The 57671-nt window shown below is 46.3% G+C and carries 55 protein-coding genes (2 of these 55 running past the window's edge); 49 read left to right on the forward strand and 6 right to left on the reverse strand.

Annotated features, from left to right (window positions below; translation table 11 throughout):
• From EL84_RS18350 to EL84_RS18390, 9 genes are all read left to right on the forward strand, one after another.
• Nucleotides 1–516 carry the 3' portion of a GNAT family N-acetyltransferase gene (locus EL84_RS18350; RefSeq protein WP_047842596.1) on the forward strand. The gene continues 24 nt to the left of window position 1, outside the view, so only the last 516 of its 540 coding nucleotides appear in the window; its start codon lies off the left edge, out of view; its stop codon occupies nucleotides 514–516.
• A gap of 165 nt (nucleotides 517–681) precedes the next feature.
• Nucleotides 682–957 (forward strand): hypothetical protein, encoded by a 276-nt coding sequence (locus EL84_RS18355; protein WP_047842597.1) that lies wholly within the window; start codon nucleotides 682–684, stop codon nucleotides 955–957.
• An 11-nt stretch (nucleotides 958–968) separates the two neighbouring features.
• Nucleotides 969–1769 carry a phosphotransferase gene (locus tag EL84_RS18360; protein WP_047842598.1) on the forward strand — a complete coding sequence of 267 codons (801 nt, stop codon included), beginning with the start codon at nucleotides 969–971 and terminating at the stop codon, nucleotides 1767–1769.
• A 237-nt stretch (nucleotides 1770–2006) separates the two neighbouring features.
• Nucleotides 2007–2888, forward strand: a complete 882-nt coding sequence (locus EL84_RS18365; protein ID WP_036609061.1) for an AraC family transcriptional regulator — start codon at nucleotides 2007–2009, stop codon at nucleotides 2886–2888.
• Between the two features lie 22 nt (nucleotides 2889–2910).
• Nucleotides 2911–4182: an ABC transporter substrate-binding protein gene (locus EL84_RS18370; RefSeq protein ID WP_047842599.1), complete on the forward strand. Its 1272-nt coding sequence runs from the start codon at nucleotides 2911–2913 to the stop codon at nucleotides 4180–4182.
• A 91-nt stretch (nucleotides 4183–4273) separates the two neighbouring features.
• Nucleotides 4274–5179, forward strand: coding sequence for a carbohydrate ABC transporter permease (locus EL84_RS18375; protein ID WP_036609058.1), 906 nt, complete (start codon nucleotides 4274–4276; stop codon nucleotides 5177–5179).
• Nucleotides 5179–6003, forward strand: coding sequence for a carbohydrate ABC transporter permease (locus EL84_RS18380; protein WP_036609056.1), 825 nt, complete (start codon nucleotides 5179–5181; stop codon nucleotides 6001–6003). Before EL84_RS18375 ends, EL84_RS18380 begins: the two co-directional genes overlap by 1 nt.
• Nucleotides 6004–6008: 5 nt before the next feature.
• A complete protein-coding gene (locus tag EL84_RS18385; RefSeq protein WP_047842600.1) occupies nucleotides 6009–8564 on the forward strand; it encodes a hypothetical protein in 2556 nt (851 codons plus the stop codon).
• 35 nt (nucleotides 8565–8599) lie between these two features.
• On the forward strand, nucleotides 8600–9670 hold the full coding sequence (locus EL84_RS18390) for a glycoside hydrolase family 105 protein (protein ID WP_047842601.1): 1071 nt from the start codon (nucleotides 8600–8602) through the stop codon (nucleotides 9668–9670).
• A 59-nt stretch (nucleotides 9671–9729) separates the two neighbouring features.
• Here the strand turns inward: EL84_RS18390 and EL84_RS18395 are convergent, their stop codons facing one another.
• Complete coding sequence (locus EL84_RS18395; protein ID WP_047842602.1) at nucleotides 9730–11979, reverse strand: FAD-dependent oxidoreductase; 2250 nt, start codon at nucleotides 11977–11979, stop codon at nucleotides 9730–9732.
• Nucleotides 11980–12125: 146 nt separating this feature from the next.
• On the opposite strand from EL84_RS18395, the gene EL84_RS18400 reads away from it, so the two are divergent.
• From EL84_RS18400 to EL84_RS18465, 14 genes are all read left to right on the forward strand, one after another.
• A complete protein-coding gene (locus EL84_RS18400; protein WP_047842603.1) occupies nucleotides 12126–12890 on the forward strand; it encodes a helix-turn-helix domain-containing protein in 765 nt (254 codons plus the stop codon).
• 362 nt (nucleotides 12891–13252) lie between these two features.
• The gene (locus EL84_RS18405) at nucleotides 13253–15586 is read left to right on the forward strand and encodes an endo-1,4-beta-xylanase (RefSeq protein ID WP_053061526.1); all 2334 of its coding nucleotides are present in this window, start codon (nucleotides 13253–13255) and stop codon (nucleotides 15584–15586) included.
• A gap of 198 nt (nucleotides 15587–15784) precedes the next feature.
• Nucleotides 15785–17605 (forward strand): sensor histidine kinase, encoded by a 1821-nt coding sequence (locus EL84_RS18410; RefSeq protein ID WP_047842604.1) that lies wholly within the window; start codon nucleotides 15785–15787, stop codon nucleotides 17603–17605.
• 182 nt (nucleotides 17606–17787) lie between these two features.
• A complete protein-coding gene (locus EL84_RS18415) occupies nucleotides 17788–18639 on the forward strand; it encodes a response regulator transcription factor (protein ID WP_047842605.1) in 852 nt (283 codons plus the stop codon).
• A gap of 168 nt (nucleotides 18640–18807) precedes the next feature.
• On the forward strand, nucleotides 18808–20124 hold the full coding sequence (locus tag EL84_RS18420; protein ID WP_047842606.1) for an ABC transporter substrate-binding protein: 1317 nt from the start codon (nucleotides 18808–18810) through the stop codon (nucleotides 20122–20124).
• A 208-nt stretch (nucleotides 20125–20332) separates the two neighbouring features.
• Nucleotides 20333–21214 (forward strand): carbohydrate ABC transporter permease, encoded by an 882-nt coding sequence (locus EL84_RS18425; protein ID WP_036670532.1) that lies wholly within the window; start codon nucleotides 20333–20335, stop codon nucleotides 21212–21214.
• Nucleotides 21215–21231: 17 nt separating this feature from the next.
• Nucleotides 21232–22128: a carbohydrate ABC transporter permease gene (locus EL84_RS18430; protein WP_235431547.1), complete on the forward strand. Its 897-nt coding sequence runs from the start codon at nucleotides 21232–21234 to the stop codon at nucleotides 22126–22128.
• Nucleotides 22129–22307: 179 nt separating this feature from the next.
• Nucleotides 22308–22778, forward strand: a complete 471-nt coding sequence (locus EL84_RS18435; protein ID WP_047842607.1) for a hypothetical protein — start codon at nucleotides 22308–22310, stop codon at nucleotides 22776–22778.
• A gap of 140 nt (nucleotides 22779–22918) precedes the next feature.
• Nucleotides 22919–23467 (forward strand): glutathione peroxidase, encoded by a 549-nt coding sequence (locus tag EL84_RS18440; RefSeq protein WP_047842608.1) that lies wholly within the window; start codon nucleotides 22919–22921, stop codon nucleotides 23465–23467.
• A 65-nt stretch (nucleotides 23468–23532) separates the two neighbouring features.
• Nucleotides 23533–24396, forward strand: a complete 864-nt coding sequence (locus EL84_RS18445) for an AraC family transcriptional regulator (protein WP_047842609.1) — start codon at nucleotides 23533–23535, stop codon at nucleotides 24394–24396.
• 136 nt (nucleotides 24397–24532) lie between these two features.
• Nucleotides 24533–24787 carry a hypothetical protein gene (locus EL84_RS18450; RefSeq protein ID WP_036609033.1) on the forward strand — a complete coding sequence of 85 codons (255 nt, stop codon included), beginning with the start codon at nucleotides 24533–24535 and terminating at the stop codon, nucleotides 24785–24787.
• A 148-nt stretch (nucleotides 24788–24935) separates the two neighbouring features.
• Complete coding sequence (locus EL84_RS18455; RefSeq protein WP_036670536.1) at nucleotides 24936–25535, forward strand: nitroreductase family protein; 600 nt, start codon at nucleotides 24936–24938, stop codon at nucleotides 25533–25535.
• A gap of 94 nt (nucleotides 25536–25629) precedes the next feature.
• Nucleotides 25630–27261, forward strand: a complete 1632-nt coding sequence (locus EL84_RS18460) for an S-layer homology domain-containing protein (protein WP_235431548.1) — start codon at nucleotides 25630–25632, stop codon at nucleotides 27259–27261.
• A 181-nt stretch (nucleotides 27262–27442) separates the two neighbouring features.
• Nucleotides 27443–28360 (forward strand): NAD(P)/FAD-dependent oxidoreductase, encoded by a 918-nt coding sequence (locus EL84_RS18465; protein ID WP_047842611.1) that lies wholly within the window; start codon nucleotides 27443–27445, stop codon nucleotides 28358–28360.
• Nucleotides 28361–28482: 122 nt separating this feature from the next.
• Here the strand turns inward: EL84_RS18465 and EL84_RS18470 are convergent, their stop codons facing one another.
• The gene (locus EL84_RS18470; RefSeq protein ID WP_047842612.1) at nucleotides 28483–28692 is read right to left on the reverse strand and encodes a hypothetical protein; all 210 of its coding nucleotides are present in this window, start codon (nucleotides 28690–28692) and stop codon (nucleotides 28483–28485) included.
• Between the two features lie 246 nt (nucleotides 28693–28938).
• Between EL84_RS18470 and EL84_RS18475 the strand changes: the two genes are divergently transcribed.
• The 5 genes from EL84_RS18475 to EL84_RS18495 all read left to right on the forward strand — a co-directional run bounded on the left by EL84_RS18475 (nucleotide 28939) and on the right by EL84_RS18495 (nucleotide 32027).
• Nucleotides 28939–29292, forward strand: a complete 354-nt coding sequence (locus EL84_RS18475) for a DUF3243 domain-containing protein (protein ID WP_047842613.1) — start codon at nucleotides 28939–28941, stop codon at nucleotides 29290–29292.
• A 245-nt stretch (nucleotides 29293–29537) separates the two neighbouring features.
• Nucleotides 29538–30104, forward strand: coding sequence for a hypothetical protein (locus EL84_RS18480; protein ID WP_047842614.1), 567 nt, complete (start codon nucleotides 29538–29540; stop codon nucleotides 30102–30104).
• A gap of 156 nt (nucleotides 30105–30260) precedes the next feature.
• Nucleotides 30261–31118, forward strand: coding sequence for a heme o synthase (gene cyoE / locus EL84_RS18485; RefSeq protein WP_047842615.1), 858 nt, complete (start codon nucleotides 30261–30263; stop codon nucleotides 31116–31118).
• A 196-nt stretch (nucleotides 31119–31314) separates the two neighbouring features.
• Nucleotides 31315–31797 carry a tetratricopeptide repeat protein gene (locus tag EL84_RS18490; protein ID WP_047842616.1) on the forward strand — a complete coding sequence of 161 codons (483 nt, stop codon included), beginning with the start codon at nucleotides 31315–31317 and terminating at the stop codon, nucleotides 31795–31797.
• 32 nt (nucleotides 31798–31829) lie between these two features.
• The gene (locus EL84_RS18495) at nucleotides 31830–32027 is read left to right on the forward strand and encodes a hypothetical protein (RefSeq protein WP_017688956.1); all 198 of its coding nucleotides are present in this window, start codon (nucleotides 31830–31832) and stop codon (nucleotides 32025–32027) included.
• A 42-nt stretch (nucleotides 32028–32069) separates the two neighbouring features.
• Here EL84_RS18495 and EL84_RS18500 read toward each other — a convergent pair whose 3' ends face one another.
• Nucleotides 32070–32945, reverse strand: a complete 876-nt coding sequence (locus tag EL84_RS18500) for a LysR family transcriptional regulator (protein WP_047844267.1) — start codon at nucleotides 32943–32945, stop codon at nucleotides 32070–32072.
• Between the two features lie 165 nt (nucleotides 32946–33110).
• Between EL84_RS18500 and EL84_RS18505 the strand changes: the two genes are divergently transcribed.
• The 10 genes from EL84_RS18505 to EL84_RS18550 all read left to right on the forward strand — a co-directional run bounded on the left by EL84_RS18505 (nucleotide 33111) and on the right by EL84_RS18550 (nucleotide 45169).
• Nucleotides 33111–34058: a DMT family transporter gene (locus EL84_RS18505; RefSeq protein WP_047842617.1), complete on the forward strand. Its 948-nt coding sequence runs from the start codon at nucleotides 33111–33113 to the stop codon at nucleotides 34056–34058.
• Between the two features lie 187 nt (nucleotides 34059–34245).
• On the forward strand, nucleotides 34246–35277 hold the full coding sequence (locus EL84_RS18510; RefSeq protein ID WP_047842618.1) for a LacI family DNA-binding transcriptional regulator: 1032 nt from the start codon (nucleotides 34246–34248) through the stop codon (nucleotides 35275–35277).
• 247 nt (nucleotides 35278–35524) lie between these two features.
• Nucleotides 35525–38074 carry a beta-mannosidase gene (locus EL84_RS18515; protein WP_047842619.1) on the forward strand — a complete coding sequence of 850 codons (2550 nt, stop codon included), beginning with the start codon at nucleotides 35525–35527 and terminating at the stop codon, nucleotides 38072–38074.
• 166 nt (nucleotides 38075–38240) lie between these two features.
• Nucleotides 38241–38738: a hypothetical protein gene (locus EL84_RS18520; protein WP_047842620.1), complete on the forward strand. Its 498-nt coding sequence runs from the start codon at nucleotides 38241–38243 to the stop codon at nucleotides 38736–38738.
• 77 nt (nucleotides 38739–38815) lie between these two features.
• On the forward strand, nucleotides 38816–39520 hold the full coding sequence (locus tag EL84_RS18525) for a response regulator transcription factor (RefSeq protein ID WP_082219059.1): 705 nt from the start codon (nucleotides 38816–38818) through the stop codon (nucleotides 39518–39520).
• Complete coding sequence (locus tag EL84_RS18530; protein ID WP_047842622.1) at nucleotides 39517–40557, forward strand: sensor histidine kinase; 1041 nt, start codon at nucleotides 39517–39519, stop codon at nucleotides 40555–40557. Before EL84_RS18525 ends, EL84_RS18530 begins: the two co-directional genes overlap by 4 nt.
• Nucleotides 40558–40591: 34 nt before the next feature.
• The gene (locus tag EL84_RS18535; protein WP_235431621.1) at nucleotides 40592–41317 is read left to right on the forward strand and encodes a cytochrome c biogenesis CcdA family protein; all 726 of its coding nucleotides are present in this window, start codon (nucleotides 40592–40594) and stop codon (nucleotides 41315–41317) included.
• Nucleotides 41318–41335: 18 nt separating this feature from the next.
• Entirely contained in the window at nucleotides 41336–41917 is a 582-nt protein-coding gene (locus tag EL84_RS18540; RefSeq protein ID WP_047842624.1) for a redoxin family protein, read from the forward strand.
• A gap of 16 nt (nucleotides 41918–41933) precedes the next feature.
• A complete protein-coding gene (gene msrB / locus EL84_RS18545; RefSeq protein WP_082219060.1) occupies nucleotides 41934–43022 on the forward strand; it encodes a peptide-methionine (R)-S-oxide reductase MsrB in 1089 nt (362 codons plus the stop codon).
• Nucleotides 43023–43258: 236 nt separating this feature from the next.
• Nucleotides 43259–45169, forward strand: a complete 1911-nt coding sequence (locus EL84_RS18550) for an AraC family transcriptional regulator (protein ID WP_047842625.1) — start codon at nucleotides 43259–43261, stop codon at nucleotides 45167–45169.
• 137 nt (nucleotides 45170–45306) lie between these two features.
• Here EL84_RS18550 and EL84_RS18555 read toward each other — a convergent pair whose 3' ends face one another.
• Complete coding sequence (locus tag EL84_RS18555) at nucleotides 45307–45978, reverse strand: hypothetical protein (RefSeq protein WP_047842626.1); 672 nt, start codon at nucleotides 45976–45978, stop codon at nucleotides 45307–45309.
• A 44-nt stretch (nucleotides 45979–46022) separates the two neighbouring features.
• On the reverse strand, nucleotides 46023–46544 hold the full coding sequence (locus tag EL84_RS18560) for a hypothetical protein (protein ID WP_076318667.1): 522 nt from the start codon (nucleotides 46542–46544) through the stop codon (nucleotides 46023–46025).
• A gap of 228 nt (nucleotides 46545–46772) precedes the next feature.
• On the opposite strand from EL84_RS18560, the gene EL84_RS18565 reads away from it, so the two are divergent.
• The 5 genes from EL84_RS18565 (at nucleotide 46773) to EL84_RS18585 (ending at nucleotide 50801) form a co-directional block, all read left to right on the forward strand.
• Nucleotides 46773–47450: an SOS response-associated peptidase gene (locus EL84_RS18565; RefSeq protein WP_047842627.1), complete on the forward strand. Its 678-nt coding sequence runs from the start codon at nucleotides 46773–46775 to the stop codon at nucleotides 47448–47450.
• Between the two features lie 187 nt (nucleotides 47451–47637).
• Complete coding sequence (locus EL84_RS18570; RefSeq protein WP_047842628.1) at nucleotides 47638–48768, forward strand: NADH-dependent flavin oxidoreductase; 1131 nt, start codon at nucleotides 47638–47640, stop codon at nucleotides 48766–48768.
• Between the two features lie 137 nt (nucleotides 48769–48905).
• On the forward strand, nucleotides 48906–49673 hold the full coding sequence (locus EL84_RS18575; protein ID WP_047842629.1) for a DeoR/GlpR family DNA-binding transcription regulator: 768 nt from the start codon (nucleotides 48906–48908) through the stop codon (nucleotides 49671–49673).
• A 20-nt stretch (nucleotides 49674–49693) separates the two neighbouring features.
• Nucleotides 49694–50152 (forward strand): OsmC family protein, encoded by a 459-nt coding sequence (locus EL84_RS18580; protein WP_036608858.1) that lies wholly within the window; start codon nucleotides 49694–49696, stop codon nucleotides 50150–50152.
• Between the two features lie 58 nt (nucleotides 50153–50210).
• The gene (locus tag EL84_RS18585) at nucleotides 50211–50801 is read left to right on the forward strand and encodes a DUF2062 domain-containing protein (protein ID WP_036608856.1); all 591 of its coding nucleotides are present in this window, start codon (nucleotides 50211–50213) and stop codon (nucleotides 50799–50801) included.
• Here EL84_RS18585 and EL84_RS18590 read toward each other — a convergent pair.
• Nucleotides 50779–51708 carry an AEC family transporter gene (locus EL84_RS18590; RefSeq protein ID WP_047842630.1) on the reverse strand — a complete coding sequence of 310 codons (930 nt, stop codon included), beginning with the start codon at nucleotides 51706–51708 and terminating at the stop codon, nucleotides 50779–50781. The two genes, EL84_RS18585 and EL84_RS18590, sit on opposite strands and share 23 nt — an antisense overlap.
• Before the next feature lie 214 nt (nucleotides 51709–51922).
• Here EL84_RS18590 and EL84_RS18595 point away from each other — a divergent pair, with 214 nt between their 5' ends.
• The 6 genes from EL84_RS18595 to EL84_RS18620 form a co-directional block, all read left to right on the forward strand.
• Nucleotides 51923–53005: a lactonase family protein gene (locus EL84_RS18595; RefSeq protein ID WP_047842631.1), complete on the forward strand. Its 1083-nt coding sequence runs from the start codon at nucleotides 51923–51925 to the stop codon at nucleotides 53003–53005.
• A gap of 375 nt (nucleotides 53006–53380) precedes the next feature.
• Nucleotides 53381–54013, forward strand: coding sequence for a 3-hexulose-6-phosphate synthase (hxlA, locus tag EL84_RS18600; RefSeq protein ID WP_036670570.1), 633 nt, complete (start codon nucleotides 53381–53383; stop codon nucleotides 54011–54013).
• A 4-nt stretch (nucleotides 54014–54017) separates the two neighbouring features.
• Nucleotides 54018–54581: a 6-phospho-3-hexuloisomerase gene (gene hxlB / locus EL84_RS18605; RefSeq protein ID WP_047842632.1), complete on the forward strand. Its 564-nt coding sequence runs from the start codon at nucleotides 54018–54020 to the stop codon at nucleotides 54579–54581.
• A 267-nt stretch (nucleotides 54582–54848) separates the two neighbouring features.
• A complete protein-coding gene (locus EL84_RS18610) occupies nucleotides 54849–55208 on the forward strand; it encodes a winged helix-turn-helix transcriptional regulator (protein ID WP_036608849.1) in 360 nt (119 codons plus the stop codon).
• A 409-nt stretch (nucleotides 55209–55617) separates the two neighbouring features.
• Entirely contained in the window at nucleotides 55618–57420 is a 1803-nt protein-coding gene (pepF, locus tag EL84_RS18615) for an oligoendopeptidase F (RefSeq protein WP_047842633.1), read from the forward strand.
• A gap of 110 nt (nucleotides 57421–57530) precedes the next feature.
• Nucleotides 57531–57671, forward strand: the 5' end (the start) of a protein-coding gene (locus tag EL84_RS18620; protein ID WP_235431549.1) for a DUF2500 domain-containing protein. Its footprint extends 375 nt past the window's final position; the window shows 141 of its 516 coding nt (coding positions 1–141); the start codon lies at nucleotides 57531–57533; the stop codon falls past the right edge of the window.

The following is a 57671-nucleotide window of genomic DNA, read 5'->3' on the forward strand; positions in this document are numbered from 1 at the left end:
GAATGCCTTTCACTGTACAGCTTAATGATGGACCCCGCAGTTTCTCCTTACGTTCGTTATCAATGCCAATCGTATGAAGAATATCTATTCCTGACCAAACAATTGATGGTCGAAGAAGAGCAAAAGACAGTGATTTCCCGAACGATTTTGAATGAAACAGGGCAGCCTATTGGAACCATTGATCTATATCATATTGAGCATCAAACCGGTTTTTTAGCCACATGGATTGGTTCACCGTTTTTTGGAAATGGGTATAGCCAAAGAGCCAAATCAGCCTTTTTTGTTGAAATGTTTCTGGAACATGGGATTGAAACGGTATTTATGAAGATACGCAAGCAGAATATAAGATCCAGAAAAGCAGTACAAAAACTGCCTTATGTGAAGTTAGCCAATGATGTGTATCCAGATGTATATCAACGGATTAATTTGAATGAACAGATGTATGATCTGTATTATGTTGAACGGTCAGCCTTTTTCGAAAATAGTATGGATCTGCACCAAGTGGTAGCTACGTAACTTATTCAGAGAGCGTCAACAGCGGCGTCAGTGATGACGCCGCTATTTGATATGATGATATAGAACGGACCGTGAATATAACATGCAGGAATATAGACTAGAGAATCGAAAGACATTAAGTAGATAACCTCATAAAAAGTGGATGGTTAATTAAGGAGGCATGAAATGAATAATATTAACAAGATTTTGGGTGTAGTCCTCATGCTTGGCAGTGTGTTTATTTCAACGATGGAGAGAATTTCAATACGAGTCTCTGTCGCTATAGTAGAAGCAGGATATGCGTCAGGAGGGACGAACGTACCCCAGTTTGCTCAGATGAACGAGCATCCAACAGGTTTACTCGTATACTTCATGTTTTTTGTTGGATTCATACTATTGGTGGCGGGATTCCCGGGGAGTTATAAGAAAAATCGTAATCATGGGCATAACAAGGAAGTTTAGCTTGAGGAGGGATGAAAGTGGCCCAACAGGAGGAAGTGTTATCGGGAGGTAATGTGAATCAGGTCGTCAGAATAGGTGAGACGGTTCGCCGGCATGTGAAACCAAATCCATATGTGGTTGAACTGCTTTTACATCTCGAAAAAGTTGGTTATGATCAAGCTCCTCGATTTCTGGGAATAGATGAACAGGGGAGAGAAACGCTCTCTTACCTCGATGGCATCGTTCCAGGCGATGACTACCCTGATCTAGAAGAGTATATGTGGTCAGACGAATCTTTGATTGAAGTCGCAAAACTGTTGAGAAGTTACCATGATGCGACCGTTGGATTTACAACAACATCAGTTTCAACGAACAGATATCCAGGCATAACAGAAGATGAAGTTGTATGTCATAACGATTTTGCGCCGTATAATGTGGTGTACAAGGATGGCTGTCCTCAAGGCATTATTGATTTTGATATGGCGGGTCCGGGTCCGCGAATGTGGGATATCGCCTATGTCTTGTATACATCCGTTCCACTCGCAAATTTCTCACCAGAGATGGACGGAAAGGGTGTAATGCCATACGTCAGCCAGGCACACGGAACTGTTCGAAAAGAACGGATTGCCTTATTCATGACTACGTACGGGCTGAGTGTTCCAGCAGATTTGAAGGATTGGGTCATATCACGTATCCGTTTCATGTGTAAAACACTGACTGATCGTGCGGCTGATGGAGATGTCGCTTTTATGAAGATGGTCGAAGAGGGGCATCTGGCCCACTATGAGAAAGAAGTCATTTTTCTTGAAAACCATTGGGATGAATGGGTTTGAAAGGTAATGCTAATGGACCGCGTGATAGCCTACGGGCTGGACAGCGGTTTTATTTGTTTTCATCTTTCAAATCCCTATAAATTCCTTTCTAATCATTTTCAACAATTGTGATCAACAATACAGCAATATAGTTCAGATTAGATCGAAATAACTGTGATACAATTCATTGTAAAGCGCTATCATTGTAAATTATTAAACTATATTGCTTTTTATATTCTGGGAAGGGAGATCTTACTGATGCTAACCATACACACCCCGACGAATATTGCTTTGCAGGAAAATGAAGTTTATGTGCGATCAGAAGCAGATAATTTTCAGGATGAATGGCCTGTTCATACGCATAATGGGTATGAGATACATTATTTTATTCAAGGAGATGCAACCTTTTTAATCGGTGACCGAATATATAAGCCGCTGCCTGGAGATATGTTTATATTCAGAGGCGGTGTGCCCCACCGAATCAATCCTTCAAGAGAAATGGTGTACAAGCGAAGTTTTGTCAATTTCACGGAATTATTGCTTTTGGACATGCTTGCTGTCAGTCAGTTAGAGAATCTGATGTCCATATTCCGTCATCCCAATGGGTTATTGGTGCATTGGCCTCCGGAGGAGCGTGAGTATATCACAGCTATATTTAAGGGAATCAAGGAGGAGATGGGGGCAGGAAATACAGGGTACAAAACAATGGTCAAATTAAGTCTTACCCAATTGCTACTGCGGATTTACCGGAAAACAACTAGTGAGCAATCCGCCAATCCTATCTTATGTTCTTCCCAGAAGCAGACAAGCGTAAGCCGGGTTCTTCATTATTTAAACCAGAACTATACGGAGAATGTTTCATTGGATGAACTGTCCAAAACACTCCATTTGAATAAATACTACATTTGTCATTCTTTCAAAGAGACAACGGGATATACCATAAGCAACTATGTTATACGGAAAAGAGTTGCAGAGGCCAAAAAATTGTTGCTGTCTACGGATGCACCGATTTTGTCCATATCTGAGACGTTAGGTTTTAACACACCTGTATATTTTAGCAGGGCGTTTAAACAATATGTGGGTGTATCACCACAGTTATTCCGTAAAAGTGAATTGCTCAACGAAGCCAAAATTCATTAGACCCTTCCAAGGAGATGTTGATATGACAAGAAGAACAACGTTTAAGCTCACCACTAGCATGGTATTGGTCATGTTACTCATCGTATTGACTGCTTGCGGAAATTCAGGTACCAATGCTAACCCAAAACAAACAACCCTGGATTTCCTGTGGTTCTCTGACGGAAAAGAAGGAGAAGTCATCAAGGAAATCATTAAAGATTATGAGCAGACCAATACCAAGGTTAAAATCAACCTGATTGAAGTTGGCTTCAAGGATATCCAAACCAAATTAAAAACAATGTTATCCGGTGGAAAGCCACCTGCCCTGAGCCGGGTCACGGATACTGGATCATTTGCTAATCAGGCGGTTGATCTGACACCTTACGTGGACAATGCGGACCAATTCGAGGATCAATTTATTGACTCACTTAAACCTTATTATGTTATTAATGACAAGCTGGTAGCGGCGCCTATGGATGTTACAGCGAATGGGCTTATTTATAACAAAACCTTATTTGATAAAGCGGGCGTCAAAGTACCGACCTCTCCTGACCAGGTATGGACGTGGGATGAATACACAGCTGCGTTAAAAGAGGTTATGGACAAAGGCGGAGCACGTTATGGCATGGTATGGGATGTCACACCGCATAGATGGTCCACTCTTTTGTATCAGAATGGCGGAAGCATCTTAACAGAGGATGGCACTGCAGCAGCGATTAACAGTGAAGCCGGAATCCGTAGCATGGAGCAGTTCAAGCAGCTTCATCAAGAAGGGATCATGCCCGAATCCGTATGGCTCGGAGGGGAAAATCCGAACAACCTGTTCCGTTCCGGGACGGTGGCTACCCACTGGGCTGGCAACTGGATGATCAGCAATTACAAGGATATCACTGATTTTGAATGGGGAGTCACCTATATGCCGAAAGGAACACAACGTTCTTCAGTACCAGGCGGGAAGTTTCTGATGGCTTTCAAAGGCAGCGGATATGAGCAGGAGGCGGCAGAATTTATTGAATACTTAACGTCCAAAGAAGTGAATTCAAAATATAACCAAGAATCATTGTTTATGAGTCCACGGAAGGACAGCTCTGTATTGAATTATGAATTCGGCAAGGAAATGTTTGAAATTTTCGCGGATGAACTGAAGAACAGTTCGCCTCTTGCAGCTAATGACTGGTCCAGACAGACCATTATATCCAAAATTTCAACGGACCTGAAAAATAATATTGTTGAGGTTTTATCCGATAAGGCAACTCCGCAGGAGGCATTGGATCGAACAGCCAAACTGATTAGCGAGGCTATTGGCAGTCAATAAACGTAAAGCGCTTTGGTTAATTCGTATACGGGGGCTTACCGATTCCTGTGAAGCCTCCCTTTCGAATAACGCATAAGGAAGGGGCAAGCAGATGAGTGAAGGACAACGATTAAACAAAAATACGCTGGCAAAACAGAACAGGAAGCTCGTTATTGCTCCTTATCTGTTTATACTACCCAACCTCCTGATCTTTGGAACTTTTATCGTATTTCCTTCTTTATTGGGCCTCTATTATTCCTTCCATGTCTATGATGGATTGAACCCAATGAAGTTCAACGGGCTGGATAATTATATCAAAATTATAGGGGATCGGGAATTTTGGTCGACCATCGGACGAACGGGGATTTATGCAGCAATTGTTGTCCCGCTAATATATGCAGCAGCGTTAGGCATTGCTTTGCTGCTTGCACGCGAGATTAGAATGCGCGGGTTCTTCAGGGCCGTATTTTACTGGCCGACCATGATTTCTTACATTATCGTAGGATTGACCTGGAAGTGGATTTTCGGAGATTCATTTGGCATCTTGAATCATCTGTTAACCGTGGTTGGTGTGGAACCTGTAGGTTTTTTAACCTCTTCCTTTTGGGCAAATACGGCTGTAATCATCGCGACAGTGTGGTCACGTGCAGGCTTTTTTATGGTCATTTTTATCGCGGGTTTGCAGGCTATACCTACGGATTATTATGAGGCTGCCCGCTTGGATGGGGCAACGGGAATGAAGGTGTTCCGCTATATCACGCTCCCGCTTTTGAAGCCCACAAGCTTGCTTGTTGTTATGCTGACTCTGATTGACGCGTTCAAAGCATTTCCACTTATGTTTGCGCTTACAGGTGGTGGTCCGGGCAAAGATACTACCTATATTGTTCAATATATTTATGAGATTGGTTTTAACAGACAGGAACTCGGTCTGGCCAGTGCCATGTCGGTGATACTGTTTATCCTTATTGGTGGATTCTCGGCTCTGCAATTCCGTCTATCGAAAGGAGGGGCTACGTAATGGTAATGAAGCCTATGGTCAAAATCTTCATCTACAGTCTGTTAAGTGTTGCCGCAGTAGTGTGGCTCCTGCCTGTCCTGTGGGTCGTGATTTCTTCTCTAAAAACGAATAGCGATCTGTACAGCTTCCCTCCCAAGTTATGGCCGCAGCCAATCACCTTCGAGCATTTCAAGGAGGCATTCAGTAAAGGCGATTTTGGCTTGTATTTTATGAATAGTACAATCGTAACTGTAAGCTCAACGCTGCTACTGTTATTGATTAACTCCATGGCAGGTTTTGCATTGGCGAAATATCGCTTCCGCGGAAGCGCGATCATATTAATTGCTTTTGTCTCAACACTCATGATTCCGATTGAGGTAATTATGATCCCTATATTCAAAGTGCTGAGTGCACTGGGGTTGTATAATAGCCTACTCGCGATTATTATCCCGCCAGCAGCAACCCCAACAGGTGTGTTCCTTATGCGGCAGTATTTGTTGTCCGTACCGGACGAGCTGTTGGAAGCTGCCCGGATGGATGGAGCGGGCGAATGGAAAATTTACTGGAGCATTATTCTTCCGATAGCGAAGCCGATTCTTGCGGTGCTCGCAATCTTCTCCTTCATGTGGAGATGGGATGATTTTGTATGGCCTTTAATTGCGATTAGTGATCCATCGAAATATACGATTCAGCTTGCGCTCTCTAATTTTATTGGTGAATACAACGTGGATTGGGGAAGTTTGCTTGCGATGTCCGTTATCACGATGCTTCCGGTACTCATTGTTTTTATGGTTTTCCAACGGTATTTTGTCAGCGGTATGATTACTTCAGGAATGAAAGGATGAGTTGAATGTCAGATACCACCCGGAGTGGGATGGATACCTTGAATTATAAACCTATGAAATTAGGTCACAATCAGGTCATTAATCATTGGATGATCAGCGGCATATATACAAAGCCTGTTGCCTTTGTTCCAACAACGATGGAGGGAGATATTAATGATTGGCTTATCGATGGTTTTGCCATTCATGAGAATCCATGCAGAAAGGAATTTGTAGAACATAGGAGAACGCAGCCTGTGAACCGATTTTTTGATCAATGGAGCGAGTTTCCTAGCCCGGGAGACGATTTCGTTGGAGAAGAGAACGGAATGCCTTGGGCACTGTATTCTCCTTGGAATAATCCACGGGTGGAGCAATCAGGATTTTGGTTTGTACCGACACATCTGCGCAGTTACGCGGCGACAAGACTCATTTCTCCGACTGCTCATACCGCCTCTTTGCGGATTAAGACCTATGGCAGTCTGACGTTGTGGGTGAATGGGGAAATGGTAACGGATTTTGCGCCACTCATGCGTAACAAAGAGCAGGAAATCGTTATTAAAGCTGAACTTGTAGCTGGAATCAATGAGATCTATGCCTGCTGGGAGGATCTGGCTGAGCGGGATACCATGTATGCTTTTGCGGTGGAATATTTGGGAGACGAGGAATTGGTGATTTCCCTGCCTATTGCTTCTCATTTGGCGGAGTCTGTAAAATCCGCAGAGCAAGCTCTCGAACAGGCTTATTTTCCTTCGGATCTCTTCAGAGGTGAGCAGATTAAGCTCAAGCTGCCGCTTCCCTTGCCGGACATCGTTAGAGAGATTGATATTCAGTATGGCAATTTTTTTGATGGCACCGAAAATAAGACGATACACATAGCTGAGCAGGAAACGGACCTGGTCCTGGCACATACGAATCAACTCGGTCATCATTACGTATATTTCACGCTGGCCATTTCAGTTTCAAATATTGTACTAACCAAGAAGTTTGGCTGCCAATCCTATGATACGAGCTATGATGAGGCTGCTCAGCAAGCTGCGGATATTGAAGCCCGCAAATCCCTGGCTCTGCAATGCATTGCTGAGAAGGGCAGTCCCAATATTCATAAGGCCATCGCCATGCTCAAAACAGGAGGCAATCTGCAAGAAGCGGAGAACATATTGCTTGAGGGTGTCGAAGGTATCGAGCAACGGAAGGATTGCAGTGACTTCTATCTGGTGGGACTGTTCCGTCTATGGAGAGATGAGCGAAATAGCGGTCTGTTCAGTGAACCGTTCTGGGATCGGGTAAAAGCAAGTATTCTTGGCTATCGATATTGGATTGATGAACCTGGCGATGATGTGATGTGGTTCTTCAGTGAGAACCATGCCTTGTTGTTCCATACCAATGAACTGTTAGCCGGACAGCTGTTTGGGGATGAAATGTTCAGCAACAGTGGTGAATCCGGTGAAGTACACCGTCAAAAAGCAGAGCAGAGGCTTGCATTATGGTTTGAGCGCTTTTTGGATGAAGGATTGGCAGAATGGAATTCAAGTGCATACATTCCGATTGATGCGGTTGGGCTATTGCATATCTATGAATTTGCCCATAATGAACAGCTCAGACAGCAAGCCAAAAAGGCAATGGACCTGTTATTCTATTATATTACCGTTCAGATGCATCAAGGAGTCTTGTCCACAACGTTTGGGCGCAGCTATGAGAAGGAACTGCTGGGTGGTTATGCAGCGGGAACCACTTCAATGTGCTGGATCGCTTATGGCGTTGGCAATGTAAACAATTATTCAATAAGCAATGTTGCCTTGAGTTTATCGGATTACAGTCCTCCAGCAGCATATCAGGAGCATCTGTTGCTTGGGGACAATCAGCAGTTGGTGTTCGCCAATCAGCAGGGCAAGGGAGGTTACGCCAAGCTCTATCACTGTCGGACCAAGGAATACTCCTTATCCTCAATCATTCGCTTTCGTCCAGGCAAGCTAGGTTATCAGGAGCATGTCCAGCATTTATCTCTGTCACCTGAGGCGCTGATCTGGGTGAATCATCCGGCAGAAATATACAAGCATGGGGATGGTCGACCTTGCTTCTGGGCTGGGAATGGAATATTGCCCGATGTTGTTCAACATGAAGGGATCGCTTTGATGATGTTTGATATTCCTGCGGATAACAACTCTGACTGGACACATGCTTATTTTCCTACTCACTCCTTCACGGAATGGGTAAGGCATGAGAACTGGCATTTTGCCCGTTTGGATAAGGGTTATGCAGCTATATATGCGGCTAACGGGACGAGTATGGAGAGTAGCGGGGTGACAAGAGAGCGTGAACTTATTTCCCCTGGCTTGCGTAACGCCTGGATTATAAGAGCAGGAAGCGAGCAACAATTCGGGTCATTTGACGCTTTTATCAACCAAGTTTGTTCTGCAAGCCCGCAATTCGATAATCAAGCTTTAACTCTCACTCTAACAGACCCGGTATATGGTCCAATTCAATGGGGAATGAACAAGCCTTTTCTTATTGAAGAAGAGGAAATTATACACGAAGGTTATGGAGTGAAGGGACAACTGAAGTTACTGGACATGGAGCGCTGAATCGTGTGTAAGAAACCAAGGGAGTGATAACCAACATGCCGAATCAAATGGTGCTGCAGGAGAGAATAAGCAAGGTATCCCAAGCGATGGAGTCTATGAAAAACACAAGTATCAATGAACAGTTTCCCATCGGACTAATCGACATACATCTATGGGAATGGCCGCAAGGTGTCGGTCTGTATGGCTTGCTTCAGCTTCATGAGGCAACGAAAGATCCCAAAGTGCTAGAATTTCTGGAATCATGGTATAATGCAAGGCTGATGGAAGGGTTACCGGAAAAAAATGTGAACACCTGCGCTCCGCTCCTTACTTTGATCTCATTATGCGAGCTGACCGGAAACAAGGAGTACGAACAGGTCTGTGAGGAGTGGAGCAGTTGGATCATGGATGGACTGCTGCGAACCGGAGATGGTGCGTTTCAGCATATGATCACGGGAGACGCCAATGATGGTCAAATTCTGATTGATACCCTGTTTATGACGGTGCTATTTTTGGCCAAGGCAGGGGTATACTTCAAGAAACCCGACATGGTGGAAGAAGCCAAACGACAGTTCCTTGTGCATATCAAATATCTATATAACAAGAAAACCGGATTGTTCTATCATGGCTGGGATTTCAATGAAAATCATAACTATGGTGCTGTTCATTGGGGAAGAGGCAATGCATGGTATACGGCGGGAGTTATGGATTTCCTGAATATCATTCCGATTGAAGACGGGTTAAAGGCCTATCTGTTGGATACAGCAACCGCTCAAGTCAGAGCACTGAGCAAGCTTCAAGGTGAGGATGGCATGTGGCACACTGTGCTGGATGATCCAACCTCTTACAAAGAAACTTCGGCAACGGCAGCGATTGGATACGGCATTCTTAAGGGAATCCGGTATGGATACCTGGATGAATCCTATCGCCAGAATGGCTTGAGTGCGCTTGAAGCGGTGTTGAAACAGATTGATGATCACGGCGTTGTACAGCAGGTGTCCTATGGTACACCTGTGGGGCAGGATGCTCAGTTTTATAAAGATATAGCGATCAGTCCGATGGGATATGGACAAGCACTTACGTTGTTTATCCTGATTGAGGGCTTGCGGGCTCCAACCGTCGAATAGAATCAGGCGGACTTGTACGGAGGATAGGGGATACAGTTTCCTGTATCCTCCTTTTTGTTTCAGTAAGCTCGAATCTCGATTAATTCGGCATATCTGCTGCCATTTGTGGCATCAATTATGATTCTCAGAGCCTGAGCTGACACAGGGACATCCAGGGGATGAATAACTTTTCTTTTGTGATTTTCTTGAACACTTGCGACTTGTGTCCATTCGCCAGCAGGAGTCAGTGCCTCCACGTGATAATCACACACCAGCTCAGGCATCACACGGAATGTTGTGTGATGGTGATGTAAATTAACCAGATCCTCGTTCACATCATCATTAAACGTCAAGTGCAACTCAGCCAAGGTTTGTGGCTCTTCCCATGTCAGTTGTACCCATTCAGGCTTCCCAGACTGCATCGGCTGCGACATCCACTGTTGCGGCCCACCGTAAGGGCGATGATAACCGTTGATCGTGTTGTCCGATGAATAGGCCGTGGTCTCAGAGAGGGTTCGACAGCAGAATGGCTGACGCGCCAACCCCTGCATGGACCATAATACGACAGGCTGATCCGTGGCATGATCCTCCAGATTTTTGGACACGTGGTTTTCTTCTGTTTTGAAGAAGATTAGCACCCCGCTGTGTGCTTCTGTCGAATGATAGAGTGAGACGGCTTTATTGGAGCGGATGATTATAAAAGCATTCTGCGGTTCTTCCGGTCGCCATTCGAGCGGCAGCTTCACCCACTGCGCAGTTCCTGTTGTAACGTTAACAGTCGCCGTAACTTGTAACAAATGCGGGACGTAGTTCTCCTTACGCCCCGTATCCCACAGCTCTACCGTCAGCGCGGTATCGCTGGATGCATCCAGCAGCAGCTCCAGGCCGCTGAGCACTGGATGCACAGGCAGCAGCAGGGCAACATCTGTACCCAGCGGGTACGTCTCGCCAGGCTGCTCAAGGGCGATGCCCGTCAGCGTGCTGGAGGCTGTAACCTGGGCACGCCGGGCCAGATCCAGCTCATCGTGGCTGCGCACCCCGATGATAGAAGCGTCCTGCCGCAGCAACGTCTGCTGCAGGACCGCCAGATGCCTCGCGTGGAGCTCGCGCGGCGATACCCCCATGGCCGCGCAGAGCGCCGCGCCCGTACCCGCGGCTTCGCCGATGACCGCGCATGTTGCCATGACGCGCGTTGTGCCGAAGGCGACATGTGATGCACTGATGTCGCGCCCGGCCATGAGCATATTCCGCACATTTGCGGAATACAGCGAGCGGAACGGCACGTGATATACGCCATCGGCATGCATATGCTTCGAGCCACTCGCTTCGGCGTACATGCCCTGCGGGGGATGCAGGTCAATGGACCAGCCGCCAAAGGCAACGGCATCCGGGAACTCCCGCTGGCTGATAATATCGTTCTGGGTGAGCACATAGTCACCCGTGAAGCGGCGGTACTCCCTTTTGCCAGGCAGCGAACCAATCCACTCCAGCGTCATATGATCTGCATCAAACTTGCCGGAGTTCTTGATATAGTCCCAGATCCCGTAGATCACGGACCACAGTTCATCACGGATCAGCTCATTGTCATGAACGGTGTCATGTTCACCGCCCCATTCAATCCACCAATAATGACAACCGGAATCCCCGCTGCGAATGACCCGGCGAATCGGAATACTGGTCTGTGTAATATCCTTGGCAAAAGAAGGCGGGATATAACGGACAGGCGCACCAGCATCCTTGGTATAAAAGAGGAGTGTACTGCCCAGCGTGATCTGATCAGCCACCTCAGGTGCCCATTCTTCACCATATTCGCTGCGGGCTTCCCGGCCGAGTGCAAACTTGGCTCCAGCCAGAAAGCCGACTAATCCATCACCCGTACAGTCCAGGTAGATCTGACTTTCGAATCGGATTTTGCGCTCAGAACCCATCATCCATCCGGTAACGGAGGTGATCATGCGTTCATCTCCATCCCCAGTGGCCTCGACTTCATGTACATCCGTGTTCAGGTACAGGCTAATGTTGGATTCAGCTCGAACGGCTTCCAGAATGATTAAGTCCCAGAGATAGGGATTGCCCTCTGGATTACGATACTGATTCTCTACAAACAATTCCCCCATAATACCCGTTTCCCGGGCATAACGGTTAATCCCGTGGGCGGTGGCACCGCACACCCAGACCCGAACCTCGCTGCTGGAATTGCCGCCAAGCACGGGGCGGTTCTGCACCAGCGCCACCTGCTGCCCCATGCGGGCAGCGGCTATCGCGGCGCATACACCAGCAAGTCCTCCGCCGATGACGGTGATGTCGTATTGTACATGCTCTTGTTTCATATCTGTGACCTCCTTAACTGAAGTTAGATCCACCTTGACTCCAATTACATATCTATAATTTCATCTTAGATTTATATATTCACTTTTTAAATGCACTATACTATCATCAAACATATATTTTATTTCACAGAAAGGGTGGTCAAGTCATGGAGCTGCTTAACCACATCTACTGGAAGCAAAAAGGGGAATTTGCTCTTACGGAAGATATCTATACGACTTGGGTGGCTTTTGCCGTCGAAGAGGGAATATTCCATTATGAGATTGGGGGTCAGATCGGAGAAGCGAGTTTTGGCGATCTGGTGCTGTGCCCCCCGGCGGTTCCTTTTCGGCGGACAGTCATTACCCCGCTGACATTTCACTATTTACAGTTTAGCAGTAGCCCGGAGGAGGAGGAGTTTCTGCCACCAGCCGGAAAATCGCTGATTAATGACACGAAGCGGTTAGCCTCGACGTACGCTTATTTACGCCAGGACAGTGAGGAGAATAAGGGGGAAGTTGCCCGTTGGAAGACACATTTTATGATGGATTTGTGGCAGTTGTATCAGGTGGAACGCAGACAGAATCGCTTAAAGGAGCGGAGATTCACCGAAGACGCACGAATGGCTGAAGCGGCAGCGCTGCTGGAGGAACGGGCGGAAGAGGAGATCAGCCTTCAGGAATTGGCACAGCGACTGGCCTTGAGTCCGGTGCAGTTGACAAGGCGTTTCCGGGAAGCTTTTCAGGAGACGCCATCAGGCTATCTCAAACGGGTCCGTCTGAAAAAAGCGCAGAACCTCTTGGCTGACAGCAGCCTGACCCTTAACCAAATTGCTGAGCGATGCGGATATGAGAACGGTTTTTATCTGAGTAGAGTGTTCTCCAAAACGTTGGGCATAAGTCCATCTGAGTATCGCAGGAGACACAGGGTGTAAGCTGAAAGAAGAGAGCAGAAAGATTTGAAGACAACTTTAAAGACAACTTTTGAAGCCAGCGGAGCACTAGGTATACACCTTCGTTACGGGTTGCCCAGATTATGGAGGAGCTGGTGTGAATGAATGCAGAAGCAACGGATACTACATTTCTAACCGAAATTAGAGGGGAAGTACATTTCAGTTGTAGATCATAGACAATTTATACTATAATTTACCATATGGAGTCCTTATCCGAACGTATGCCCCCCGTATCCGTTTGAATGAGGACTCTGATTTTATAACTAAAACCAAGGAGGTGGATATGGCCTTAGCCTTTGGAATAAGGAATTCATCCTAATATTCGATAAAGGAGAATGGAAGCGATGAGAAAAATGATATTTTTGAAAGCGCTTAAATTTGTTTTGATGATAACTTTGTTAGTTCCTTTGTATTGGGCAGCTCCATCTGTTCATGCGGCAGAAGAGGAGAATACCTTGATTCTGAGTCATGATTTTGAAGATGGCACGGTCCAGAGCTGGAGCGGACGCGGTGAAGTAGAAACGCTTCATGCAAGCGCCGTTGCAGCGCGTACCGGAGATTATGGACTGGAAGTGAGCGGGCGTGCTATGACATGGCATGGGCCAGCGCTGGATGTGACAGAACTTTTGGAGGTGGGACAGACGTATGTGTTCACTGGCTGGGTGAAGCTTCCGGCGGGAGCGTCCAGCACAAACCTCAATATGTCTTTACAGCGTACCCTGCCAGATACAACACATTATGAAAATTTAACATTCGGTACCGCATCCGCAGGCGGATGGACCAAGCTTACTGCACAGTTTAAAATGCTGGAACCAGCGAATCAGTTATCGGTTTATTTTGAAGTGCCAGACCGTGCCACAGCTTCTTTTTATATGGATGATTTCCGATTGGAGAAGCTGCCAGATCTCGGACCCATTGTGATCGAAGAAGACATTCCTTCCCTACAGGATGCTTTTGCGGGCAAGTTTCGAATTGGGACGGCCTTCACGAACAATGAACTGCTGACCGAACCGGACAAGCAGCTGCTTACGAAGCATTTTGATAGTCTGACACCAGGCAATGTTCTGAAATGGGACAGTACCGAGCCGCAAGAGGGTATGTATAATTTCAGCGGGTCGGATGCCGCAGTTGCTTTTGCAGCAGCGAACGGACAAGAAATACGCGGGCATACCCTCGTTTGGCATACACAAACTCCGGATTGGGTATTTCACGATGCCAACGGCAATCTGGTGAGCAAAACGGTGCTGTATGAACGGATGCAGCAGCATATTGAGACGGTAATGGAGCGTTATCAAGGCCAGATCTACGCTTGGGACGTTGTGAATGAAGTCATTGATGCCTCCGAGCCGGATGGCCTGCGGCGCAGTCTGTGGTACCAGATTGCCGGAGAAGAATATATTGAGAAAGCATTTGAATTCGCCTATGCAGCCGACCCGGATGCCAAGTTGTTTATTAATGACTACAATACCCATGAGCCGGCCAAAAGCCAGGCCCTCTACAATCTGATCACTCGCCTTCAAGCCAAGGGTGTGCCTATTGACGGAGTCGGCCATCAAACACACATCAGCCTCTTTTATCCAACCCTTTCGGAAATTGAGAGTTCCATTGTCAAATTTAAGGCGCTGGGCCTCGAAACACATATTACTGAGCTTGATGTAAGCGTATATTCCAATGATTCGCAATCTTATGATATCTTCCCGGAAGAACTGAAGACACAGCAGGCGGCGCTGTACAAGTCCCTGTTCCAAATCTTCCTGAGGCATACGGACACAGTCAAGAATGTTACCTTGTGGGGCAAGGATGATGCCAATACCTGGCTACGAACCTTCCCGGTCGCCCGCAACAACTGGCCGCTGCTTTTCGACGAGCGACTCCAGTCCAAGCCAGCCTATTGGTCCGTATTAGAGACGGTCCAGGTCGAGACAGTACCAGCCGCTCCGCAGAATCTGACTGCCACTGCGGTTAGCGACAACAGCATCAATCTAAGCTGGAGTGCATCTGCAAGTGCGACCTCCTATACGGTAAACAGGTCGCTGACAGCAGCCGGACCGTATACATCTGTGGCCGCTGTATCGGGAACAAGCTATACGGATATGGCGGTATCTGCTGGAACCACCTACTACTATGTGGTGAATGCGGTTAACAGCGTTGGGAAGAGTGTGAACTCCGTTCAAGCTTCCGCAAAGGTCCAGGGTGGAGGGCCGCCAGAGCCTGCTGGTAATCTGACTCTAGCCTATCGTGCAGGGGATACAAATCTGCTCGATAACCAAATGAAACCGCAGTTTGTTATTTACAATAACGGTACCTCCACAGTTAGCCTGAATGAACTGACAATTCGTTACTGGTATACAGTGGACGGGGAGAAACAACAATCCTTTTTCTGTGATTATGCACAGCTTGGAGGCAGTCAGATCAGCGGCAGCATAGTGAAACTGCCTGCACCTGTTCCTGGAGCGGACCATTATCTGGAACTGAAGTTCGGTACCGGAGCAGGCGTGATCCCGGTCGGAGGAACCTCTGGGGAGATACATACCCGGTTGCACAAAGCAGACTGGTCCAATTACAGCGAAGGGGATGATTATTCCTTTAACCCGCTACAGACTTCTTTTGCCGATTGGACCAAGGTAACTCTTTACCGGAACGGCGAGCTTGTCTGGGGAGTGGAGCCTATATCCTAATTTGCTAAGTCGTTATACCCAGCCTAGCCGGAGATCCCAGATCTCCGGTTTTTTTAATACAATAGAACAAATCTGTGTATCCCTATCCCGTCCCTGGCAACTGGTATCACATATCCATGCGAATGAGCCCGGCCCCGGCCGAAGCGGGGGAACTGATGTTATAATGATCTCAATAATTGCAGGGGGAGCGCTGAGGGGATGACAAAGCCCGACTGGAAGACCTTTTTGCCGCATAAGCTCAGGTATCGGCTGTTTGGTGCGTTTGTGGTGTTGATTCTGCTGCCATTCAGCGTACTTAATGTCTACAACTATGGACAGATCGAATCTCTGGTTGAGCAAAAAATCAGCGAACAGAGCCACGAGCAACTGGTGCAGATGTATGGTTCTCTGGAGGACCAGATGAGTATTGCATTCAAAACCCTGATTTTTCTGGAACAGGATTCAGCCGTAAGAAACGTCCTGACTTCTCCAGACAATCGTTCTCCGCTTGAGAATAAGTCGTTGGTGGAAGAGAAGTTCAAGATGATCAACAACAGCTTTTTTCTATATAATCCTTCCGTGTACTTCACGCTGTTAGATTTTCATGATAGCGTTTACACTTCGTATTTGCCCAAAAAAGCTCTGGCCTATGGCCCTTATCGGGAACAATTTCGCAAGCATCTTGGAGAAATGACCTTCATCAAGGGCAACACTGATTCAAACTCGTTTCCATCAGAAGAGTTGCTCTACCGCTGGGATGCCCGGGATACCAACCATGTCCTGCGGGAGCTATCCTCCAGCCCGTATCTGTTGTCCCTCTATGCGTATATGAAGGACAGTGGCGGCAAAAGGTACGGAATGGCACGGATCAGCATCGATTATTCGTACTGGTTTCAGTCTATGCTGAAGGATTCGCAGAGCAATCAGGAGTATTTCCTGATTACTGGCAATGGGGAAACGATTGCCCGCTCGTCCGAAAAAGCGGTACTTTCCCCAGACGTGACCCGGGAAATTGCACTTCATCCGGCAGAGGCCTATCTGACGGATAATGATTCAGATACGCTGATTAACTACGTATACATCGAGTCACTGGACTGGTACATGGTAAATCGTATTCCACTAGCTGTGTTGTTTACGGAGATATCGGGGCTTAAGCAGCGTTATTTTTTAACGTTTTTTGGCTTCACAGCAGCATTTGTGCTCATGGCCTTTATGATCTCGGCGACGTTCACTCGGCCTTTATCACATCTGCAGAACCAGATGAAGGAGGTTGTACGCAAAAACCTCAAGGTCCGTATCCCTGAAGGCCGCAGCCGTGGGGAAGTGCTGGAACTGACCCGTACGTTCAATACGATGCTGGATGATGCCAATCAGATGATCGCCAGACTCAAGGCGGAAGAACGCCAGAAGGAAGCGGTACATTTTCATATGCTCCTGGCCCAGATGAATCCGCACTTTCTCCTGAATACATTGAATACAATGAAATGGAGTGCGATCCGCAGCGGGAATGAAGAGATCTCCGAGATGTGTGTTTCCTTGGGAAAATTACTGGAGGTCAGCCTGAATTCACAGGTCGAATTGGTATACCTGAAGGATGAGATCGAGTTGGTTCAAGCCTACCTTCATATCCAGCGGATTCGTTACCGCGATAGCTTTGAGGTGACTTGTGAATTTGACGAAAAACTTGAGTATGCGCTCGTGCCCAAGCTGAGCTTGCAGCCACTGGTGGAGAATGCCATTCACCACGGTGTCGGGCCACTGGAGCAACTTGGTCAGATCCGCATCGGAATTTACAGGCAAGACACAGGAAAGCTGATGCTGGAGGTGGCAGACAACGGAATTGGAATGGAGGAATCCCGGCGTCAGCAGATGACCCGCACACGTCCGGGGATCGGCCTGTCTAACCTTAAGGAACGATTGCGATTATTGTTCAAAGGCCAAAGTGAACTTGAAGTGATTGATACCAAGCCGGGGACATTAGTGAGGTTCAGCATTCCTTTTTTATTGTCGACGCCTTACTTACAGAAGCGGTCAGACTAGGGCGTGTCTGAAAACTCCGAAGGAAGCAGATTTTGCTGAATTTTCGTTCCGAGCAAGGAAGTTTTCCGCAGGCGTGCCGAGGCACGTCAAGGGAAAGTGACGAAGCATGGGGCGAAAAGGCGGTAAAAGATGCACTTCGCGAGTTTTGAGGAACGCCCTACGACTGGAGAGGGGAATCTGGCATGTGGAAAGTATTACTTGTAGAGGATGAGGTATTCGTACGAGAGTCGGTGAGAGAGATTATTTCCTGGGAAGAGCTGGGCTTCACGGTCATCGGGGAATCCGGTAATGGGACCGAAGCGCTGGCGATGATTATACAGGATACACCGGATCTGGTACTGACCGATATTGTCATGCCAGGTATGGATGGTCTGGAATTACTCAAACAGACCCGTCAGGCCGGGTTAAAAACCAAGTTTGTCATGCTCACCTGTATGGGGGAGTTCGAATATGTACGCCGTGCAATGGAATACGGGGCTTCCAATTATATTTTGAAACTGTCCATGAGTGTGAATTCACTGCGTGATACACTCCGTAAAGTAAGTGCAGAACTGGGAGCTTCAACTGAAGCCCGGACAGAGACAGGTCATCATGAAGTGCCACCTTCCACACCGGTTCTCACATCAACGCCTGTTCCGCCTGATTCTCTTACGGTCTCTTCTGCGCCCCCGTCTGATACGGATCTTCCATTTACACCTGTTCGTGAGCCGATTGTGAAACATCCGGAGATTAGCAAAATAATTCAGTATATCGGACAGCATTACGACGAGGACATTACCGTCAAATCCATGTCACGATATGTGATGATGGGCGAGAATTACGTGAGTGCTTTGTTCAAAAAGAAAACCGGCCATACCCTGATTCATTACCTGCATGGGGTACGGATGGAGAAAGCGGCTGAATACTTGCGCGAGACTGATCTTCCTGTACAGGAGATTGGTTACCGGGTAGGGTTCGGAAGTGATAATTATTTCATTAAAATATTCAAGCGTTGGACCGGTTGCACGCCCAGCCAGTATCGCCATCGCTCGTGACTCACAGGATGAGTAGAAGGAATATGTGTATCGAGTGCTCAGGCAAGCACAAGTAAATCCGCATTTTTGTTCAATCCGAATCATGGATATGTTTCTTATGAACCCAGCAAGGTCCCTGCTACGATGTAACGGAAGGTACACTTCAATTCAGGGAGGTCATGTGACCAGATGAGAATCAAAAAAGGATTAACCGGGTTAATCGTAGGTGCGCTGATGCTGGGCTTGCTTGCCGGCTGTGTAGGTAAAAATGAGACGAACGGTGGAGATAACGGAGGTGGAGCGGCAGGGGGAAAAGTGAAGCTCACCATGTGGGGCGCGGTGCCGCCCGAGAATGGTCCACAGGAAGTGGTGGATACCTGGAATGCGGAGCATCCTGATATTCAGGTGGAATATGTGCGGTTTGTGAATGATGATGATGGCAACCTGAAGCTGGATACAGCGCTGTCCACCGGGCAGAATGTTGACCTGTATGTCAACTATACCCTCACAAATCTGGATAAACGCATCAAGGGTGGGACAGCACTCGATCTGGGCGAGTTCACCGATTACAACATTGATGAGAAAATGGGTGAAGATGCGGCTTCCTGGAAAGTGGACGGCAAATATTACGGGATGCCAACCAAGAAAAACGCTGCCTTTTTCGCACTAAATATGAAAGCGCTTGATCAGGCCGGACTGAGCGTTCCAACAGCCTGGACTTGGGATGAGGCCCGTGAATATGCACTCAAACTGAAGACGGCTGGCTTCAAGTACGGATTGGTGCAGCATACCGCTTCCTATGTAGATCCGCTCGATTCCGTTCTGGTGAAGAACGGTTATGTTAAGGCAGACGGTACTTCCAACCTCGATGATCCACTCGTTACCAAATGGCTGGAGACGTTGAACGGAATGATGAAGGAGGATGCAACCACCCCTCCGCTCGGAGAGCAGCTGACTTCTAAAATGCCGGTGGAAAACATGTTCCTTGGCGGTGAGTCTGCCATGATCAACATCGGCGAATGGCTGATCCGCACATCAAACAATATGACCGAGTTCCCGCGGGATTGGAAAATCGCCTTTGCCCCTGTACCGAGACTGGCTGCACAAGAAGCAGATATGGTGAAGAGTGGAGGACTTGGTGACTTTATTGCGATCAATTCCAAGTCGAAAAATAAAGAAGCCGCATGGGAGTTCCTGAAATGGTACGCCGATGGGGGAATGATGCCGATGGCTGCGGGTGGACGTCTGCCTTCATCGAATGCCGTTGATCAACAGACTGCGATCGATCATCTGCTGGGCGATTATGCCGATTCTTATGATAAAGAGTCTCTGGAATTTGTGTTGTACGGTGACGAGACACCTACGTTTGTCCGCAGCATTGCGCAGGAAGTGGTCGATCTACGTGCACAGGAGTATGAAAAGTTCTTCCTCGGTAACCAGACTGCCGAAGTAACGGTACAGAACATGGTCAAACGCCATAATGACTGGCTGAAGCAGAATCAATAGGTTGCAAAAGCAATGAGTCCAAAGGCCGTCCCAATGGGGCGGTTTTTTCTATATAAGCAATAGAACAATTCCATGTTATTTCTCTCCCGAAAGGCACTGCCGAAATACATATATCTGTGATATCAGGTACAGGGTTATGTTCCTTAAATGTTAGAGGACATCTTGTTATGCTTAATTCCAGAACAGATGTTAAGGAGTGGGGGAGCATATGCATAAATCCTGGATGAAACGGCAGAGCAGGCTCGGGTATCTGTTTATTGGGCCCAATATGATTGGCGTGCTGTTGTTTTTTATTATACCGGCTGTTTATTCGTTCTATCTCATGTTCACCGATTACAAATTCATGAGCCCGGAGACGAATTTTGTCGGGCTGGACAATATCCGCCGAATGTTGAATGATGATCTGTTTGGCGTGGCGCTGCGAAATACATTTGTATTTCTGTTAGCGGTTCCGGTATCGATGGGGTTGGCATTTATCGTGGCTGTAGCGCTGAACAAGTCCGTGTACTGGCAAAAAACGCTGCGTGCCCTCTATTTCATGCCCTATATCACAAGCGGTGTTGCCATCGCCTTTGTCTGGATGCTGCTGTTCCAGCCAACATCGGGGCCCATTAATGGCTTCTTGCGGGGAATTGGTATTACGAATCCACCCGGCTGGTTATCAACAACTGAATGGTCCATGTATGCGATTGATATCATCTGGATTTGGTTCATGCTGGGTTACAACATGATTATTTATCTGGCCGCTTTGCAGGAAATCCCGGAGGAATTGGTTGAGGCAGCACGGATTGATGGGGCCCGGCCTTGGCAGACCATACGCCAAGTGATTTGGCCTCTTGTGAGTCCAACGACCTTTTTGCTGCTGATTACAGGACTGATTATGACCATCAAAAACTTTGGTATCATTCAAGCGATTACCCAGGGTGGGCCGGGGAACAGTACAACCGTCCTGTCGTTGTTTATCTACCAGAATGCCTTCCGATATTACGAGATGGGCTACGCTGCTGCCATTAGCTGGGCGCTCTTTGCCATCATCATGATCTTCACTGTTTTGCAGTGGCTTGGTCAGAAACGTTGGGTTCACTATTAAGGGGGGAGGGAATCGTTATGGAGAAACAAATTGCCGCGAATGCGAAGCCCACAGCTCCACATTCACCTAAAGTTAGAGTCCGCATGGAGTCCTTGAGCCAGATTCGAAAAATCATACTGACAATTCTGATGTCCGGGTTTGCTTTGCTGATGATTATGCCGTTCATCTGGATGATCAGCACGTCGTTCAAATCTCCTGCGGACGTATTCACCTACCCCATCCAGTGGATACCCTCCAGCCTGAACTGGGAGCATCATATTAAGGTCTGGAGCGGAGCGGATACTTTTGCGACATATTATCTGAACTCGTTGAAAATATCGCTAATTAGCACGATCGGAGCTGTATTTCTCTCGGCTTTTGCAGCCTATGGCTTCGCGCGGATTCAATTCAAAGGTCGGGAGACATTGTTCCTAATCTATCTCTCGATGATGATGGTGCCACCGCAGGTACTCTTTGTACCGAAGTTCCTGATGTTTGAATGGGTCGGCATATATAATACGCATTGGGCATTGATCCTGCCCGGAATGTTCACGATTTTTGGGGTGTTTATGCTGAGGCAATTCTTCCTGTCCGTGCCTTCAGAGATATCGGAAGCGGCGTTCATCGACGGTGCCGGTCACCTGCGTATATTCTTCAGGCTGATTCTACCCTTGGCGAAGCCAGCGCTGGCTACACTGGCCATTATTGATTTCTCCTGGCACTGGAATGACTATGAGAATGCGCTTGTGTTCCTGATCGACAAAGACTTGTACACCGTTCCGCTCGGACTGCAGAACTTTATTCTGGAGAATAATGTGGATTACAACGGCATGATGGCCGCTGCCACGGCAGGCATTATTCCGATGATCATCGTTTTCCTCGTGGGTCAGCATTATATCATTCAGGGCGTGGCCGGAAGTGCCGTGAAGGGCTGAAGCTGCTGTCACTGTGATCCCATATAATAACCCTTTTGCTGAACGAAGAGATTTTCGCGGCAGAAGGGTTTTCTGTTGTAAGGGAGAATTAATCCATGATCTGAGTTTATCCATTGGAGGCGATTCTTTATCGGGATTCATGGGACACATTTAATTGAAGGAAGAGGATGTTGTTGAAGATGAGTATAATCATATTTATTGTTTTTATATTGGTTGGTGTTTCTTCGTTCTTTCTAACCTTTTTTCCTAGTTGGATCTTTTTAAATTTGATTGGAGCAGCCATGGCAGTATTTACACTTGGTATGGGGTTGTTTCATGGCATGAGGCAGATAAAAAACATCGTAAAACGAATATCTTTCAAGTGTTGTTGCATCATTTTTGGTATCGGCTTGATATTACTTTTTGCTCCTAAGATAGTGTCGGGTATCCAGGATATAGGTCCTTATCTCTCCCAAGATTACGAAACAGTAACAGGTAAACCGAACTACATAGGATCCATGGGCAAGAAATGGAGGGAACAAACCATCGAAATAAATCAAATGGAATTGATTAACACTCGGGATATCGCCTGGGAAAATCGAGATAAAACGCTGGAAATAAAGTATCTGCCCAGAACCAAATATGTTATGAGTATTAGAGCAGTTGAGTAATCGATATATTTTCAAATATCTCTAAGTCTAATCTGAACGATCAATATCTTCTCCAATACAATAGTTCAAACTTCGTATATAATTAACAATGACATATGATGCTGTATGACTACATAACTATCGCGAGGTGCACTAGACTTATGCCAACCATCTACGACTTTACCGTAACCAGAACCAGTGGAGAGCGTTTCCCGCTCTATCAATATGAAGGAAAACCTGTGCTCATCGTAAACACGGCAAGTAAATGTAAATATACGCACCAGTTTGATGACATGCAGAAGCTGTATGACCAGTACAAGGATCAAGGACTTCAGATTATTGGTTTCCCGTGTAACCAGTTTGCAGAGCAAGAGCCTGGAAGCAGTTCGGAAGCGGAGTCCTTTTGCCAGATTAACTATGGTGTGAAATTTCCGATGTTCTCCAAACTGGATGTGAATGGAGAAGCGGCGCACCCGCTCTACGACTTTTTGAAAAGATCAGGGCCTTTTGCTGGCTTTGATGAAACAGATATACAGGCCAAATTATTGAAATTAATGGTGGCTGAGAAGGCACCGGAATGGTTACATGGCGATGCAATCAAATGGAATTTCACGAAATTCCTGATTGATGCAGAGGGTCGTGTGGTCAAACGCTTCGAACCTATCGACTCCATCGACGAGATTCAAGAAAGTATTAAACAGATTCTATAATTTCACTTTCATATATCCTACAGGGGCATGATACAAATCGTTTCCCTCTTCCGAACAGGAGGTGCATGAATGTGCCGAGCATGATGCAATTTAGTGCTTCACTGGAGTATAGTTACCGATCCACCAGCATATTTAACCCAGGCAAGTCAGATGGATTCCACTCACATCCACATTATGAGATTTATTATTTTCATGATGGAGAATGTACCTACATCATAGGAGACCGGGTATATAACCTGGAGCCGGGTGATCTGGTGTTAATGCATGGCTTGACCCTTCATCGACCACATCCGAAGCCAGGCAGTGCTTATGAGCGAAGCACACTGCATTTTGATCCGTCTGCAATCCGCAGCAGCCTGCATCCGGACCGTATGGCTGAGGTCCTGAGACCATTTGAAGAACTCAGAAACTGTCGGGTCAATCTGAAGGGGGATAACCGCTCTGAATTCGAAGCTCTCTTGCATGATCTTCATCGTCTGTCTCAAAGTCAGAGCAATTTCAGGCAAGAGCGAATGAATGTCAGACTGTGTGATCTGTTGTATTTTGTAGCAGAGATCTGCCAAGGTGATGTCCAGGAACAACTCCCCTCATCGGAGAGGGAACGGCATGTCCAACACATTATTCGTTATGTGGATACCCATTATATGAAGGACATTGGTCTGGATGATCTGGCACTGGAATTACATCTGTCCAAGCCTTATCTGGCAGGCATGTTCAAGGAAATGACAGGTTTGACGATATTTAAATACCTGTATGACCGCCGTATCAATCAGGCGAAGCTTTTGTTTCAGTTTCAGCCTGAGATCACCGTGACAGAAGCAAGTCGATTGTCCGGTTTCAAGCGCCTTTCGCATTTTAGTCGGATGTTCAAACAAAGTGTGGGATGTTCGCCTGATCTGTACCGTACCCAATTGCATCGCCAATCATAGAAGTCGTCTTTGAGCTGACCAGCTTGTCTGGTTGGCTTTTTTTGTTGGTTTTTGTTTGAGGAATGCATCCCACTGTGTTTAGAGGACACGCAGAACAGGTAAAGAAAGGTAATGAACCCAGAGGAGGCGAATATGAATGAAACAGCGCACACCGGATCAGAATAACAACGATACCCAACAGGAACAATCCCGTGACAATCCTGAACAATATAAGACAGAGCACGAAAGTCTGCTTGACCGACATGAAGAAGAACAGACTGTAGATCCAATTCCGATGGAAGATCTGAATATGGAAGCTCAGGAAGAGAAGAATAAAGATCAGACAAAAAGTAACTCGTCTACTGAAGAGAAATACCGGGCGGATTATCGTAAAAAGACGGGCGAAGGATAATTTCAATTGCTGTGTTGGGCAAACTTGTTGAAATATTTTCGGTGAATGTATATTTAGTGAAAATAAATTAGTTTGTTGACTAATGTATGTTACTATATTATAGTTACTATGTTGGCAATTGAAAAAAAATTTTGGGAGGCGAATAAGAATGACAACTTTTTTTGATGCGTTGAAAAACAGAAGATCTTATTATGGAATCAGCAAGGAATCTACAATTTCGGATGCTAAAATCCAGGAAATCGTAGAAGAAGCGGTGAAATATACACCAACTTCCTTTAACTCACAAACATCCCGTGCCGTTGTATTGCTCGGTGAACAACATGATAAATTGTGGAATCACACAGAAGAAATTTTGCGTGAAGTGGTAGGTAATGAAGAAGCCTTCAAATCCACAGCAGAGAAAATGACTGGATTCCGCAGCGGATATGGTACGGTTCTCTTCTTCGAAGATAACAATGCGATCGCACAGCTTCAACAAAACTTTGCAGCTTATGCAGATAACTTCCCAATCTGGGCTAACCAATCCAACGGCATGTTGCAACTGGTAATCTGGACTGCTCTGGAACAAGAAGGTCTGGGTGCATCTTTGCAGCACTACAACCCGTTGATTGACGAGAAAGTGAAGCAAGAATGGAACATTCCTGAGAACTGGAGATTGATCGCTCAGATGCCATTTGGTAAACCAACGGCAGCACCGGGTGAGAAAGAATTCCAACCAATTGAAGAGCGCGTAAAAGTACACAAGTAAGCTTCGCATTTCCCAACATTTAACCACATACGGCCTCGCTTCAATTTGATACGATGATAGTTGATCGTAATCCAATGAAGCGAGGCTTTTTGATGTGAATAATAGATTAAAAGACATAACGAACCAACGGATATGGAAAATGGCTTTGTGCGGGTTATTAACACTTGGATCGGTGGCTGGATACAGCTCTACCGTTCAGGCCGCAACCGTGCAGCAACAGTTTCAGGATACGCGTACCAGTTATGCCAAGGATGCCATTACACATCTGGTGGCAAAAGGCATTGCTGCCGGTACGTCAGAGACTACGTTTGAACCGAAGAAAGCCGTTACTCGTGCAGAATTTGCGACGTTTGCTGTGAGATTACTAGGTTTGAATCCCGTTAAAAATAATATTAATCCCTATCAGGATATAAGCATGAATGCTTGGTATTACGGCAATGTTGCCGCCATGACGAATCTTTTTATTCTGGAGGGTAAGGGTCAGGGAACGTTCCAGCCTAATGCTTCCATTACGCGTGAAGAAGCGGCTGCACTTCTTGTGCGAATGTTAAAACAACAACCCGTAGAGACCTCGCTCTTATCTTCAACGTATTTCGACGCAGCAGATATCTCGGACTGGGCACGTCCTTATGTTCAGACGGTATATCAACTTGGACTAATGCGGGGAAGCGGAGGCGTGTTTCGACCACATGACCAGGTAACGCGAGAAGAAGCAGCCGTAATGCTCGATGCCATTTTACAAAAGAAAACATGGTCTGAGCAGTTACAACGTGGGGATGAACTTGGCGTTCAGCTGGGCTGGCAATATAACTCCACTACAACTGAATTCAAGAAACAAGTGGAACAGTCTGAAGTGAATACGCTTGTCCCACGCTGGTTTTTCCTGAACAACAGTATGAAAGTAACAGATCACGCGGACCCTGCATTGATCTCCTGGGCATCCGCCACCGACAGGCAGCTATGGCCATTACTTGGGAATCGTTCCGATTCGGCACTTACCCATCAGATGTTATCCAGCTCAGCCAACCGAGCGGCAGTGATCTCACAGGTAGCCGCTTATGTCAAAACCTATAAACTGGACGGCATTAATGTGGACTTCGAGAATGTTGATCCTGTGGATCGTGAAGGGCTGACGGCATTTGTGACCTCTTTGACGGCTACGTTGCACGCACTCGGTGCTGTGGTGTCCGTGGACGTTTCGCCCGACCTGGGTACTGATTGGACGGATGCATTTGATTATGCCAAACTGGGCGCTGTATCGGATTATATGGTGCTGATGGGATACGAGGAACACTGGAACGGTGATCCGAAAGCAGGATCAGTGGCTTCTCTTCCATGGGTGGAAAAGGCTTTGGATACCATGCTCTCCGAGGTGGTACGTGCCAAAACAATTTTGGCCCTTCCGTTGTATACACGGGACTGGTCTTCCGTGAATCCGGCAACCAGCTCTTGGGACATCACACTTTCAGAACAGGGAGCGCGTGCGCATACCACGGGATCTGTAAGACGATGGGATGCAAGTCTGGTTCAATATATTATCGGGTACAACAGTAATGGTAAGCCAAGATATATATGGGCAGAGGACAGTCGTTCTTTATCGGCCAAAGTGTTAATGAGTGAGCAACGGCAAATCGCTGGACTGGCTTACTGGTATATGGGCGGCGAAACAGCGGATGTATGGAACGCCATCTCGAATGCATCGCGATTTGAATCTTATAACTTCTAAGAAATCATAAATCTTATAGGCCCAGACTCACCGTGATTCCTACGGATGGTTTGGGCCTGTTTATTTTGGTATAAGATAAGGAATATGAGGAATCGTTTAAGCTTGGCTGAACGGTTTAATGTATATAAGGACAAACTGTTTAATTAAATTAGATAAATGGAAGTTCAGGAGGAGAAGGAGCATGCGAGAGGTTGATTGCATAATTGTAGGTGGAGGGCTCGCAGGGCTTCAGGCAGCCATTCAGCTTGGACGTTATTCAGCTCATCAGGTGTTGGTAATCGACGCGGGAGAAGGCAGATCGACGTTGTGCCGGACTTATCATAATATCCTCGGTTTCCCCGATGGGGTATCCGGTGAAGAGCTTAGAGAACGAGGCAGGATGCAGGCAGAGCAGACCGGTGTATCTTTTGAGAAAGACCGTATCATTAAAGCGGAACGTAAGGGAGAACATATTCAATTATTCGGTACTTCCGGATCTGAATATAGGAGCAAAACCGTGTTATTGGCAACGGGGCTCACGGATAGAGTTCCGGACATTCCGGGTCTAACCCCTACGCTGGGCCGAACAGTGTATGTCTGCCCTGATTGCGATGGTTATGAGATTCAGGATCAACGTACGGTACTATTGGGATCTGGCGAACCAGGTGCCAATATGGCGATGATTTTAATTCAGCGTACGAATGATCTGTTATATATCAATCATGAGCAGGCTCCCATATCTGCAGAGCTGCATCGGAGCATGAAAGAGGCGGGAGTTCGTTATCTGGAAGCGGCTGTTCAGGAAGTACAACAGATTGAGGATGGCCATATCACCGGTGTTCTGACCGAAGATGGACAGATCTTTGAGTCGGAGCGTGGTTTTATCGCTTTTGGAGGCAATCGGGTGCACTATGAATTGGCAGAGCAGCTGGGAGCTGTAATCGCAGATAATAAACATGTGGAAGCCGATCCGCGCAGCTTGCAGGCAGCGACTAATGTGTGGATTGCCGGGGATCTGGGCCTGCACGCAGAACAAGCAACCGTTGCGATGGGTGAAGGTTCCATTGCCGCGATCTGGATTCATAAGGCGTTACAGCAGATGACCAAGGATTCACGATGAATTTCACCTCCAACTATGAGGTTGATTATTCCATTGCTCATTACCAAAAAAGTCCTCCCAAGCCATGCATGTGGCAGGAGGACTTTTTGAGCTATCTTTTGCTAGGGAGAAGAGGATTACGCTTATTTGTCTGATGGATCCTTTGACTTGGAAGAAGACGTCTTGTCCTTCGAGTTATGTGAGAAATCTTTGCGAATGTTGTCCACGATATCACCAACCACGCCTTCGATCATATCGGTTGGTCCGGGATTGTTTTTGTCTGGATGGATAACGGTATTCACTCCTGGTTCAAGTTCATCGTTTGTCTTCTCATGTTTGGTTTTATCACGCATGGGAAATCCCTCCTGGTTCGATATTGTATAAGGTGTTCATTAACATATCCAAACACCGTTACGTATATGTAAACGATTAACCGCTGTAGTTCTTTTGAAACGTGTACTTGCTCATATATAGAAGATATATACAGAATTGAACGTACTGATTAAACTTCTGCAATACGTTTATATTATAGATAACCAATGAGTATTAAGTTTAAAGCTTCAAACCAATAAACAACTATTATGCAGGAGGTTATTCAGATGAATGAAGAAAATCATGTAATCCATAAAGATGGCCAAGTATCAACTGACAAGGTGGACAATGCAATTGAGAAGATTGCGCCGGAAGAAAGAGAACAGATTTTACAGAACTTTGATGCATTCAAAGAATACCTGGGTAAACGAATTGCGATGGGTGAGTCGATCGGATTAAGCGAAGAGCAGTTGGCCAAAATTGCCGAGAAAGTAGCGGATTATCTGGCAGCTCGGGAGGAACCCCGTAATCGTGAAGAAAAACTGCTGCAGGAGTTGTGGAATGTCGGCAAGGAAGATGAACGTCACATGTTGGCTCATATGCTCGTTCGTTTGGCACAAAGCTCCACACCCAATCATTAAGATTAGTAAGTTAATAACCTCTGAATGGCGATGCCTTCAGGGGTTATTGCCGTTTACGGAGACTACAGACAGGAGTGATGACGCACATTGTAACTATTTTTAATCTGGCTGATACTTTTATAATCCCTGTTCCAAGTATGATAGGAAAAGAAAGAACGTTGGAATCGATAGTTCACATGAGCGTTTGAGAAGCAAGACTTCCGGTTAAGGAATAGTAACGTTCATATTAAGGAGAGATGTTACCTATGAAGAACGCGACAAAACAATGGAAACTAGGAATGATCGGTGCAGTTGTTGCTTTACTTGGCATGATTGTGCTGACTACATATTTACTTACCCCTGCGAATGCTCAAGGTAGTACGGACGCTCAACAACCTTCTGCGAAAGAAGCTCAAGTTGCAAACTCCGAGATGTTTACAGCCTATGTTGAAGGTATGCATATAGAAGACGGCAAATTGTTTATGACAGTGGACAAGATTGGCTGGTATCAGGGTGAAGAAGCTGATGCGATTTTTGCACAGCGCAATCCGGAAGCAGGTATAGACGGTGCTCCAGATGGTTACTATATTGTCAATGACAGCAAAGAGCAGGAACAAGTTGAGGTTAGTGCCGATGCTGAAGTATTGATGCAGTTGTATGATCGGGATGGTACGATGCAGGGTGCAGATATTCAGTGGAATGAACCTGTGACATTATCCAAGTTCGAATCTTTGTATGAGAATACCCGTATTCTTGATCTATCCGTATTCCCGTATCACCTGACGGTGCAGGACGGAAAAGTTACTAAAATTGTGCAACAATACATCCCATAAAATAAGATGAAATTCATCATCAAGCATTCCTCCTGTTCATTGGAACGGTGAGGGATGCTTTTTGGTTATGACAAATTCATGAAAGCGATTGTAATTAATGGTAGGTACATGTATCATTATTGGAATGGCGTTTTTACATAGTTCAGGAGGAGCCTCATGCTTAAAGACATGATTGCATTAACTAAGCCCGGACTTCTAAGGTTAAATGTGTTTGCGGTGGCGGTAGGATTCTGGGTAGCTTCAAAATGGGATATCAACTGGTTATCTCTGCTCATGGTCGTGATTGGATCAACTTTGGTTATTGCTTCAGCTTGTGTAATCAACAATTATTGGGATCGTGAATTGGACCAAAAGATGGAGCGCACCAAAAAAAGGATGGATTACATTAACCATCTGAAGCCAGGGTTTGTACTTGGCTATGGCATTATCCTTGGTGTTGTGGGACTAGCAGTACTGTATCTCCTGGTGAATCCGTTATCAGGCTGGATGGCACTGCTTGGATGGTTCGCTTACATCGTGATTTACACGATGTGGTTGAAACGCAGTTCAACGTGGAGCACGTCGCTGGGTGGAATTGCCGGAGCGATGCCGCCTGTCATCGGTTATACGTCTGTAACCAATGAGATTGATGCAGGTGCCTGGTTGCTGTTTGCACTATTATTCTTGTGGCAACCACCACACTTCTGGTCATTGGGTATTCGTCGGGTAGAGGAGTATCGTGCTGCGGGTTTCCCGTTGTTGCCAGTGGTTAAAGGGGTGAAACGCACCAAGTTTCAGATGATTCCTTATGTTTTTCTGCTGCTTCCTGCCGTATTTCTGTTGTATTATTACGACTACGTAGGTCTGGTATTTCTGATTGTATCTCTGGTCGGTGGACTGATCTGGTTTGTGCATACACTTAGCGGACTGAAGACTCAGGATGATGAGAAATGGGCAAAAGTGAACTTTCTGATCTCGGTGAACTATCTCATGCTTGTATTTATTGTGATGGTCGCGAACACGGTATGGTCTTAATTAGGTGATGAACAGATCATTTTCAGAGAGATTTCAGCTTAAGCTAGCTGGCTGGATCGAATGAAAAAGCACACGATGGAATAGCGTTTGGACAACCTTGAGTTGTTACAACATATTCTCTAGAGTGCTTTTTTGGTATAATAAAACAATTGAATTATATATGTGGAAATTATAATGCAAGATGGGAAGTGACAGCATGAGTAATTTGGAACAGGCCGTGCAATGGAGACAAGAAGGCAAGGTGCAGGAAGCGATTGAACTTTTGCAAGAGATTACAGTCAAGGAACCCGAGAATGCGAATGTCTGGTATCAGCTGGCTTGGGCACATGATTCGCTTGGATTGGAGCAGGAAGCTGTCCCGCATTATGAGAAGGCACTAAGTCTTGGTCTTTCTGGTGAGGACAGGGCAGGGGCGATACTCGGGCTGGGCAGCACATATCGAACGCTTGGGCAGTATGAGCAGGCGAAGGTTTGGTTTGAAAAGGGGATGAAAGAATTCCCGGCGTACCGGGAATTTGAAGTTTTTTATGCCATGGTGCTCTATAATCTGGGTGAACATGCAGAAGCGATGCAAAGACTGCTCGTGCAACTTGCGGACACATCAAGTGACAAGAGAATCAATGACTATAACAGAGCCATCCGTTACTACGCAGATCAGCTCGATCGGGTGTGGGAATAGATCGAATACACAGAAAAGGGAGAGATGGATGAATGAACTCCAATCAAGATCTGAAACAGGTAAATGAAAGGTTGGATCAAATTGAGCAGAAGCTGGATAGCCTGGGACATAACCAGCAGAACAAACGCTCACCTGGCATGCGCTTCCTAATTGGTTTTGGCATCACGATTGCTGTTATATTTGTACTGTTGCTGACCCTCGCAGTTATCCAATTTGTGAGTAACGGATAGGAGAAATCGATCTTAACGACAGAGGAAGTGAGTTCTCCAAATTTACAGAGCCGAGCCAAGCCACTGTTGCACCTCTTCAATGAAACGCCGCGTAGCGGGCGATAGATTGCCCAAAGATGGGCAGGCGATGCCAATTGTACGATAAGGATCTCCAGAGAGTGGCACGAGCGCGAGTGAATCGGTATGATTTTGAAGAACCATTTTCGGAAGCAGGCTGATACCGAGGCCATTACGGACCATCGCCATAATGGCTTGATCCTCGGCTACTTCATAGGCGACATTGAGCTTGGCCGCATGCTGCCGGATCAGTCGTTCAATCTCGTTATCTCCACCCCACTTGGGCAGAATAAAGGGTTGTTCCAGTAAAACATCAAACGAAACAGACTCCTCTGAGGCGAGAGGATGATCCAGAGGCAGGATGCACATCATCCTGTCTTTTTGTAATGGGATCGTCTCAAAAGGTGATGAATCGCCGAGGGATAGAAATCCGAGATCGATGGCACCTCCAGCTAGCCAGCCCTCAATCTCAGCATAATCGCCTTCCCACAGCTTAATCTCAATTCCGGGATGACGCAGGCGGAATTGTTTCAGGATACCCGGCAACCATTGTGTGGAGACACTTGCGAAGGTACCAATACGCACCGTACCAATCTCCGCGCCGCGAATGAGGGAGATTTCCTGGTTCATCAGTTCCGTCCAGCGCAGAATCTCACGTGTGTATCCCAGAATGCGTTCCCCTTCAGCGGTAACCCGCACACCGGAGCGGCTGCGATGGAGCAGGGAAAAACCACATTCTGTCTCCAGACTGGCGATGGCATGGCTGACTGCGGATTGGGTGATGTTCAACGCTTCTGCCGCTTTGGTGAGACTGCCATATTCCACAACAGTATTTAATATTTCGTATTTGATCAGTGACATGAATGGTTCCGTTCCTTTCCATTTTTGATGCATGAATTTATTTCATATAATATATTATAAATATTCATTTTTATAATGCAAAGAGATCGTTTATACTTGCCAAGGCGAGTTAGTTTGACGCACGATCACACAGCTCAGAATACATAGAATGAAGGTTGAAGCAAGATGAATGGTGTACAGGTTAATCAAGGTCAGACAACAAGAAGAGCGGACATACAGATGCTGCTCGCAACGGTTATATGGGGATCTTCCTATCTGTTTATGAAATCGGGTCTGGAGTCCATGCAAGAATTGAATCTGGTCGCATTTCGTTTTGGAATTGCCTTTATTGCCGCAGGACTTCTTTTTCATCGGCGGTTGTTTAACATGGATCGCAGAACACTTGTGGCAGGCGCTATTATGGGGACAGCTTTATTCGCTGCATTTGTATTTATCACCTATGGTGTGCAACGAACAACGACATCCCAAGCGGGATTCCTGATAAGTTTGGCCGTTATTTTTGTACCGATCCTGACGACGATCCAGCATCGTCGTATGCCGGATAAACGATTGACACTCAGTATCCTGGTTGCAGTTACCGGGCTTGGCTTGTTGACGCTTCAGCATCAGCTTAGTCTGCACATGGGAGATATTCTGTGCATACTAGCAGCACTTGTGTATGCCATCTATATCATGATTGCTGGCAAGTTCACACCGAAGCATGATCCGTTAACATTAGGGACAGTTCAATTAGGTGTTGCAGCGATGTGGGGAATTGCAGCTACATTTATGCTGGAAACGCCACGTATGCCCGATACGGCTGAATCCTGGGCAGCCATTCTCGGGTTAGGTGTTTTGTGTAGCGGCTTGGGGTATATTCTGCAGACACTCGCGCAGCGTCATGCCTCTCCTACAAGAACAAGTCTGATTTTTTCACTCGAACCACTGTTTGCAGCAGCCTTTGCATTTACCTTTCAAGGGGAATCGCTAACGTTGCAAGGGTATGCGGGAGCAGCTTTGATGTTGGTCGGTGTTCTGATCACAGAGATCAAACTTCCACAGCCTATCTTCTGGCGCAGAAAACGCCCGGTTTTACAGTCGGAACTTGGCGATCAGGGAGTATCAGGCGTATAATTGGGGGACAAGGGTCCTTTCGTCATCTTCTATGGAAGGTGGGGAGAGGGCCTTTTTGGTTATGTCGCACACCTTGTGAAACAGATAAACTACTACCTAACAAAAACAGAATAACATAACCTTGTTTTGTTGATTTTTGTTTTTTATGCTACACTGAATGGAAAATTAGGAAAAACGGGTGAGTAGGATGGCCAAAAGAGTAACGATGCAGCAAATTGCGGATGCTGCGGGGGTGTCCAAATTCGCAGTCTCCCGTGCGCTGACGGGCAAGCCTGGTGTGAGTGAGCATACACGCGAGATGATTGTCAGAACGGCAGGGCAGCTTGGGTATTTCAGAACTGAGCCTAAGCGTTATCCGGGGGAGACACAGATATCAGCGGAGATGAAGCCAGAAGCGGAGCGACAAGGCACGATATTGATTTTGTTTCCTAACGTTCGTTCTCAGAATCGATCTTCCTTATACTGGGGGCCAGTATTTGATGGCATTTCTGAGAGGTTGAATGAGAAGGGAATGGATATTTTAACGCTGACAGAACCCTCTTCAGATCGGATGTTCTCGGTCCTTAATCCCGAAGCGATCAGCGGAGTCATTACCGTGGGTACCATCTCGACATCGGTATTGCTGGAGATTTACAGGCTGCGTATTCCGCTTGTCATGGTGGATCATGAAGACCCTGCCATATACGCAGACTCGGTTTTTACGGACAATATGAAATGTATGAAAGAACTGGTTCTCATGCTCGTTGGTAAAGGGTATAGAAAGTTCCAGTTTGCCGGACAACTGCCCGATGCAGCAAGTTTTAGAGAACGCTGGCTTGGATATCGTATGGTGCTGGAAGAGAAACAGTTGGAGGGGGAACAGCAAGACGGCTTGCTGGGACCAGAGTATGATCAGATCCGGAGATCCATTGCTGAAATGGAGCTGGAGGATATCCCTGAAGTTATCGTGTGTGCAAATGACCATACAGCTGTCATTGTCATTCAGGCACTCCAAAGTCGAGGCATTCAGGTGCCCGAACGTTGTGCCGTAACCGGATTTGACAATACGCAGACGGATGAACCCATTCTTGCTTCGGTACATATTAACAAAGAGAATCTGGGAACGAGAGCAGTAGACCAGCTATTGTGGCGGATCAAACACGTGGATGAACCTTATGAACGCAAGCTGATCTATTCGGAATTAATTATTCGTGATGAATATAACGCCAGTATACTGTAATGGGATATGAATTTACGGGCTCATTTTAACAATGATCATACGGGTAAATGAAATCAGGTGAAAGACATGGAGAGGTTAGAGCTTCATGTCTTTTTGTTATGCAGAGATTGTTTAACAAATTAAATTACAAAACAGATTGACTATAAGAAGCATATCGTGTTAATTTTGTTTTGTAAGTTATTTGTTTTTATAATAACAAAACCTAACAAAATAATGTTTACCAACTCTAACAACAATGGAGGCTGTCATGAGCACAATACAATCACATGTTTTTCAGAATTGGACGTTCAAGGCTTGCGAAGATCAAGAGTGGATGCCGGCTCAGGTGCCCGGCTGTGTGCATACAGATTTGCTGAAGCTGGGCAAGATTCCAGATCCTTTTTATGGAACAAACGAGAAGGAAGTACAATGGATTGATAAGATAGATTGGGAATATCAGACGGAATTTGACGTTGCCGAAGGGTTGTTCTCCCAAGAACATCTGGAGCTGGTGTTTGATGGTCTGGATACATATGCGGATGTGTATGTGAATGATGTGCATGTGTTATCAGCAGATAATATGTTCCGGGTATGGAAGGCAGATGTAAAGTCTGTATTGAAGGGGAACGGCAACATTCTCCGAATACGTTTTCGGTCACCAATTCAGGAAGATCTGCCGAAGCTGGAGAAGCTCGGATATGCATTACCGGCATCGAATGATCAGTCCGATGTTGGCGGACTTGGCGACAAGAGAGTAAGTATTTTTGCACGTAAAGCCCCGTATCACTATGGTTGGGACTGGGGTCCGCGTTTTGTAACCAGTGGGATCTGGCGTGAAGCACGTCTTGAAGGTTGGACACAGGTACGAATCAATGATGTGTATATCCAGCAAAATGAAGTAAGCGCTACCTCAGCTTCATTAACAGCTGTTGTGGAAGTCGAGACATCACAAGCGGTAGATACGATTATTCGTATCGGCGCAGATGGACAGAGATGGGAAAGATCCGTATCACTACAACCCGGAACTCAGACTGTGGAGATTCCAATCTCTATTGATGAACCGAAACTGTGGTGGAGCCGTGGGCTTGGTGATCCGCATATGTACACCTTCCTTACCGAAGTGCTTCAAGGTGAGCGAGCTGTGGCTGAATCTACAGTGAAGACGGGGCTTCGTTCCATTCGGCTGGTACGTGACAAAGATGAAGCAGGAGCATCCTTTTACTTTGAACTAAATGGTGTTGCGGTCTTTGCCAAAGGGGCCAATCACATTCCAAATGATAGCTTCATCACTGAAATTACTCATGAACGTTATCGTCATGAGATCGTATCCGCAGCCGAGTCTAATATGAATATGCTACGCGTGTGGGGTGGCGGAATCTATGAGCAGGATGTGTTCTACGAACTGTGTGATGAATACGGAATCCTGGTATGGCAAGACTTCATGTTTGCATGCAGCATGTATCCAGGAGATGAAGCGTTCCTGAACAGTGTGAGACATGAGGCGATTGATAATGTGAAACGTCTGCGCAACCATCCAAGTATTGCACTCTGGTGTGGGAACAACGAGATTGATTCGGCTTGGGCTCACTATGTTGAGAATGGTGGCTGGGGTTGGAAAAAGGAATTTACTGCCGAGCAGCGTGAAAGCATCTGGGCCGATTACGAAGCCATCTTCCATGATTTGCTGCCAGAAGTCGTTGAAGCATATGCGCCAGGTGTGGATTACTGGCCTTCCTCACCACTGGTATCACTGACAGGGGATGAGACGCAGCATGCGCACCCATCCACAGCTGAAGGGGATATCCACTACTGGGGCGTGTGGCACAATGTAGAACCATTCGAGAACTACAACGTGCATGTGGGTCGTTTCATGAGTGAATACGGATTCCAGTCTTTCCCGGAGTACAAGTCAGTACGCACTTACGCAGAAGAAGAGGATCTGGCTCTGGAGTCGGAAGTCATGCTGGCTCATCAAAAGAATGGGGCAGGTAATCGTCTGATCAAACAGTACATGGATATGTACATGCATGAATCGAAGGACTTCCCATCGTTCCTGTATATGAGCCAGGTGCTTCAGGCGGAAGCAATGAAGACAGCCATTGAAGCGCACCGTCGCCGCAAACCATTCTGTATGGGCACACTTTACTGGCAAATGAATGACTGCTGGCCGGTGGCTTCATGGGCAGGTATGGACTACCTTGGTCGTTGGAAAGCATTGCAATATTATGCGAAACGCAGCTTCAGCGATGTGTTGGTATCGGTAGATGGAACAAAAGAAGATACAACAGATATATATATCATCTCGGATCAATTACAACCTGTTAAAGGGCAGTTACAGATTCGTTTGCTCGGGTTCGATGGAACGGTGTATCGTGATGAAACACATGACGTGACCTTGGCACCTAATACAGGTGAGCGAGTGCTGTCATTACGTAACGCAGAATGGCTTGAAGGTCATGATACAGCTAACACGTTGCTGCGCCTGGATCTGAAACAGGAAGGTGCTGCGACTATCGTACAGGAACACTATTTTGTACCGTCCAAAGACCTTGCTCTGCAGCCTGCAAACATCAATGTAAGCGGAGGAGCGGATGAAAACGGCGTTCATCTGGTACTGGAAAGTGACGTGCTTGCTAAACAGGTATGGCTATCTTCGGATGTGGAGGGTGTCTTCTCAGATAACTTCTTCGACTTGATTCCTGGCATTCCGGTGAAGGTGCAGTTCACTTCCAGAGAGGGATTGCAGTCTAATGATGTGATATCAAATCCGGGACCGATCAAGGTTCGATCCATGATTGATTTTATTCGTTTGACCTAGAAGACACGGTTGGAGTCTCTCATAAGAGAGATTTCAACCGTTTTTTTATTGAAAACTGACCTCATTTATATATCGTAATGGTTTCGTAATACTTCGCTTAGAGAATCGTAAGCTGTCTTGCTTATTGTAATCCATGTAAGTAATAAACGAATGGAGAGTGATAAGAATGATGAAAACAAATAAGAGCAAAAAAGTGATGGTAGCAGCGGTATTGGTGATGTCTATGGCCTTTTCTGGATTGGCAAGTGCTGCAGATATGAAAACGATTAAAAAGGATGGCATGGAGCTTGTTCAATTGAGACAGGCGGCGAAAATGTATGATTACAGCATTATGTGGGACAGCAAGGATAGATCTGTAACTCTGATGTATATGGGCAAAATGGACGACAAGATGATGAAAGACGACAACATGATGGAAGACGACATGAAGATGAAAGACGACAACATGATGGAAGATGACAAGATGATGAAAGACGACATGATGATGGAAGAAACGATGATGCCTGCGGGGAAAACGATTAAATTGTGGATTGGATCGAAAAAAATCATGGTAGACGGTATGCAAGTTAACTTGAAATCGATGCCTGTCATCCATGAAGGGAATTCGTATGCGGCTGAGTCTGTAATTAAACAATACATGATGCCAGCCATGGGAATGAAGTAATTTAAGGGCTAAGCATCGCCATCACCATATGATATGATTGGCTCAAATGTATTTTCTGGAATATGGGGTGGGTTCGTTTGAATGAATGTGTACTGGTTGCTGATGATGATACAAATATTACGGACGTTTGTCGCAGGTATCTGGAACGCGAAGGTTATCTTGTCGTGACGGCTAAGGACGGTTTGGAGGCTATTGAGCTGTGGCACAGCCAAACGCCAAGCTTGATTGTGCTCGACCTGATGATGCCACATAAGAATGGTTGGGAAGTTTGCAACGAGATTCGGCAAACTGAGGATGTGCCCATTGTAATGCTGACGGCCCGGGGTGAGGAACAGGACCGTCTGATGGGACTGACGATGGGGGCGGATGATTATCTGACCAAACCATTCAGTCCAAGAGAACTTGTTTTGCGTGTGAAGGCAATCCTGCGGAGAATGCGAACTGCGCAGGCATCACCTGTAACAACATCTGAATATACGATCAATTATGAAGGGCTTACCATTGATTTTACCAAGCGTGAAGTGCATATCAGCGGGCAGGTAATTGAATTGACCGTTACAGAGTTTGAGATGTTGTATTTGCTGGCAAGTCACCCGGGTCAGGTGTTCTCCCGTAACCAGATGTTAAGCAAGATTTGGGATTTTAGCTATGAGGGAGATACAACAACGGTGACTGTACATGTTCGGAGATTACGAGAGAAGATCGAAGAGAATCCTTCTGATCCAAAATATATTAAAACAGTTTGGGGCATAGGCTACAAGTTTGCGGGTGGTAGTTCATGAAACTTCGCACATACTTGGTGTTGTCCAGTCTCACGGGCATTGGCGTATTATTAATTTGTTTGTTCATCAGTTATTCCAAAATGCTGCTTACGATCGAACAATTCTATTGGTTATCGGCTATAACGGCAGGGGTAGGCTTACTTTCGTTTATTCTTCAATATTTGCTGACTAAGCCATTAGAGAAATCAATTGCGCGAATTACACAGCAGACAATACGAATTGCCGAAGGGGATTTCCATACGGAAGTCCCTCTCATCGGTACGCAGGAATTTAAGCTCCTGGCACAGCAATTTAATGAAATGAGTTCCAAGCTGAAGGAAAGCTTTGATCATCTGCATCACTCAGAAACCGCGAGACGAGAGTTGATCGCCAATGTATCCCATGATTTACGAACTCCCTTGGCATCCATTCAGTCATTCGTCGAAGCGTTGGAGGATGATGTCATTAAGGATAAAGAAACCTTTCAACGTTACCTGAACACGATACGACTTGAGACGAAGCGTTTGGGAGGGCTTATTCAAGACTTGTTTGAATTATCCAGCCTGGAAGCGCAAGGGGAGGTATTTGACCCTCAGCCTTGTCACGTCGATGAGTTGCTGCTCAGTACATTGGAGAGTTTTTCGTTTCACCTCGCCGAGAAAACGCTGAACGTTGAAATCGATTTGCCCGATAAATTACCAGCCGCGGTCATGATGCCTGCACAAATGAAGCGGGTCCTTTCCAATTTGCTGCAAAATGCCATTCAATACTCTCCTGTTGAAGGAAAAATCATTCTGGCTGCCGAAGAAAAGGGGCCGTTTATACGAATTTCAGTTACGGATGAAGGGGAAGGCATTGAAGCGGAGGAAACTTCGCGTATATTTGAACGTTTTTATCGAATTGACAAATCACGCAGCAAGAGTAATGGGGGGGCCGGGCTTGGCCTTGCCATCGCTCAATCAATTGTGGAACTCCATGGTGGCGAGATCGGGGTTCAGAGTACAAAAGGAGAAGGAAGTTGCTTCTGGTTCACGCTTCCGATCTACGTCAGTCGTTAACCTTGGTTAATCAAACGTAGTATTTATTCAGGTGGTGAATGACTTGACCAGTGATTTGGTTTTTCTTTTCGGGGTTTTTGGTGCAGGATTGTTATCGTTTTTTGCGCCATGTATTCTGCCGCTGATCCCGGTATACGTGTCTTATCTATCCGGAAGCATGGTCAACGGTACGAATCAGCAGCAGCCTGACACCCATTCGGTTCGGTTGCGGTCCACACTTGTTTTGCGGACATTTTTATTTGTTCTTGGGCTGTCCCTGGTATTTGTTTTACTCGGTTTTGGTTCCGGCATGGTTGGTAATTTGATCTCAAGTCCTGTGTTTATTGCGATCTGCGGAGCCATCGTGGTGCTTTTTGGGATTTATCAAACCGGGTTGATCCGACTATCCTGGCTGGAACGGGAGAGAAAGCTGTCAAACGATCAAGCCAAACGGGGAGGGTATGTCGGAGCGTTCCTGTTGGGTCTAACGTTTAGTTTTGGCTGGACGCCTTGTATCGGGCCTGTGCTGGCGGCCATTCTTGGTATCGCCGCAGGAGAAGGCTCTCCACTGTATGGCGGGTTTCTCATGTTCCTGTATACCCTTGGATTGGCGATTCCTTTCCTGATTCTGTCCGTTTTTTCGGAATATGTTATGAAGCGGATACGTCGTTTATACAAGTACATGGGCGTCATCAAAATAACTTCCGGCTGTATTCTTATTGTCATGGGACTATTGTTAATGACAGACCGACTAAACAGCTTGGTGACCTGGTTTCAATAATCATTGGAGGAATTTGGTATGAAGACGGCACGGAAATGGATGGTATCTGTAATCGTATTCGCTGGAACCCTGTTGATCTTGAGCGCATGTGGATCACAGCAAACTGAATCAAAACAAACGGGGTCATCATCAGCCCCAGCATCAACATCCGATATGAGTTCGTCAACCATGATGAACAAGGGAGAGACGGCTCCTGAATTTTCATTGCGTGATCTGAAAGGAAACACGGTTGGACTTTCTGATGTTCAAGGCAAGAAAGTGTATGTGAAATACTGGGCTTCTTGGTGTTCCATCTGCCTTGCGGGTTTGGAAGACCTGAACAATCTGGCTGGTCAAAACAATGATTTTCAAGTCATTACGATTGTGACGCCGGACTACAAAGGAGAGAAATCCTCCCAAGCGTTTACCGAATGGTTTGACCAACAGCCATATGATAACATAACTGTTCTTTTGGATGAGAAAGGTGTATGGGCCAAGAAATTTGGCGTAAGAGCATATCCTAGTTCCTTTTATATTGGCTCTGATGGTATTTTAACGAAATCGCAGCCAGGGCATGCATCCAATGAACAGATCATGGAGTCATTACAAGAGATTTTGTGAGAAAGGAGGAAGTGTCATGAAAAGGACGCTGCTGTGCCTGTGCCTCCTTGTTATAGCGATAGTTGTGTCTGCTTGTGGAAACAGGGCTGAGAGCCATTCAGCTTCATCTTCGATATCCACTAAACCTGTCAAGGCTTCGAGTGTCTCTGAGGAAAACCTGAGTAACCTGTACTTGGCAGGAGGCTGCTTCTGGGGTGTGGAGGCATATATGGCTCGTATTCCAGGGGTTCAGGATGTGACTTCCGGTTATGCCAACGGTGAAGGAAAGAATCCAACATATGAGGATGTTATTCGCGGGGACCAGGGGTTTGCGGAGACTGTTCATGTAAAATATGATCCGCAACAAGTATCTTTGCAGAAATTGCTTGAATCTTATTTTCGAGTTATTGATCCTACCAGCTTGAATAAGCAGGGCAATGATCGTGGCGTTCAGTATCGGACTGGCATATATTATAGGTTGCCTGAAGATGCCAAAATCATCGAGCAGGCTGTAGCGGTAGAGCAAGAAAAATATGACCAACCCATTGTAACGGAAGTGATGCCTCTGCAGAATTATTATTTGGCGGAGGAGTACCATCAGGATTATTTGGAAAAAAATCCGAACGGATATTGTCACATTGATATGACTGTCCTGGATGACCTGGAGATTGGAATTGATCCCGCTCAATATCCACGTCCAACAGATGAACAATTAAAGGAACGATTAACAGACGAACAGTATGCGGTCACGGTAAACAATGATACGGAGCATGCGTTCAGTAACGAATACTGGGATAATGAGGAGCCCGGTCTGTATGTGGATATTGCAACGGGAGAGCCGTTATTCACCAGTCGAGATAAGTATGATTCCGGTTGCGGGTGGCCGAGTTTTACAAAACCGATTGTACCTGAGGTTGTTACCTATACAACGGATTCGAGCTTTGGTATGGATCGCACGGAGGTACGAAGCCGGGCAGGTGACATCCACCTCGGTCATGTGTTCGATGATGGTCCCGAAGATCGCGGCGGCAAACGTTACTGTATTAACAGTGCATCGATTCGGTTTATTCCGCTAGACAAGATGGAGGAAGAAAGATACGGGTATTTACTGTCTTTTGTCGAGTAGAGAAGGGCAGCTGACTTTATTAAAAGATAATAAGGCCATAATCTTAGAACGGTTGAGATCTCTCTATGAGGGATTTCGACCGTTTTTTATTTTGCAGCATCTAACAAAAACGAAGGTAGGCTTCAAAGATGGTTGCATCATTGTTATAATTGATAATCATTATCAATTATAGGTGGGTTTTTAGTCACAATGCCAAGGTATTGTGTGTGTTTGATCGCTTAGGAGAGGGAGTTTATATGGGAATTCAGAATGACATCAAGCTGTGGGATCAGGTTCAGGTTCGCGTGCTTGATGTGCGTCTTATATCACTCGGAACACACGAGTTCATACGCAATTATGTGTTACCGACGAGTGCATTTGTGTATGTTCAAGGCAGGGGGCAGGTCTGGCTTGATGAAGAGGTATGGACTACAAACCAGTTCTTGTTGCTGCATGGGGGAAAAGGAAGACGCCTAACACTTGAAGCGACAGGGGTTATGGAGGTACATCTGATTTTGTACAAATCAACCTTGCCCTCCAATGTGCTTGTGGAGTACCGAATGATGTTGAACCAGCGTAATCCGTTTGAAGAGTCCTGGGCGACAGTGCCGGATCATACACTTGAGCTGCGTGAGCTTGTGCGGAATATACATGAATGTTGGTCAGGGCAGGAGCGAGTGGGCAAAATTCAGGTCAAAGTGTATTTTTTTCAACTGGTACAGCTTGTCTTGTTACAGCGGAGTCGCATGTCTAACGAATTTCAACAGCCTTCGCTTACCGATCAGGTTTTGCGATATATCAAAGCTCATTACCGGGGATCCATCTCACTTGATTTGCTTGCCCAGTCCTTGAGTTACAGTCCGCAATATTTATCACGCAAATTCAAGGAACAGACGGGATGTACACCGACAGAATATGTGATTCGGTTACGAATGGGTGAGGCAAGGAGTCTGCTTGCGTCCACAGAAGCTTCATTACAGGAGATTGCTGCGTATGTGGGTTATATGGACCCGTTTTATTTCAATCGTATATTCAAAAAAGAGATCGGTATCACACCGGGGCAATATCGGTTGAAGCAGCAGGAAAACTCGAAATCAGTTTCAAAAAGTACATTAAATGCAACAAATGAATCCATTGTAACAGGAGGGGATGAACGTTATCCTTTAATTGATGATGATAATCATTATCAATATAAGGGAGATGAGGAAATCAACATGTTTAACCATTTTAAATCAGCGATTATGTCGCTTGCGCTTGTACTCACATTGAGTGCTTGTGGAACAGCCCAGCAGGGGGCAGAAACATCCGAAGTTGCGGCTGAACCCGAACAACCGGCAGTCGTGGAAACCCAAATGGTAAATACGACCTTTGGTGAGGTAGAGATTCCTGCACATCCCGAGCGAGTTGCTGCCATAGATTATCTGGGAACGGTGCTTGCTCTGGGTGTCAAACCGATTGGTGGAGGCCAATTTCTGATGAACAGTCCTTATCTGGAAGGTCACATGGATGGTCTTGAAACGATAGGGGATTCCGTTGAACAATTGATGGAGCTAGAACCTGATCTTATTATTACACTGAATCCGGACAAGGCGGCTTATGAGAAATATAGCAAGATTGCTCCGACCGTTTCGATCGCATCCATCACTTTTCCGACACTCAAGGACGAAGTGAACTATTTCGGTAAAGTCCTTGGCAAAGAAGCGGAAGCAGAGAAGTGGCTGGCTGATTTTGATGAGGAGATTGCCAAAATCAAGCAGGAGGTGCAGAGTGTTGTTCCAGCTGATGCTACATTCGCCGTTATGCAGGAATATGATCGCCAAGTCTTCATTTTTGGCAATCAGTCGGGCCGGGGAGGGCGTAACATCTACGAATTGCTTGGTTTGCAAGCACCAAAGAACATTCCATCCGAGTTGATGCAGGGCGCCTATCATGAATTCTCCATAGAACTGCTCTCCAAATACGCTGGAGATTACATTGTGCTGACCAGCAAGTCTCAGTTGAAAGACCTTCAGGCAGATCCGATCTGGGGTTCATTGCCTGCTATCAAAAATGGAAAAGTGTACATATGGACGGAAGAACAATCCTGGTTCCGTGACCCTATTGCCTTGTTGAAACAGACACAGGATCTGGCTGAATGGATTATTGGACTTAATACACCGTCTAAATAAGGAACTTCAAAAAACCGTGCCGCCCAGTTTGCTGAGCAGCACGGTTTTCATATTCTTATGTAGGACTGAACAGTAGAGGGGATTAGCTGCCTGTACGGAGATGAAATAACAGTGTGGTGTGATTACCGTATAAGAGTTTATTCGCTCTTTTGTTCGTTCTGAATTTCTTGCAGATCCTCCAGTTGCAGTGTGAGGTCATTCTCGGGGTTTGCGCTCACAATGACTTCTGACTGTGATTGTTGCTGACCTGGCTGATTCGACTTGGCGGCAGGTTTGATCACGTAGAGACTTTGAACGGAGTTGAGCAGGCTGGCAGGGGTGTCTTCATACGTTTCCAGGAAGAGTACATAGTCTTTGGTAGGAATCAGCTTGAGGTTGTCATCATTAATAATCTCGGTGTTGCCTAGTTGTCCGCCAAGTTGCTTCACTTCAAGTTTTTCCCCGGCAGTGTAACCGCCCTTATAGGATTCAGCGACCTGAATCGTGTGGATCGTATAGATTTTGTCAAAAGAAGATGGCTCTCCGCCCGGATCGGACGCGGGGTTTAACTCGTTTTCATTGGCAGCATCAGTAACTTGTACGATATCGTTTAAAGCTTCCACACGAGTCTCAACAACACTACCTTTTACAATGGTATTTGCTCTCTCGGACAGGTCGCCAATGCTGCCATAACTCGGGTAATCTTCAGAAGCAATAATGGTCATGGGTGCATCGGATGGGGACGCGGTAGGTGTAACAGAAGAACATCCAGCAGCAGATAAAATGAAAATGGAAGAGAGAAGCAGCGTTAATACTCGATTTTTGTTCATGGACAGGAATCCTCCTTGGATTTTTGGGATAAGTTCGTAGCGAATTAATACTTGGATTTTACGTTATTGATATCAAAAGTTTGGGGTTGGGTCATGGAATTGCGGTTACGGGAGTAAGACATAATGGAAGGACTGCTTGTTGTTGGATTGTCACCGAGCCAGATGGAGTGTCCGAGTTCGTGGACAAATACGCTTTGAATGAAGTTGGATAAGTTGGTTGCGTCAGGGGTGATTGTGGATGCATTGAGTTCGATGCGGAAGCTTACGACTTGACTGCCGGATACGGAGGCGTAGTTGACACCATATGCTGTATTATTGAAGTTTCCTGCGGTGATGGTGTTTGGGGAGTTACTTGTTTTGGTGAATTTAACTTTGGCACCTGCATTGTTCCAGTTGGTAAGGGAAGTGTCCATGGGAGTCTGCCATGCGGCGGCGTAATTATACGTACGAATGGGAATGGTGGTGCTGGGGTAACCGTAGGTTAGAAAGGTTGCCGCATAGATGGTACTACCAAACATCGCAATCGCTGAGAACAACATGATGCTCATCAAAAACTTCCTTTTCATACTTAAAAACTCCAATAAATGTATTTTATTCTCTATTATAGTAACAAGTAATATTGGAGTTGAAATGAGTCCGAGGTCGTTGTTTTTGTCGTGAAAAACATGAAATATATCTTGATCCGACCCTAATGGTGTCAAAATAAGTCATTTTCTGTTCAATGTTCATGAATAATTTCCCTAAAATTACAAACAATACGTTCAACTTCTCATAGGGAAAGGTAGTGCTTGAACATGTGTAACCGTTTTTCATTGGCAGCCGATTTGGAAGATGTCAGAGATCATTTCAAGATTCAGCGAGTGATGTATTATTACAAAAACCGATACAATATCAGCCCAACCCAGCATACGCCGATTATTTTGCATCAGGATGGTGAGCGTGTATTGGATGAGTTCCGGTGGGGGTTCATTCCATTCTGGGGGCGTGATGCCGTTAACGCAAATCTTATGACAGTACATGAGAATCCTTCCTATTACAAACTGGTAGAGACCAAACGCTGCGTCATTCCTTGCAACGGATTGTATTACTGGCGGCAAGAGGGCAAAAAAAGTTATGCAGTTCGTGTTGTCATGCCGGATCGCGGTCTCTTCGGTATTGCTGGGTTATACGAGGTGTGGAGAGATACACGGAAAGAACCGCTTCGTACCTGCACGATGCTTATGACAGGCGCAAACATGGTTACACGTGAGTTTGGCAGTAAAATGCCAGCGATCCTTTCCGAAGAAGAGATCAACACCTGGCTTGACCCGGCTAATACACGGGTGACTCAGTTGTTACCGCTATTGAAATCGTATAACAGTACAGAGATGAATCTGTATCCAGTCACCCCAATGGTCGCTAACGATGAACACGACTGTTACGAATGCGTAGAAGAGATGGATCAGAAGCTGGCTTACGTTCGGAGTTTCTGAGTATCTTTTGGATGATGTGAAGAAAATGAAGAGGGCTGAGAGTCTGGAGACACTCTGCTCTTTTTTTCCTTTCTGAAAATGAAAAGTTGCAATTGCAGTGAAACGTAACTATAATCATTACAGTAAGTGAACGCATATATTCATATATCTATTAAAAGAGATATTTATAATCAGGAGGGAACCACGAATGAATCCAAAGTTTAACCAGATGTTTGAACAAGTTTCACTACCGACTGGCATTACACTGAAAAACCGTATCGTGCTCGCTCCCATGACTCATATGTCCTCGAATGCTGATGGTACGATATCCGACGCTGAACTTGCTTATTATGCACGTCGCACCGGTGGTGCGGGCATGTCAATTACGGCTGTAGGGCATGTAACAGAGACAGGCATTGGTTTCCCGGCTCAATTTGGCGTATATGACGACCGCTTCATTCCTGGTCTGAAAAAACTGGCTGATACCATGAAACAACAGGGCTCTGTAGCCGTATTGCAAATTTTCCATGCGGGCCGTCTGACTCCTGAACAAGCTGTACCTGCGGGTCAAGTGGTTGCTCCTAGTGCGGTTGCAAGTGAGCGTCCAGGATCTCCTGAACCAAGAGAATTGACGGATGCCGAGATTACTTCGATTATCAAAGACTTTGGTGAAGCGACACGTCGTGCAATCGAAGCCGGCTTTGATGGTGTTGAGATTCACGGTGCTAATGGTTATCTGATCCAGCAATTCTTCTCCCCGCATTCCAACCGACGTGAAGATCGTTGGGGCGGAAGTGTAGAGAAACGTCTGACATTCCCGCTTGCTGTAGTAGATGAGATTCAGAAAGTGGTTGCCGAACATACCAAACTGCCGTTCATCATTGGTTACCGTTTCTCTCCGGAAGAACCGGAAACACCGGGACTCACAATGGAAGATACGTATGCACTGGTGGATGCGCTTAAAGATAAAAACTTGGATTACCTTCATGTCTCTGTGAACGAGTTCTGGTCCAAGCCAAGACGTGGCGAAGCAGATACGCGTTCGAGAATGGAATTCATTCTGGATCGTGTGAACGGTAAACTGCCTGTTATTGGCGTAGGTTCAATTCATACGGCTGATCAGGCCGCTGAGGCGCTTCAAACGGGAGTACCTTTGCTTGCCATTGGACGTGAGCTGATTATTGAACCGGATTGGGTTGAGAAAATCGAGAGCGGACGGGAAGAAGATATTGAGACGATTCTGACCAAATCGGATCAGGAGCGTCTGGTTATCCCTGACGGATTGTGGAATGCAATCATCCACACGCCAGGCTGGTTCCCTATGGCAGAAGATAAATAAGATACACTTCAAGACTGGAATGGAGGGGGCGAAAGCTCCCTCTTTTTGCACATGGTCCAAATTCTCCTTGTCATCGCTCTGTGGTATGATGGATGAACAGGATTAACTGGATAATCAACGGTTTGGAGTGAAGGAATATGCTCGTAGCTGAACGGTATGAGAAAATAGTGGAATGGGTGGATACGCAAGGCAGCATGCGTGTGACCGAACTTAGTGAGCGCTGCGGGGTGACGGAAGAGACGATTCGTCGTGATCTGGACAAGCTCGAACAGGCGGGCAGGCTCAGACGGTCCCATGGCGGGGCAGTCAGCGTAAAATACAAGGATGAGTTACAGTCGGAGATTCCGTATCCGGAACGGGCTGTAGCGCATGCAGAAGAGAAGCGCAGAATTGCAAGCGAAGCGGTGAAAATGGTGGAATCCGGCGACCGGATTGCTCTGGATGCAAGTACAACGGCGTGGTATATGGCGGCAGGATTGCCAAACATTCCACTGACGGTATTAACCAACTCAATTAAGGTCGCTGCAGAGCTGAGTAACAAGGAGCAGATTCGTGTGATTGCCACAGGTGGGCAACTGGCTTCGAAGTCATTGTCTTTTGTAGGACCGCTGGCGGAACGTTCGCTTGATGCCTATCATGTGGATAAAGTATTTCTGTCTTGCAAAGGAGTGCATCTGACCAAAGGCATCAGTGAATCCAATGAATTACAGGCCTTGGTGAAGCAGAAAATGATCCATATTGCGGATGAGGTCATTTTACTTGCAGATTCCAGCAAATTTAACATACAGGCGTTTACCAGAGTTGCTGCGATGAGCAGTGTGGGCAAAGTGATTACAGATCAGGGTGTAGATGAAGAGCACGTTAGCGCATTGATTGAGCAGAATATTACGTGTATACGTGTGTAAACAAGAAAGGAATGAATGTCATGAAACATCCTTTTCATCTGAAAGCGGTATGGAATGGTGGGCGTAACAGTGAGGGAACAATCGATGCAGGTGGATTAAAAACGGTCATATCGATTCCGCAGGAGATGGGCGGACCCGGTACGGGAACTAACCCGGACGAGATGCTGCTGGGTGCAGCCTCCACCTGTTACCTGATCACGCTGGCAGCGATGCTGGAGCGTTCGGATATTACGCCGGATGAATTAACGCTTGAATCGGAAGCAACGGTAGATGTTACGAATAACGTATTTACGTACGAACGGATCGTACATAGACCTCGGATTGTGCTCAGCGCAGATGCCTCTGAGGCGGATCTGACAAAGGCTGAGCGCTTGGCGCATAAGGCTGAATCCTCCTGTATGATCTCCCGAGCGGTGGCAGGTAATGTCCAGATGGAGACACAGCCAGTCATTGTTATCACTGGAGCTAACGCGGTGTGATATACTGAAGAATAGACGATTCAAGTCGTCATTTGTACAAAATAAGGAGAAATTCGGTATGAACACACAGAAGCGCAAGACTAACCTCTGGGTACGTTTAACACGTGCTATGAAGCTGAATTTCCTCAAATTGTTACGTGCTCCCGGAGGTGCTCATAAAGTATCCACCGGATTTGCAATAGGGTTCGGACTGGAGCTGATCGTGATCTCGACCGCATCCCTGATATATCTCATATTCTACCCAATTGTGCGACTGTCTGGGGGTTCGATGCCAGCAGCGATTGTTGGTAACGTGATTGGAAAACTTACGTTTTTGCCTATCATTCTGATGCCGCTCGCGAAGCAGATTGGTTCCTGGATTCTACCTGCTCACAGCATGGGACAAGGACCGGTACATGAGAGTGCATTCATGGAGCTGTTTCGCGGGAACTGGTCGGCCGTGAGTGAATTGTTGCTTGGTGGACTGGATATTCTGGCAGGCATGTCCGTGTTTGGTGTCATTCTGGGTGTGATTTCGTACTTTGTCGTAAAATTCTTCTACGTCAGAGCGCTCAACCGGCGTTATGAACGCCGGTTGGAGAAACGCCGACAAGCGGATCTAGCGTCGGTGTCGCCTCCGGTACTAATCAGGAAGCCATCACAATCATAATCGGCAGCATCAACATGGATGCAGCGGTTGTCCACAGGATGCAACGGGATACAAACTGCGGAGAAGCATTGAACTGTTCAGCCAAAATAACGGCGTTCACTGCGGTCGGCATCGATGCGAGGATCAGCAGCACACTGAACAACGTACCTTCGACCTGAAGAGCGGTCAGTATAAGCCAGGACAGGATTGGCGCAGCTGCGAGACGGACCACAAGCCCGGTCCAGAAAGCTCGGCGTACATTGGGCAGCCAAGGCACCGTTGCACCTTTTGGTCTGAGCATCTGTGCTCCCAGAATGGCGAGAACGACAGGAGAGTATCCCGCAGCCAGCATGGAGATCCCTCCATCCAGCGCTTCAGGCAGGCTCAGATTGGACGCACGCAGCGCAATGGCGATGCCAGCAGCATAGATGGATGGCATGCGGAAAACGGACAGGATCGCATCTTTCACCGTGAATTCGGATCTCGCGGCAAAAAAGATACCTACCGTATTAACAATAATCATCTGTCCAATAACGTAGACAGAAGCCTTGTCCAGTCCAAGCTGACCAAAGGCAAGCAGTACAAGCGGGAGCCCGTAATTCACGCAGTTTGTAAACGTGGAGACGAGGGTGAGACCCGCTTTTTCGCTTGCACCCAGACGGAAAATCCGGCTTAACAGCTCGGCGAGTGCCCACAGAGCAATCAGATTAATAATAGAGAACCAGAACGTGCTGGTGACGTCCGTCCAGGTAATCTCTGCATGTAGCAATGTATTGAAGATGAGCGCAGGGCTCAAAATATAAAGGGAAAAGGTCGAGAGCGACCGGGTATCCCAATTCTTGAAGCGTTTTAACAGAATACCTCCAATCACGGGAAGTGATATCGGCAGGAACACATGGTATAACGTGAGTAAAAATGAGTGAAGCAATGCAATTCAGTCCCTTCTGGATGAAAAACCTATCTTATCATAGCAGAAGATGCATCTCATATGAATGGATTTCAGTATGATGATGTGTAGTAATCGCCTTGCTTAACTGAGGATTTCCTTGATGGGCAGCGACAGCGGATTGCTATTTTGATATGGCAGATTTATTATAGAAGAGGTGCAACAAGATTACATACACATAGAGGAGGAAACTGTAATGAGTGAATCAAAACGCTTGCTCGTACTTGCTGGCTCTTACGCCGAAGCGGAAAATGAGGGCATTTATGCATATGAATTGAATGAGGATACAGGCAGCTTGTCCAAGCTTGACGGCATCGCGGGCGTGAAAAACCCAACGTTTGTCAACGTGGATGCTGAAGGAAACAAACTGTATGCGATTGGTGAAACAGCGTCAGCTGAAGGCAACAAAATGTCTGAAGCTGTAGCTCTGAGCATTGATCCTTCTACAGGAAAATTAACGTTGCTGAACCGGAATGACTCCATTTCAGCTCCACCATGTCATATCCAGCGCGATCCTTCCGGCAAATACTTGATCCTCTCCAGCTACCACGGTGGTCTGGTAGGTCTGCAAGCCTTGACGGATAACGGTGAAGTTGGAGCGCTTCTGGACGAGAAGAAACATGAAGGACAAGGTGCGCATCCTGAACGTCAGGACAAGCCACATGTTCATTCCGCATTCTTCAGCCCGGATGGTAAATACATGATGGTACAGGATCTGGGCGCAGATAACATCGCGATCTATTCTATTGATGCACACAAAAATGAACTTGTGCTGCACAGTGAAACCAAAACGCATCCGGGAGCAGGCCCACGTCACTTGGCATTCCACCCGAATGGTGAATTCGCTTATGTCATCAACGAAGTGGATTCTTCCATTACTTCGTTCAAATATGATGCAGCAGCGGGCACGTTGTCTGAATTGTCTACTGTATCCACATTGCCTGATGGATATGATGGCAAAGAGAATACAACAGCAGAAATCACAGTTTCCAATGATGGACGTTATGTATATGGTTCTAACCGTGGACATGACAGCATCGTTGTATTTGCAGTAGATGCAGACAAAGGTCACCTGACACTGGTTGAGCATGTATCTGCAGAAGGTGAGCACCCGCGTCACTTTGCGCTGACACCTAACGGCAAATTGCTGATCGCAGCTAACCGCGATACGAACAACCTCGTGACATTCACGGTAGATCAGGAGAGCGGACGTCTGAAATACACTGGTCACAGCACAGGTGTATCCAAGCCGGTATGCGTGAAACCTGTATATCTGTAAAATGATAAATTTCTAAACCAGCTTTGGCTGGATTGAAAATGATAACGATAAAGACCCTGCCATGTGGCGGGGTCTTTTATATTGAATATCTAATTAGATGATTAGGCTGCTGTTCAACTGTAAGCGTGTGGATTGGAATAGAGCATTAATTCTATATAGGTTCACCTAACAACGAATAATTATCAATAGTATCGTGCAAGTAACTACCCCACTTCAAAGTGCGTACTTCCTGAATGGATAGTCAGGGTCTACAATGAGTGAGTAGCCAAAACAAACACTGCATGCATCTGAACAGACAAATTGGTGCAGGCTAAATATCTGATTATTATTTTTACAGGAACAAATCATACTTGAACAACAAAGGAGAAATAAATGATGAAATTGCAATTGGCGCTTGACTTGGTAAATATCCCTGAAGGTATCGCACTGGTTAAAGAGGTTGAACAATATATTGATATCGTTGAGATTGGTACTCCAATCGTTATTAATGAAGGTTTGCACGCGGTAAAAGCAATGAAAGAAGCATTCCCTAATCTGCAAGTTCTTGCAGACCTTAAAATCATGGATGCTGGTGGTTATGAAATCATGAAAGCAGCTGAAGCTGGTGCGGATCTAATCACTGTGCTTGGGGCAACCAATGACAGTACGATCAAAGGTGCAGTAGCAGAAGCGAAAAAACAAAACAAACAAGTTCTTGTGGACATGATCAACGTGCCTAACCTTGAACAACGTGCTCGTGAAATTGATGCGCTTGGCGTAGATTACATCTGTGTACACACAGGTTATGACCTGCAAGCTGAAGGACAAAGCCCGTTCGAAGATCTGCAAACGATCAAAGCTGCTGTGAAAAATGCTAAAACGGCTGTCGCTGGTGGAATCAAGCTGGAAACATTGCCAGAAGTAATCAAAGCACAACCGGATCTGGTTATTGTAGGCGGCGGTATCACAGGACAAGCAGACAAAGCGGCAGTTGCAGCTGAAATGCAACGTCTCGTTAAACAAGGGTAAGCAGATGAGCAAAACACAGTACGCAGCTGACATCTTGAAGGAGCTGGAACGTACGTTAAGCCAGATCGACGATGCAGAGATGCAAGCGATGGCTGAGCACATTCTGGCTGCGGAACAGATTTTTGTAGCAGGAGCAGGCCGGTCAGGACTTATGGGGAAGGCTTTTGCCATGAGACTGATGCAGATGGGGCTTCGTGTATATGTGGTGGGCGAAACCGTAACACCTGGGATCAGCTCGAAAGATTTCCTCTTGCTGTGCTCTGGCTCAGGAGAGACAGGCAGTCTGGTGGCCATGGCTCAAAAGGCTAGTCAGGCTGGTGCGCCTGTAGGTCTCATTACGATTAAGCCAGAGTCCACGATTGGGAAATTGGCAACTACGGTAGTGCGTCTCCCGGCTTCAGCCAAAGAGGACACAGCAACTTCCGGAGCGGCAGTAACCATTCAGCCGATGGGCTCGTTGTTCGAACAAGGACTGTTAATCGGCATGGATGCTCTCATCCTTACGATGATGGAAATGAAGGGTATGACCGGAGCGGATATGTTTGGCCGCCACGCGAACCTGGAATAGTGAATAGATGAAAGACCGGAATCCTTTGATCATGAAGGGTTCTGGTCTTTTCTGCGATACATAATCATTCATCTGTATAGGTTTTATCCTTGATTTACAGTTAAACTTTGCATCCCGACCAGGCTGTAGTAGAATTAATAGATAGCTGTATCGAATGAATGTACTTATTACATCATGCATGGAGCGGAAAGCTTACCTCGTGTGAAGTGTCCCCGTGATATGTGTAATATACGCGATATAAGATTGAAGATGAGGGGGCTCGGAGCCATGGCGTCCGAAGTGAAGGAACGGATTAATCTGAAAGAAATCAACTGTGAGAAGGAATTGACCCTTGCGGTGATCGGTGGCAAGTGGAAACTGATTATTTTGTGGCATTTGGGTCTGGAAGGCACCAAACGTTTCAGTGAGCTGAAACGCCTAATCCCTCATATTACCCAGAAGATGCTGACCAACCAGTTACGTGAGCTGGAGGAAGACAAACTGATTGAACGCAAGGTGTATGCAGAGGTACCACCTCGGGTGGAATATACGTTGACAGATCACGGTCAAAGCCTGATGCCCGTCCTGCACGCGATGTATAACTGGGGTAAAAACTATGGTGAAAATGTAATTTGGAAAGAAAGCTAAACAAGTAAGTTCTATAATGAACCGCCGGGTAAATGGATTCTTCCATTACCTGGCGGTTTTTTAGTTACTTTCAGACCACGGTCACATGAGCAAAAGTTTATACGAAACGTAGAGGACAGAAATAGCTTGAAGAAGCGGAGCTAAAAGCTTTCTGAAAGAAAGCTACATCGGAAGCATACGCTTCGCCTTTATCAACGGATTTTCACCTTTAAAAAAGAGAATCAAAAAATCCGGGGATAACAGCGATCGAAAGGCTATTCTGCCAGCGGAGTAATAAGGAGTAATCCGTTTGTCTGCTCTACCATAAATCCATACCAAAAGTCTCATTGTTCGCAGATGTCATGTATAGATGCGCGGAATATGATACGATGAGAGATATTGGAAAATGCAAGGAGGATGACAACTAAAGATGGAAAAAATACGTACACGTGCTGAGGTAAACCCAGAAACTACTTGGGATCTGAAAGACTTGTTTGTAACCGATGTAGAGTGGGAGCAGGAGCTTCGATCACTTCCGCTGGCTGCTGCCCAGATCGAAACGTTCAAAGGACGTCTTGGCGAAGGCGCTGAACAACTGCTGGCTTGTCTGGATGCGCGTGAAGCTTTGCAGGAGCGGATCGGCAAGACGGCTTCTTATGCTCGACTGAAGCAGTCAGAGGACAGCACCAATCCGGTGAATATTGAGAATTCAGCCAAGGCAGGAGATATCCTATCAAATCTGTCTTCGTCCTTGTCTTTTATCAATTCGGAGATCGTTGATCTGCCGGAGGGAACCGTTGAACGTTACCTTGAAGAACTTCCGGGATTGGAGCCGTATGCGCGCAGTTTGGAGCGTTTGATTCGAGAAAAAGCACATCGGCTTACGCCCGAGACCGAGAAGGTACTTGCTTCATTAGGAGAGGTACTGGATTCGCCATACCGTATCTATCTGCGCGGTAAACTGGCAGACATGACGTTTGACGATGCTCTTGATGGAGAGGACAATAATCGTCCACTGTCCTGGTCATTCTATGAAAATAATTATGAGATGTCGTCTGATACAACGCTGCGCCGTTCTGCTTATGCTGCATTCAGCTCGAAATTAAATGATTACAAAAATACGTTTGCAGAAGGTTATGCAACCGAAGTGAAGAAACAGGTTGTTTTATCCAGGCTGCGTGGTTACGACGATGTTACAGATATGCTTCTCAGCCCACAACAAGTGAGCAAAGAGATGTACAATAATATTCTGGATATTATCCAGCAAGAACTCGCACCTCATATGCGCAGACTGGCGGCTCTCAAGAAACGTGAGCTGGGTCTGGACAAACTGATGTTTTGTGATCTGAAGGCGCCGCTTGATCCTGAATTTAGCCCTGCCATTACATATGATGAGGCGTGCATACTCATTCGAGAAGCGCTTGATGTGCTTGGGCCGGAGTACGGCGAGATCGTAGAGCGCGCATTCAGTGATCGCTGGGTGGATTACGCAGATAACGCAGGCAAATCCACAGGGGCATTTTGCTCCTCTATATATGGTTCACACTCCTATATCTTAATTTCATGGGCAAACAATATGCGCGGAGCATTTACACTTGCCCATGAAGTGGGGCATGCAGGCCACTTCATGCTTGCGGGACGTTACCAACGGCTCACGAATACACGGCCATCTCTTTATTTCATTGAGGCACCATCGACCATGAATGAAATGCTGTTGGCCGATCATCTATTGAAGCGTTCCGATAATCCGAGAATGCGTCGTTGGGTCATTTTGCAACTGTTGAACACGTATTACCATAACTTCGTTACACATCTGCTGGAAGGTGAATTACAGCGCAGGGTGTATGCGCGCGCAACCAAAGATGAGCCCATTACGGCGAAGACGTTAAGTCAGCTCAAAGGAGACATCCTTTCCGAATTCTGGGGACCCGATCTGGTAATTGATGAAGGGGCTAAACTCACGTGGATGAGACAACCTCATTATTATATGGGACTATATCCGTATACCTATGCGGCAGGCTTGACGGCTTCCACAGCGGCTGCACAGCAGATTCGTGAAGAAGGACAGCCTGCGGTAGATCGCTGGCTTGATGCACTCAAAGCTGGTGGAAGTCTCACACCGCAGGAGTTAATGAAACTTGCGGGTGTGGATATGTCCGGACCTGAGCCGATTCGCTCTGCGGTTGCTTATGTCGGCAGTCTGGTCGACGAACTTGAACGTCTGTATTCCTGATCTGGTTCATATAGTATATGGACAAGGCAGAACGGGTTGTCTGCATGCACCGCCTTCCTTGCGTGGGGGCGGTGCATCTTATTTTTGCAAGGGGAAAGGAACGATGATGAATGGCGTTAAGAAGCGTGTCCTCATCGATGGGCCGATTAAGCGTAGATGGCTTTGGTGTGTTTGACGACATGAATGGAGTACCAGGTTTTGAAGGCAATCAGGGTGGTTTTTTTTCGGGATTTAGTGAGTTTGCTGCAATG

The sequence above is a fragment of the Paenibacillus sp. VT-400 genome (assembly GCF_001029205.1).
Classification (GTDB): domain Bacteria; phylum Bacillota; class Bacilli; order Paenibacillales; family Paenibacillaceae; genus Paenibacillus; species Paenibacillus amylolyticus.

Coding starts and splice junctions, on each gene's coding strand:
- EL84_RS18355 (WP_047842597.1), top strand. CDS start 682: ATGAATAATATTAACAAGATTTTGGGTGTAGTCCTCATGCTTGGCAGT.
- EL84_RS18360 (WP_047842598.1), top strand. CDS start 969: ATGAAAGTGGCCCAACAGGAGGAAGTGTTATCGGGAGGTAATGTGAAT.
- EL84_RS18365 (WP_036609061.1), top strand. CDS start 2,007: ATGCTAACCATACACACCCCGACGAATATTGCTTTGCAGGAAAATGAA.
- EL84_RS18370 (WP_047842599.1), top strand. CDS start 2,911: ATGACAAGAAGAACAACGTTTAAGCTCACCACTAGCATGGTATTGGTC.
- EL84_RS18375 (WP_036609058.1), top strand. CDS start 4,274: ATGAGTGAAGGACAACGATTAAACAAAAATACGCTGGCAAAACAGAAC.
- EL84_RS18380 (WP_036609056.1), top strand. CDS start 5,179: ATGGTAATGAAGCCTATGGTCAAAATCTTCATCTACAGTCTGTTAAGT.
- EL84_RS18385 (WP_047842600.1), top strand. CDS start 6,009: ATGTCAGATACCACCCGGAGTGGGATGGATACCTTGAATTATAAACCT.
- EL84_RS18390 (WP_047842601.1), top strand. CDS start 8,600: ATGCCGAATCAAATGGTGCTGCAGGAGAGAATAAGCAAGGTATCCCAA.
- EL84_RS18395 (WP_047842602.1), bottom strand. CDS start 11,979: ATGAAACAAGAGCATGTACAATACGACATCACCGTCATCGGCGGAGGA.
- EL84_RS18400 (WP_047842603.1), top strand. CDS start 12,126: ATGGAGCTGCTTAACCACATCTACTGGAAGCAAAAAGGGGAATTTGCT.
- EL84_RS18405 (WP_053061526.1), top strand. CDS start 13,253: ATGAGAAAAATGATATTTTTGAAAGCGCTTAAATTTGTTTTGATGATA.
- EL84_RS18410 (WP_047842604.1), top strand. CDS start 15,785: ATGACAAAGCCCGACTGGAAGACCTTTTTGCCGCATAAGCTCAGGTAT.
- EL84_RS18415 (WP_047842605.1), top strand. CDS start 17,788: ATGTGGAAAGTATTACTTGTAGAGGATGAGGTATTCGTACGAGAGTCG.
- EL84_RS18420 (WP_047842606.1), top strand. CDS start 18,808: ATGAGAATCAAAAAAGGATTAACCGGGTTAATCGTAGGTGCGCTGATG.
- EL84_RS18425 (WP_036670532.1), top strand. CDS start 20,333: ATGCATAAATCCTGGATGAAACGGCAGAGCAGGCTCGGGTATCTGTTT.
- EL84_RS18430 (WP_235431547.1), top strand. CDS start 21,232: ATGGAGAAACAAATTGCCGCGAATGCGAAGCCCACAGCTCCACATTCA.
- EL84_RS18435 (WP_047842607.1), top strand. CDS start 22,308: ATGAGTATAATCATATTTATTGTTTTTATATTGGTTGGTGTTTCTTCG.
- EL84_RS18440 (WP_047842608.1), top strand. CDS start 22,919: ATGCCAACCATCTACGACTTTACCGTAACCAGAACCAGTGGAGAGCGT.
- EL84_RS18445 (WP_047842609.1), top strand. CDS start 23,533: ATGAATGTGCCGAGCATGATGCAATTTAGTGCTTCACTGGAGTATAGT.
- EL84_RS18450 (WP_036609033.1), top strand. CDS start 24,533: ATGAAACAGCGCACACCGGATCAGAATAACAACGATACCCAACAGGAA.
- EL84_RS18455 (WP_036670536.1), top strand. CDS start 24,936: ATGACAACTTTTTTTGATGCGTTGAAAAACAGAAGATCTTATTATGGA.
- EL84_RS18465 (WP_047842611.1), top strand. CDS start 27,443: ATGCGAGAGGTTGATTGCATAATTGTAGGTGGAGGGCTCGCAGGGCTT.
- EL84_RS18470 (WP_047842612.1), bottom strand. CDS start 28,692: ATGCGTGATAAAACCAAACATGAGAAGACAAACGATGAACTTGAACCA.
- EL84_RS18475 (WP_047842613.1), top strand. CDS start 28,939: ATGAATGAAGAAAATCATGTAATCCATAAAGATGGCCAAGTATCAACT.
- EL84_RS18480 (WP_047842614.1), top strand. CDS start 29,538: ATGAAGAACGCGACAAAACAATGGAAACTAGGAATGATCGGTGCAGTT.
- cyoE (WP_047842615.1), top strand. CDS start 30,261: ATGCTTAAAGACATGATTGCATTAACTAAGCCCGGACTTCTAAGGTTA.
- EL84_RS18490 (WP_047842616.1), top strand. CDS start 31,315: ATGAGTAATTTGGAACAGGCCGTGCAATGGAGACAAGAAGGCAAGGTG.
- EL84_RS18495 (WP_017688956.1), top strand. CDS start 31,830: ATGAACTCCAATCAAGATCTGAAACAGGTAAATGAAAGGTTGGATCAA.
- EL84_RS18500 (WP_047844267.1), bottom strand. CDS start 32,945: ATGTCACTGATCAAATACGAAATATTAAATACTGTTGTGGAATATGGC.
- EL84_RS18505 (WP_047842617.1), top strand. CDS start 33,111: ATGAATGGTGTACAGGTTAATCAAGGTCAGACAACAAGAAGAGCGGAC.
- EL84_RS18510 (WP_047842618.1), top strand. CDS start 34,246: ATGGCCAAAAGAGTAACGATGCAGCAAATTGCGGATGCTGCGGGGGTG.
- EL84_RS18515 (WP_047842619.1), top strand. CDS start 35,525: ATGAGCACAATACAATCACATGTTTTTCAGAATTGGACGTTCAAGGCT.
- EL84_RS18520 (WP_047842620.1), top strand. CDS start 38,241: ATGATGAAAACAAATAAGAGCAAAAAAGTGATGGTAGCAGCGGTATTG.
- EL84_RS18530 (WP_047842622.1), top strand. CDS start 39,517: ATGAAACTTCGCACATACTTGGTGTTGTCCAGTCTCACGGGCATTGGC.
- EL84_RS18540 (WP_047842624.1), top strand. CDS start 41,336: ATGAAGACGGCACGGAAATGGATGGTATCTGTAATCGTATTCGCTGGA.
- msrB (WP_082219060.1), top strand. CDS start 41,934: ATGAAAAGGACGCTGCTGTGCCTGTGCCTCCTTGTTATAGCGATAGTT.
- EL84_RS18550 (WP_047842625.1), top strand. CDS start 43,259: ATGGGAATTCAGAATGACATCAAGCTGTGGGATCAGGTTCAGGTTCGC.
- EL84_RS18555 (WP_047842626.1), bottom strand. CDS start 45,978: ATGAACAAAAATCGAGTATTAACGCTGCTTCTCTCTTCCATTTTCATT.
- EL84_RS18560 (WP_076318667.1), bottom strand. CDS start 46,544: ATGAAAAGGAAGTTTTTGATGAGCATCATGTTGTTCTCAGCGATTGCG.
- EL84_RS18565 (WP_047842627.1), top strand. CDS start 46,773: ATGTGTAACCGTTTTTCATTGGCAGCCGATTTGGAAGATGTCAGAGAT.
- EL84_RS18570 (WP_047842628.1), top strand. CDS start 47,638: ATGAATCCAAAGTTTAACCAGATGTTTGAACAAGTTTCACTACCGACT.
- EL84_RS18575 (WP_047842629.1), top strand. CDS start 48,906: ATGCTCGTAGCTGAACGGTATGAGAAAATAGTGGAATGGGTGGATACG.
- EL84_RS18580 (WP_036608858.1), top strand. CDS start 49,694: ATGAAACATCCTTTTCATCTGAAAGCGGTATGGAATGGTGGGCGTAAC.
- EL84_RS18585 (WP_036608856.1), top strand. CDS start 50,211: ATGAACACACAGAAGCGCAAGACTAACCTCTGGGTACGTTTAACACGT.
- EL84_RS18595 (WP_047842631.1), top strand. CDS start 51,923: ATGAGTGAATCAAAACGCTTGCTCGTACTTGCTGGCTCTTACGCCGAA.
- hxlA (WP_036670570.1), top strand. CDS start 53,381: ATGAAATTGCAATTGGCGCTTGACTTGGTAAATATCCCTGAAGGTATC.
- hxlB (WP_047842632.1), top strand. CDS start 54,018: ATGAGCAAAACACAGTACGCAGCTGACATCTTGAAGGAGCTGGAACGT.
- EL84_RS18610 (WP_036608849.1), top strand. CDS start 54,849: ATGGCGTCCGAAGTGAAGGAACGGATTAATCTGAAAGAAATCAACTGT.
- pepF (WP_047842633.1), top strand. CDS start 55,618: ATGGAAAAAATACGTACACGTGCTGAGGTAAACCCAGAAACTACTTGG.